We start from the raw sequence: 53,300 nt of genomic DNA, 5'->3' as shown, positions 1-53,300 counted from the left end.
GGGCGGCCCCCCGGGAGGCCGCGGGGTTCTAACGTCCCCTCCCTAAGGTATGCACGGCGGGCGGCGGGAGTGAACCCCCGGGCGGGTTTCTCTACGAGAATTGTGTGTTTCCGCCATCGGCGGCAAACTTCTAGGCTGTGGTCCGGCATCCGCGCCAGACGGCAAGCCGCTGGAGGACATCATGACCGACACGACCTCAAATCCGCAGGCCGATACGGCACGAGCGTCTGAACTCGGCGCGGTCGCCCGGTTCCTGAAAGCGACCGAGCTCGACACGCGCATGCTCGGCATGGTCGGCGCGCTGCTGGTCATCTGGGTCGGCATACATATCCTGTCGGGTGGGCTTTTCCTGACGCCGCGCAATCTTTGGAACCTGTCGGTGCAGACGTCCTCGGTCGCGATCATGGCGACCGGCATGGTACTGGTCATCGTCATGCGCAACATCGACCTTTCGGTGGGCTCCGCCGAAGGCGTGATCGGCATGATCATGGGCGTGGCACAGGCCGAATTCCTGATTCGCATCATCGGCTTCCAGCTTGGAAACCCCTGGCTCTGGATCATCGCGCTTGCCGCCGGCGTGGTGCTTGGTCTGCTGATCGGCGCGTTCCAGGGCTTCATCATCGCCTATATGCAGGTTCCGGCCTTCATCGTGACGCTTGGTGGCCTGCTGGTCTGGCGCGGCATGGCATGGCTCATCACCAGCGGGCGCACGGTCGCGCCACTCGACGCCACCTTCCAGCTGATGGGCGGCGGACCACGCGGCTCGATTGGCGCCGCTGCCAGCTGGATCGTCGGCATCGTCGCCGGCGCAGCGGTCGCCTTCGCGCTGCTCAACGGCCGCTCGCAACGCAAGCGCTTCAGCTTTCCACTGCGCCCCGTCTGGGCCGAGACCTTGCTTGGCGTGGTCGCTTGCGCGGCCATCCTCGGCGCCGTGTGGATCGCCAATTCCTATCCATGGCCGATCGGCATCGTGCGCCAGTATGCACAGCAGAACGGCATCACCGTTCCCGAAGGCGGGCTGTTCATCGCGCATGGCATCGCCATACCGGTGCTGATGGCGGTGATTGTCGGCATCATCATGACGTTCATCACCAAGCGCACGCGTTTCGGCCGCTATGTCTTCGCCATCGGGGGCAATCCGGAGGCAGCGGAACTCGCCGGCATCAACACGCGCTGGGTGACCATGAAGGTGTTCATGATCATGGGTGTGCTGGCTGCAATCAGCGCGGCGATCTCGTCGGCCCGTCTCAATGCGTCAACCAATGCGCTGGGCACACTGGACGAGCTTTTGGTGATCGCGGCCGCTGTCATCGGCGGCACGTCGCTCGCGGGCGGCGCCGGAACGGTGATGGGCGCCATGCTCGGCGCGCTTCTGATGCAGTCGCTGCAATCCGGCATGGTGCTGCTCGGCATCGACTCGCCGCTGCAGAGCATTGTCGTTGGCGCTGTCCTGGTCATCGCCGTCTGGCTCGACACCGTCTACCGCAAGCGCGTCTAGGGAGGAACGATTATGGAAAAAACTGCTCCCACTGGTACGCCACTGATCGACATGCGCAACATCTCGATCGCGTTCGGTGGCATTCGCGCCGTCGACGATGCGTCCATCGATCTTTTCCCGGGCGAAGTGGTGGCGCTGCTTGGCCACAACGGCGCCGGTAAGTCGACGCTGATCAAGATCCTGTCGGGCGCCTACAAGCGCGATGCCGGCCAGATCTTGGTCAACGGCCAGGAGGCCTCGATCTCCACTCCGCGCGACGCCAAGAAATACGGCATCGAAACGATCTACCAGACGCTTGCGCTGGCCGACAATGTCGACGCTGCCGCCAACCTCTTCCTCGGCCGCGAACTGATGACCGCGTGGGGGACACTCGACGATGTCGCCATGGAGGCCGAGGCGCGCAAGGTGATGAGCCGGCTCAATCCGCGCTTCCAGCGGTTCAAGGAGCCGGTAATCAAGCTGTCGGGCGGCCAGCGCCAGTCGGTGGCGATCGCACGCGCCATCCTGTTCAACGCCCGCATCCTGATCATGGACGAACCGACGGCCGCGCTTGGGCCGCAGGAGACGGCGCAGGTCGGCGAACTGGTCAAGCAGATCAAGGCCGACGGCATCGGCATTTTCCTGATCAGCCACGACATTCACGACGTGTTCGAGCTTGCCGACCGAGTCTGCGTAATGAAGAACGGCCAGGTCGTCGGCACCGCGCGCACCACCGATGTGACCCAGGACGAAGTGCTCGGCATGATCATCCTGGGAAAGTGCCCGCCCGGCGCCATTCCCGGTCCGGGTGCGCTGAAGATCGCGGCCTGAGACCACGCTATCGTCAGCTGTCGTATTCACTGATGCTCGAGATCGATAAGCCGGCTAAATATGCATGATATGCCAGCTGTCATTATGGCTTGGCCGCGCCATTGTCTTGCCGCGGCGACTTGCCCATAAAGGTCCCGAACCGTCCATGGGCCTGCGTTGAAGAAGTTTTTCCCGATCCTTGCCTTCATTGCCGTTGCACTGATCAGCCTGACGATGGCGGGCTTCGCCTATTTCGCGACCCAGGAAGCGGCGCGCATCAAGTTCGAGGCGACGGCCGACGACGCGCTCAACCGCATCGAAAGCCGTATCGATCTGCATCTGTCACTGCTGCGCTCGACGCAGGCGCTGTTCGACGCCCGCAATGGCGAGATTTCAGGTAGCGAATTCAAGGCCTTCTTCAGCGCCCTCGGTGTCGATAACAATTTCGCCGGCCTGCGCGGCATCGGCTATCTCAGGCTGGCCAAGACCGGTGACGAAGCGGCGGTCGAGCGCGACATGTTGCGCGACCGCGGCGCCGCCCACACGGTCTATCCGGACACGACACAGCCATGGCGCACGCCCGTCGTGCTGTTCGAGCCGCTCGACCCTGCCAACGAATCCACCATCGGCTACGACATGTTCACCGAGCCGGTGCGGCGCGAGGCGATCGAAAAGGCGATGGCCGATGACGCACAGCACGCAAGCGGTCTGGTCCAGCTCGGCCAGGACACTGGCGCGGCGCAGACCTTTACCGGTTTCCTGGTCTTCGTCAGGCTCAATGTCGAAACCGCGCCGGATGGTATCAATGCGTCCAGATCATCGACATCAGGCCTTCTCTACGCGGCCTTCCGCGCCCGCGACCTGTTCCAGACCGCGCTCAGCCGCACGCCTTTGCTGCCGGTCAACACCGCGATCTATGACGGCACGGCCGACGCCGACAATCTTCTGTTCCAGTCGGAGACGCCGCCGGTTGCGAGCTTTGGCGACAGGCTGTTGGTGACGCGCAAGATCATCGTCGCCGGTCGGCCCTGGACGGTGCTGTTTCGGCCGACAAGTGCATTTTCGCAACCGTCCTCGCGCGCCATTCCGGTCATGCTCGGGCTGTTCGGCCTGCTTCTGGCCGGCGCCATAGCGTTGGTGGCCCGCTACCAGGAGCGCGCCTACGACGCCAAGTCGCTGCTGCATGAAACGACGGAAAAAAGCGTGCTCGAAAAGGATTTGATGCTGCAGGAGATGAAGCATCGAATCAAGAATTCGATCACGCGGGTGCTGGCGATTGCGCGCCAGACGGCGGCGCAAGCAACCGACGTGCAGGAGTTCTCAACTTCCTTCTCGGCCCGCCTGCAGGCAATGGCGGCTTCCCAGGACATGCTGACGCGTTCGCGCTGGCAGAAGGCCGATCTTGGCGACCTGCTGCGCATCGAGCTCGGCCAGGTATTCGGCAAGGAGCTTCCGGAAGGGATATTGTCAGGGCCTCAGGTGCTGCTCGACGAGAGGACGACGCAGGCGCTTGGCCTGACCTTTCACGAACTGGCGACGAATGCGCTGAAATATGGCGAGGCCGGCAATTCCGTGGGTGCGCTGAAGGTCGACTGGTCGTTCGAGGGGCGCGGGTCCGAGCGGATGCTGGTTCTGAACTGGCGCGAGGCCGGGCAGAAGGAACTCGAAGCGCCGGCGAAGACCGGCTTCGGCACCAAGCTGATCGACCTCAATGTCACGCGCGAGTTGCGCGGCACGATTGCCCGAGATTTTCGCGCCGATGGGTTTACGGTGGAAATCAGGATCCCGCAGCCTGATGCAGTCAAACAAACGGAGACCGGCTGACCGGTCTCCGTCGCGATTGTCTGACGCTTTTGAAGCGGATCAGCAGCGAGCGGTGTAGAGCCGGCCGCGATTGTCGCGATACTGGCAATAGCCGTTGCGCAGGTTGCGCACCAGCAGGCCGGAACCGGCGCCAACGGCTGCGCCGATCAGCGCACCCTTGCCGCCGCCGATCAGTCCGCCGGCCAAAGCACCGACACCGGCGCCGACACCGACATCCTGCTCGGTCGTGCTGCAGCCGCTGACGGCGACCACCGCAACCATGGCAATAATCAATTTCCGCATAGAATCTCTCCTCACTTTTGTCCTCACTTTAGTAAGCTCCAGCCGCTATTTAGCACGAAACAGCAGCCTTTGCCCGCTCGATCTTATTGTTGGCTAAGAGAGTCTTTTTCGCGGCGCGTGGCGTTCGACGCGACCACGACACTGGAAATCTGCAAAGACGCGTCGAGGGAACCGTCCGGGCGCACGTTCCAGACAATCTGGTCGTAATCATCCTCCAGCGCGGGGTCGACCGTAAGACATTTGGCAACGACGTGCTCGGCCTGATCCTGCACGTCGCCGGCAGCGAATGGACGTTCTGCCGTGCATGCTTCGGCGGTTTCGAAAACGCTGACCGGCACCGGCAGTTCACGGCATTCGGTCATGTTGTTCGAACAGCCAATTACCAAAAGCAAAGCGGCGATGTGTTCCACGGCGACACGTCCTCTCGCCATAAGAACGGTCCACAGCCGTCAAAGTTCCTGTGCCGCAAAGAGTGCTAATAGTTGGTTGGCTACGAACTGGACAGCTTCTGAGCCGGGCTGCTTGAGAGCGGCGTGAACCTGAGCATCTGGCTCAGGCCAATTGCGACGCCACGATCAGCACAACAGCGGCGACGAGCGCGACAGCGGCGAAGCGAAGCAAGGGATGCCAGGCGTGCTGCAAAGGCGAGGCTGAAGCATCAGGATCCTGAAAGCCGCTCATCGAGACCCGGGCGGCCTGCTCCAGCCTGTTCATATCGGCAACCGTCATGATCATTCCTCCCATACTCGCGTTGCAGGCTGCGGCCGAAACATCAGTTGAATCGGTCAAGATCCAGCAATCTCTGGGAACCACAGCATCGGATTTTATGGTGAACAGCCGGTTAAGGAATCCCGCCGCTCATTCGGTTTCGAAATTGCCGTGCGGAACGACGAGGCGATATTCGAGGCGGTCACTGGTGATCTCCAGCGTCGCCGTGCCGTTCAGCGATGCCGGCACGACACGTTCGAGGGCAACGCTGCCGAAGCGTTTCTCGGTGCGCCTGTTATCATTGGCGACAATGGCCTCGACCCAGGTCAGCGACAAAGCCGGCTTGTCTGCGGCCTCTGCGACGTTCGACAGATCGGCGGTTACCTCGACAAAGCCGTCCGGCCGCGCCAGGGCGCCGTAGCTGAATGAATTGACGGCGAGTTCGTGCATTGCCAGTCCAATATGAATGGCCGCGTTGGGATTGAGGTAGGGGTTGACGCCATTGAAGCGCAGGCTCTGCGCGGGATCGGCGCCGTAGCGAACGACCTGGCCGCGGATAAGCTCGCGAAGTGCTGCACCCCGCCAGTTCGACGACGTTACCAGATCCTGGGAGGAAGCCAGTGACTGCAGGCGGCCGCGAAAGCGCTTCAGGAAATCGTCGGGTGTCTCGGAATAGCGGCCGGTCTGGGTGGCAATACTCTGGATGATGGCCAACAGGTTCTTGGAGCGGTGGCTGACTTCGCGCAACAGCGTCTTCAGCGTCTGTTCGCGGCGTTTCTGCTCGGTGGTTTCCACCATCGTGGTGACGACGCCCTGAACGTCGCCGCGATGGCCCCGATCGGCATCGACCCATACCTGGAACCAGCGCATGCCATCACCGGTGGGAACACTCAGTTCAAGGCGTTCCGGATTGCCGGAAGCGATCACATTGCTTTTGGCGGCGGCGATTTGCTCAGCTTGCGCCGGTGGCAACGCGCCGTTGCTGTCGGCTGTGTCGGAAACCCACGGCGCACGCATGTTGCGGGCCCATACAGTCTTCAATTCACGATCCTGATAGAGGACGGAAATGCCGGCATTGTGCAGAGCGTGAAGCAAGGCCCGGCCAAGCTGCATTCCGCTTTCAGCCGGGTGCAGTGCGATCACCTCGTCGCCCTGTCCGCTCTCGCCTCCGCCAATGGAACGCATCAATCACCTGTCCACCTGATCAGGACCGAACGATTCACTTGGACTCAGTTCCTGAGTAGGTCCCCAGAAAAGGTCCGCCGGACGATGTCCCGTTGGAGGACATCGCCCGGCGGTGGCTGGAAACCGTTTGAGGGGTGCGGCTTCCAGTGTTCTTCGCCCGCTCCTACGATGCCCGTCTGAACAGGCCGGCCAGAAGCGAGATGACGAGGAAGGCGAGAAAGATGAAGAACAATATTTGCGCGATACCGGCCGAGGTACCGGCGATGCCGCCGAAACCAAGCGCGCCGGCGATGATCGCCACGACGAGAAATACGAGCGCCCAGTAGAGCATGATCTGTCTCCTTCCGATACTGGATCAAGAACGTGAGTGATTGCTGTTTGTTCCACCATTTGCCGAAAAAGAAGGTCTTTGGAAGAGGCCCGGACGCGAATTGATTCGCGCGCGTGAGCGCGATACGGCGCGACGGGCAGCCGCCGATCGCCGGGTTAGGCGATCGCCAGTGCCGCCAACGCTGCGAGGCGGCGAAAAGTTGGAGATTGAAGGCCCTACTTCACGCGGCGGCCTTGGCCTGCCGGTCGAAGAACAGCGCTTGGCTGATCAGCGCCTTGACCATGTCGGGATTGAACGGCTTGGTGACGAGGAAGGCCGGTTCAGGCCGCTCGCCGGTCAGCAGACGTTCGGGGAAGGCGGTGATGAAGATTACCGGCACCGAAGTCGACGACAGGATTTCGTTGACCGCATCGATACCCGAGCTGCCATCGGCAAGCTGAATGTCGGCCAGCACCATCTTCGGCCTTGTCTTGCCGAACATCGCCACCGCCTCGGTATGGGTGCGCGCGGTTCCGACCACGTGGTGGCCGAGGCTCTCGACCATTTCCTCGATGTCCATGGCGATCAGCGGCTCGTCCTCGATGATCAGCACATCGGTCGCCACCTGGCGAGAGATCTCATTGCTCGCCTGGGCAAGCAGTTCGGAGAATTCCTTGGCGTCGACATCGAGAATTTCAGCTGCCTCGTCTTCACCGAAGCCTTCGACCGCGACCAGCAGGAAAGCCTGGCGTGGCCGTGGCGCAATGGCGTTCAGATTGGCGGCGGCGCGCTGCTCCCATGCCGATTGCGCCTGCTCCTGCGGAACGCGGATGGCAATGGAGGTGAACAGTTTGGCGAATACCTTGTAGAGCGCGATGCGGTCGCTTGACGCTTGCGGGAAGATGTCGACGTCGGCGATGATGGCTTCGAGCATCGCGGCTACCAGCGCATCGCCACTCTCCTGCGATCCGGATACGGCGCGTGAAAAGCGGCGCAGGAACGGCAGGTGCGGAGCGATGGTTGCGGAAAGGCTCATGGTAGACGTCTCCCTCAGATGACGTGATTGCATAGATTGCAGGTCAAGCTGATTGCAAGCCCCAACACCCAAACGCGGGTTTTGCGAAAAAGTTCCGACACTTGTGGAACGAAACTGCACGGGCGACGTTTGTGGTGCGATGGGCAACCAGACGAGGGGGCCGCTTTGCGTTGTGTAATGGGGCGGCTCGGGGCGCTGGATTTAAGGGCGAAATGAAGGACATGAATAAAGAAACGCTGGCTGGCGCCGCTGACAGGCGCCGGGCCAATTCCGGCGACCCGCTCGGGGCGAATTCGGAAATTGGCCGTAAACTCAAACAATATTATGACGAGCTGGTCTCGGACAATGTGCCGGATCGCTTTGCCCAGTTGCTCAGCCAACTGGAAAAGGCCGAACCCGCACAGAAGAAGGACTGAGGCATGGCAGCTGTCTCACAAGGGTTCAAGACCGACCTGCTCGGCTCGATCCCGAGCCTGCGGGCCTTTGCCGTGTCGCTGACGCAGAATGCCGACAAGGCCGACGATCTGGTGCAGGAGACGCTGGTCAAGGCTTGGGACAAGCATGAGAGCTTTCAACCCGGCACCAATCTCAAGGCATGGCTGTTCACCATCCTGCGCAACGAGTTCTATTCCCAGATGCGCAAGCGCGGCCGCGAGGTGCAGGACAGCGACGGCATCATGACGGCCAGGCTTGCCGTTCATCCGGCTCAGCACGGCCAGCTTGACCTCAAGGATTTTCGCGGCGCGCTCGAGCAACTCCCCGAGGACCAGCGCGAAGCCATCATCCTCATCGGCGCTTCAGGCTTTTCCTATGAAGAGGCCGCCGAAATCTGCGGCTGTGCGGTCGGAACGATCAAGAGCCGGGTCAGCCGGGCCCGCACGCGGTTGCAGGAGATCCTCAAAATCTCCGGCGAAGACGAATACGGGCCGGACGCGATCTCGTCCCAGGTGACGGGTTCAAACGCTGCCTGACGGCGGAGGCCCCGTTTGCGGGCCTGGGCTCTCTACACATACGCATCGAAGATATCTCAGACTGGCGCGCGGTCGCAGGCCGCCGCCAGAGCCTCGACGAGATCGGTCCCCGAATAAGGCTTGGTGACCAGGCGGATGCCGGGAAAAGACCCTTTGATCTCATCGGGGTCCGAATAGCCGGAGGCAAAGACAAACGGCAGGCCCGATTGGCGCAGCCGCGCGGCGAAGTCGAGTGTGGACGTTCCGCCCAGCATGAGGTCCACGATAGCGGCGTCGAACTCGCCAACGACCTTCTGCTCATCGATCTCGGCCAGAGCGCGGGCAATCACTACGTCGCTCGCGCCATGGTCGCGGCAAAGCTGCTCGACATCCATGGCGATCAGGAATTCATCCTCCAAGACAAGAATTCGCAATCCCTCAAGCAATGGCGGCACTTGGCAATCTCTCCTCAATTCTTGCAGCATCGGGTACAGTGACTCCAGTCAACCGCATCGCGGACCTTGGGGGGATCGGTCAGGCCTTAATCCGAAAAGTTCGCCCACCGGCTCTACTCCACAAGCGAGCTTCGAATTCGCCTCAATGGAGTGTAGCGAGTCATGATCGCTATTTGCCATCCTGTCATTTAAAAAAGACATGCCATCGGCAGCGGAACCGCGGCCTTGCAAAGGCGTAGCACTCAGTCTCTGGCAAGAGACTTTCGAAAGAGGGATCGAAATGTCTGGCCAGAATGGTCGTTCGTTTTCCAGCCGTCAGTACCCATGCGAGATCTGCCCGCTTCGGCCATTGCCGGTGTTCCGGGAATTCGAGAAGCAGGAGCTTGCCTATGTCAGCATGTTCAAGAAGGGCGAACTGGCCGTCGACAAGGGCGCCACAGTGCTGGTCGAAGGCAGCCAAAGTGCTCATCTCTACACCGTGCTTTCGGGCTGGGCCTTCCGCTACAAACTATTGTCGGACGGCAGGCGCCAGATCCTGAACTACTCCATGCCCGGCGATCTTATCGGGCTGCAGGGCAGCCTGATGGGCGAAATGCAGCACTCGGTCGAGGCGCTGTCGCCCATGCTGTTGTGCGTCTTCGAGCGTGAAAACCTGCACGAGCTCTACCGCAACCATCCGGGCCTTGCTTACGACATTACCTGGCTGGCGTCGCGCGAGGAGCGCATGCTGGACGAGAACCTGCTCAGCGTCGGTCGGCGCACGGCGGTCGAGCGCACCGCCTATCTCATTGCCTTCATCGCCAGCCGCGCGGCGGCAGTCGGGCTCAACGGCAAGGCGCCGGTGCAAATCCCGATTACCCAGCAGCATGTCGCCGATACGCTCGGCCTGTCGCTGGTCCACACCAACAAGACGATCCGCAAGCTCATCGATCGCAAGCTGATCGCCTGGCGCGACGGCGGTTGCGAAGTGATCGACGGGGAGGGGCTGAAGGATCTCGCGCGCTGGGAGGGCCTAAGCGAAGGCCGTCGGCCGCTGATCTGACAGGCAGGCCTCCATCTGGGGCTGGACTCGCACTTGCAAACACCCTTTCATGGATACGGTCTCCGATTTCGGAACCATGACGTGTGTCGGGCGTTTGAAGCCAAGCAAACGCAAGGAGTTTAGAATGGCAACTGCCGCAGGAAAAACCGCCAACGAAAGTCAGACGAACGCCGACCTGGAAGCCGACATTCGGCAGTTGAAGGCGGATATTGAAAAGTTGACCAAGCAATTGGCCAAGACCGGCGAACATGGTTACGGCACGGCGCGGCGCGCTGCTGCCGAAGGCGTCGACCAGTTGCGCGCGCAGGGCGAAGCCGTCTTCGACAGCCTGCGTGGCAACGCCAAGGATCTTGAGGCCCAGATCACGGCCAATGTGCGCGAGAAGCCGGTCACTTCACTGGCGATCGCGGCCGGCGTCGGCTTCCTGTTTGCGCTTCTTGCCCGGCGCTAGTTTCGACAGAGATGGGCATGCTGGCACCGCTTATCTCGGCCTTGGCCTCGGGTGAAGCCATTGCCGCCATGCGCCGCGCGCGCACGGCGGCAATCGTCTACGGGCTCGCCGCCGTGGCTGCCCTGTGCGGCCTCGGGTTTCTCCTGGGGGCGGCCTACATCTGGGCGGCTGACCGTTATGGCTCGATGGCCGCCTGTCTTGGCTTCGCCGCTGGTTTCCTGGTACTGGCCGGGCTTATCGTGCTCATTCATCAACTTGCGGCTGGAACGCGTGCACGCCGACGTGTGCGAAGGCGCAATGCCGACCTGAAGGCGCTCGGTATCACCGCGGCGCTTGCCGTGCTGCCGGCCTTGCTCAAGGGGAAAGGCGGGAAGGGCGTCATTCTCGGCCCGATGATCGCGCTCGCGGCCTATGCCATCTACCGTGAGAACGTCAAGCCGGACCGGGGCGATCCGGACAGCGAAGCCGACTAAAGCGCGCGCGCTGATACGCTGTTCCCGGGAAAACCGCTTCGCACTTCTGAAATTGCTTTAAGCCGGCAGATCTTCAAGCGGCATCGATATTTCGGCGAACACGCCTTCGCTGCGGAATTCGTGGGTCACTTCGCTCGATAAAACCTTGGCGAGGCTGCGGCGGATCAGGATAGAGCCGAAGCCCTGGCGTTCCGGCGGGTCGACTTTCGGCCCGCCGCTTTCGCTCCAGGTCAGCACAAGGCGGCGCGCGCCTTTCTTGCCCGCCGCCTTCCAGTCGACATCGACCTTCCCCGAGCCAACCGACAGCGATCCGTATTGCAGCGCGTTGCTGGCCAGTTCGTGCATGATCAGGCCGAGCCCCACCGCCTGGTCAGGCGAAAGCAGCAGCTCCGGACCGGAGATCACGATGCGCGGCCGTTCTGCGGAATCGAACGGCTTGACCTCGATCTGCATCAGTTCGCGAATACCGATGCCGCGCCATTCGCGATCCGACAGCAGGTTATGGGCAGCGCCCAGCGCCTGCAGCCTGGCGCCGAAGGCTTCCAGGAATTCGCTTGGGCGGCGAGCGTGGCGAACGGTCTGCGTCGCCAGCGCCTGCACCGTCGCCAGCGTGTTCTTGACCCGATGGTTGAGCTCGCGCAGCAGCAGCCTTTGCCGGTCCTCGCCGAGCTTGCGTTCCGAGATGTCGTAGTTGACGCCAAAGATAAGCGTCGGCTTGCCTTCGCCGTCGCGCTCGATGACGCGGCCGCGGGTGACTATCCAGCGCGGCGGATCGAAGCCTTTGACCCGGTATTCGCCGAAATAGTCATCGCTGCCGGTCAGGGCATCGCGAAAGCGCGTCTCGGTCTGGTAGACATCGCGCGGGTCGATGGCGGCCAGAATGTCGCGCGCCCGCAGTCGGTTCGAACGGGGCAGGTTGAACAGCTCCGACAAACGCACGTCGCATTCGATCATGTCGGTGCGGATATCCCAGGCCCAACTGGCGAGCGAGGCGGCGTCGAGCGCTATAGCTCGGCGCTTTTCCTCCTGCGCCAAAGCAGCGGTGGCAATGGCGCCGCTGCGGGTGGCGTCCTTGAGGGTAAACAGGCTGGCGGCGAGGCTGGCCAGCGATTTCAAATGATCGAGCGCGGCAGCGGACGGAAATTCATGCGGCTCCCGGTCGAGCACGCACACCGTGCCGACGCGCGCGCCGGCGACCACCATCGGCGCGCCGACATAAAAGCGGACATGGTGTTCGCCAGTGACCAGCGGGTTGCCGGAGAAGCGAGGGTCGATGCTGGCATCCGGCACCACCATCGGCTCTCCGCCGGCGGCAATGGTATGGGCGCAGAACGATATGTCGGTCGCGGTTTCGGTCTCGTTGAAGCCGACACAGGATTTGAACCACTGTCGTTCGGTGTCGAGCAGCGTGACGAGCGCGATCGGCGCCCGCATCACGGCGGCGGCTAGGCCGGTGATGCGATCGAAGTCGGGATCGGAGTCGGTGTCGATCGCGTCAAGCCCGTGCAGTACGGCAAGCCGCTCCGGCGCCACCACGGCGCGGCGGACTTCAACCGGCAAACAAACCTGCTTCGGCACCTTGCTATCCACCAAGCCCCCTCGCTTGCAGGCCCCACCCGCGGTGGCGCGCATCTTGCGCGGCCGTCGCGCGCCGGAACTTTTGTAGCAAGCAATCGTTACCCCACCATGTTTCGCCAGCGATGGTTTTATCCACCATGCCGGTTGCACGATAGGAACGCCGCCGATGACCAAGATCGCCCCTGAAAACAAAGCCCGTCAGGGGCGCTGGGGTTGGCACGGCTTGCGCATACTGGTCGCCGCGTTGCTCCTGGCTTTCATTGCTTGGGGAGCGGCCGAGATTTATGGCCAAAAGATCGATCCAGATACCCCTGAAAGCCAGGGGCAGCCCACCGGCCAGACCGCGCCGGCCGACCAGAGCGCGCCAGCCGGCGAGGGGCAGTCGGGCGGCTAGGGTTTTCCTCGTCATTCGTAATCGCATCAGGCGGCCTTTGCCTGGGCGGCTTGCGCCGGAACCAGGACGTTCAGCGCGCCAGGGTGGATCTGGATTGTCGTTTCACGCTCCAGCTTGACCAGTTCGCCGTCGATGACGGCGCCGAATTTCTTGCTCCCTGTATGGATTTTCACGATTGCCTTGTCGGCCTGATGAGTTTCGACATGGTCGCTGTCGCGCCACCTGCCTCGAGCCATGTCGAAGAGCGCCCTGACCAGCTCGCCACGCTGCCGCGCCACGGTTACATAGATGCCGAGCACGCCGCCGGCAGGATTGTCGGCATAAGGCAGATGGCCTTCGCCAAACAGATTGTTGGAAATGCCGATGCCGCTGATGCGGGTCACGATTTCGGCTTCGCCGACCGTCAATGTCACCTTCATGGCTGGAGGATTGTTGATCGTCGTCCAAGCGGCCTTGGCCGAGGCGCGAATCTTTCCCAGGCGCGAGGCGAATTCCATATTGTCGCGCAGCTTCACCATCCTGGCGTGCAGGCCGATCGAGAACTGATGCACGAACGGCCGGCCATTCGCGCTCGCGATATCGACCGCCATGATCTCGCCGTCGGCAAAGGACTTCAGCGCGCCATCGATGGTCTGCGGAATTCCAAGGCCGCGGGCGAACAGGTTCATGGTTCCTGCAGGCAGGACGGCCAGCGCCTTCTTGCCATTCATCAGCCGCCCCGCGGCGGCCGAAATGGTGCCGTCGCCGCCACCGGCCAGCACGACGTCGATGTCGCGTCGCGCGGCGACCTTGTCGAGCGCCGCGACAATCTCCTTGCCGGCGACGATGTCGATATCGATGGAGTGACCAGCCGTCTCAAGCGTCTGGCGCATGCGGTCGGTTAGCGCGGAAAGATCGGTGGTCCGCAAGGTGCCGCCGTCCCGGTTCAGCACCGCTGCAAATCGCATGCCCCGCTCCGTGTTCTTTTTTAGTGGTCGGAATGCCAGCCGCAGGCTGAAACGGGCAAGCTTGGGAAAGGTTCCATCGGCCGGGTGGAAAGTCCGGCGATTCCACGGACTTGCCCGGGGTGTTTCGATGCTCCCGTTTTTTCGGAACAAGCGCCTTGTCACAACGTTGTGATCCCATTGGAGGCGCCGCCTTCGGTCTCCCGGCAAGTGGTTTGCCGATTGCGGCGCGCACGAGATCACGCAAGAGGAGACTTAATCATGATCCGCACACTGTTCGCGACGACCGCACTCGCAACGCTGATCGCTACCGGTGCGTTTGCGCAGTCAACGACGGCCCCGGCGACGACCCCAGCGCCGGCTGAAGCCCCTGCTACCATCGCGCCGGCGACACAACAGGCCGACGGCGCGCTGATGACCAATATCATCGGCGAGTCCGTCTACAATGGCACTGGCGACGATGCGCAGAAGATCGGTGACGTCAGCGACGTCGTCCTCGATGAAAACGGCCAGGCGAAATCCGCCATTATCGGCGTTGGCGGCTTCCTCGGCATAGGCAGCAAGAACGTCGCCTTCGACTACGGCAAGTTGCAATGGGTCGAGAGGAATGGTGACCGCTGGCTCGTCGCCGAGACGACGAAAGAAGCGTTGACGGCGCTGCCCGACTTCGACCGTAAGCCCTACGATCCGGCCTCGGCACCTGCTTCCACGGCGCAGAACGACCCGCAGAAGCCGGTTGATCTCAACGCCGCGCCGTCAGAACCGGCGGTGAAACGCGCTGACGGCAATCTCGCAACCAACATCATCGGCGAGAATGTCTACAATGGCACTGGCGACGATGCCCAGAATATCGGCGACGTCAACGACATCGTGCTGACCAAGGATGGCAAGGCGCAGTCGCTGGTGATCGGCGTCGGCGGCTTCCTCGGCATGGGTGAAAAGAACGTCACCTATGATTTCGCCAAGGCGCGGTGGGCCGAAAAGAACGGCGATCGCTGGCTGGTGGCGCAGACGACCAAGGAGGAACTGCAGGCGCAGCCTGATTTCGACCGGAAGCCCTATGATCCGGCGCCCGTGACGACAACCTCCGACGCGACGCAGCCGACTGCTCCGGCTGCCCCGACGGCCGTTGCACCGGCTGACAATGCTCAGCCAGCGGACAAGACCGCGGAAGCTCCGGCCGGGACAAAGGCTACCGATCCGACGCAAACGGCAGCGATCGACAAGTCCACACTGACCGAAATGCCGGTCGGTAACATCAGAGGCGACGACCTGAAGGGCACCACCGTCTATGGCGCCAACGACGCCAAGGTCGGCGAGATCGGCGACGTCGTGCTCACGCCCGACAGCAAGCCGGATGCCGTCATCATCGATGTCGGCGGCTTTCTAGGCATCGGCGCCAAGGAGGTCGCGGTCGGCATGGACAAGCTCAAATTCATGACCGACAAGGACGGCAACAAATATCTCTACACCAACTTCACCAAGGAGCAGCTGCAGGCGCAGGCCGCCTATGACAAGGGCAGCTATGCTGAGAAGCGCGACCAGCAGCGGATGATGGTGCAGTAAGGGAATAGGCAGTAGGGATTGGGCAGTAGGCGAAAACCGAGTGACGAGGCATTAGCCGCCAGAACATTCTACTGCCTACTGCCTACTGCCTACCCACATACCCACCACCCCTTCGTCCGTCAGCTCTGCAAGCGCCAACGACTGGTCAAGATGCTCGGCGCGCCAGGCAAGCAGCCGCTCGGCAAATTCAAGCCGCACGCTGAGATAGGCCGGGTCGGCGGCAACGTTGGCCAGTTCGCCCGGATCCTTCTCCATGTCGAAAAGCAGCGGCGGCAGGCCGCCGCCGAAATGCACGTATTTGAATTTTTCCGTACGGATGACGGCGAGGTTGCACTGGCGCGAGCCGATGCCGAAATGCCGTTCGGCCTCACCGCTGGCAATCGAGCGGAAGTCGAACTCCCAATGCGCCGCGTCGCGCCAATCCTTAGGCGGTTCATCTTGCAGGAACGGTTTTAGCGAGCGGCCGTCGAGATGCAGCTGGGCGTCGGCGTCAAGCAGATCGAGCAAAGTCGGAAAGATGTCGACTGCCTCGGTGAAGTGGTTGACGATCGAGCCGGCTGCATTGCCGCGTCGTGGGTCGCGCACGATCAATGGGATGTGATAGCTGCCGTCGAAGAAGCCGCCTTTGCCCAGCATGAAATGGTCGCCCATCATCTCGGCGTGGTCCGAAGTCAGCACGATGATGGTGTCATCCCATGCATTCGCCGTCTTGATCGCTTGCCAGATGCGGCCAAGCTGCGCGTCGACCTCCGAGATCATGCCGTAATAGATCGCGCGGATGGCCCGGATGTTGTCGCCGCCCCAGTCGCGCACGTGGCCGTCGGTGCCGGGGCGGAAGCTTCTCCGCTTCTGGCGACCAAGGTCGTAAGCCAGATAGGGATGCCTTTGCGCCTCGGCCTGCCAAGTCTCGACATGGCGGAAGGGCGGTCCGTCCGCCGGATCATACAGCGTGTTGTAGGGCTGCGGTACGACAAAGGGCGGATGCGGGCTGATGAAGGAGACATGCGCGAACCATGGCGAATCCTGTTCGTCCAGCCAGCGAATGAATTCGCCGGCAAGAAAAGCGGTCGGCGTCTCGTCCCTGGAATAGACAGGCGGCGCGTTGGTCACGGCGTCGCCCGCTTCCCCGCCCACGGGACGGTGAATGCCGGGAGAGCCCGCGCTGGTGTCGACGCCACGTGCCTTCAGCCATGACAGCCATGGTTTCTGATGCTCAGGCAGGAACTGGCGCACGCTGAAGCCGGGCAGCACGCCCTCATAGCTTTTCAGCCGGGGATCGCCCGGCGCCATCGTGCGCGGATCGGGCGAGACGTCGGTGTAGCCGAACAAAGTCGGATCATAGCCGAGGGCGCGGGCCGAAAGCGCCATGTTGCCGTAGCGGGCGTCGAGCGGCGTGCCGTTGCGGCAGACGCGATTGTTCATCTGGTAAAGGCCGGTGTAGAGGCACGCGCGGGCCGGCGAGCAGGGCGCCGCGCCGCCGTAATGCCGCTTGAAAAGGACGCCTTCGGCGGCGAGCGCATCGGCATTCGGCGTCTTCACCACGGGATGGCCGGCAGCCGACAGGCAATCGCCCCGCCATTGGTCGCAGGAGATCAATAGGATGTTTGGGCGTCTGCTTTTCGCGGCCAATGCTCTATCCTGTCACGTCGGGAAGACGTTCAATGAACCGGAATTTGCAGGCAGCGCAAGCCTGTCAGCCCTGCCTAAATGGTGAACGAAAATTTCCTGCTGTTCACTATTGGGATACAGTCCATTCTGAGTTTGCCGCCTTTGCCATTGCCGGGCGGCCCCTCATATAGGCGTGGACAGCGGCAACGGCCGCAAACCCAAGGGAAGGAGCAAGACAATGCTCGACCAGATCAAGGGCCTGCATCACGTCACGTCGATGGCCGGCGATGCGCGGCAGAACAATGATTTCTTCACGCACAAGCTCGGCCTGCGCCGGGTCAAGAAGACGGTCAACTTCGACGCGCCAGATGTCTATCACCTCTATTATGGTGACGAGCACGGTACGCCCGGCTCGGTGATGACCTATTTTCCGTTCCCGGACATTGCCAGGGGCCGCCACGGCGTCGGCGAGGTCGGTACCACGGCCTATTCGGTGCCGGCCGGCACGCTCGGCTATTGGGAAAAGCGCTTCGCCGATGAAGGCGTTGCGGGTGTCTCCCGCGAAGAGACGTTCGGCGAGAAGCGGCTGGCCTTCGCCGGTCCCGACGGCGACGGTTTCGCGCTGGTCGAAGACAAAGCGGACAGCCGCGCGCCGTGGTTGAAAGGCGGCATTCCCGCTGATGAGGCGATACGCGGCTTCCACTCGGTCTCGCTCAGATTGAAGGATGGTGGCGCCACGGAAGAGCTGTTGAAGTTCATGGGCTATGAGCAAGTGGACAAGTCCGGCAATGTCAGCCGGCTGGCGGTCAAGAACGGCAACGGCGCTGATGTCGTCGACATCGAATCGCTGCCTACCGCGGGCTTTGCCAATCTCGGCGCCGGCTCGGTCCACCATGTCGCCTTCGCGGTGGAGAACCGCGCCCAGCAGCTCGAAGTGCGCAAGGCGCTGATCGATACGGGTTATGGCGTGACGCCGGTGATCGACCGCGACTATTTCTGGGCGATCTACTTCCGCACGCCGGGCGGCGTGCTGTTCGAAGTTGCGACCAATGAGCCGGGTTTCGACCGCGACGAGGACACTGCCCATCTCGGCGAGGCGCTGAAGCTGCCGACGCAGCACCAGCATCTGCGGCCCTATCTTGAAGAGCATCTGCAGAAGCTGGAGGGCTGAGACGATGAGCAAGGAAGCTTACATCCATAAGGCGCTGCCGGGTTCGCTCGGCGGCCCCCTGCTCTTCGTCTTTCACGGCACCGGCGCGGACGAGAGCCAGCTGCTGTCGCTCGGGCGCGACCTCGCGCCACAGGCGACGATCGTATCGCCGCGCGGCGCTGTTTCCGAGCATGGTGCGGCGCGTTTCTTCCGCCGCACCGGCGAGGGCGTCTACGACATGGACGACCTCGCGCGGGCGACCGGCAAGATGGCCGGTTTCATCAAGGCGCAGGTGGCAGCGGCAAGGCCATCTTCGGTCTTGGGTCTCGGCTATTCCAACGGCGCCAACATCCTGGCGTCCGTAATGTTCGCCGCGCCCGAGCTGTTCGATGCGGCGGTGCTGATGCACCCGCTGATCCCGTTCGAACCGCAGGTGCAGGGCAGCCTTGCCGGACGCCGCATCCTGGTCACCGCCGGCAAGCGCGACCCGATCTGCCCGCCCAACCTGACGTCGCGGCTGGAAGCCTATTTGCGTGCCGATGGCGCCGATGTCACAGTGGAGTGGCACGATGGCGGCCACGAAATTCGGCCAAACGAGATCGAAGCGGCGAGGCGGCTTTTTGCCGATGCGCCGGTTGAAGGAGCAAGCGATGCCTGACGAATTGCCTGAGATCGAACTCGAGGACCGCGGCTCGAAGGGACGTTATGTCCTGCGCGGGCCCGGCGACGCCGAGGCGGAGATGACCTTCACCAAGGTCGGCGAGCACCAGATCATCATCGATCACACCGAAGTGCCGGACGTGTTTCGCGGCCAGGGCGCCGGCCTTCGGCTCGTCACACGCGCCGTCGAGGACGCGCGGGCAGTGGGCAAGAAGATCATCCCGCTCTGCCCCTTCGCCAACGCCCAGTTCCGCCGCCATCCGGAATGGGCGGATGTGCTGAAGCAATAGACCTTTTTCCCTTCTCCCCTTGTGGGGTGAGTTGCCGGTCGCCGAAGGCGAATTCATCGTGCCGGTGGCACGATGAAAGGCCGGCGAACGCCGGGACGCTGCGAAGCAGCGGGGACCCGGCAGGTGGTCGGAGCCGCTCAGCCACAAGAGCGAACGCCTCTCTGGCATTTGCGCAGTTCGGCCTTCTTGCCTAAGTACACAGTTCGCCGCGGTTCGTCCGCTCCTGCCAATTGACCGAATGGCTTCCTGATGACCGAACCCGATCTCGTCCCCGTCTTCGACGGCCACAACGACACGCTGCTGCGACTGTACCAGTCGAAAGACACAGACGTCGAAAAGCTGTTCATCGAGGGGACGCAGGGCGGTCATATAGATCTGCCGCGCGCCAAGAAGGGCGGCTTTGCCGGCGGCATGTTCGCGATCTTTCCACCGCCGGTCGAGAAGAGCAAACGCTCTGCGGTGCCGCCGGCGCCGAGCGACAATGAGCCGTTGCCGCCGGAACTGCCGCGCGCTGATGCGCTCAATTCCACCATCGGCATGGCCTCGATCCTGTTTCGGCTGGAGCGAGCGGGGGCTCTGACCGTCTGCCGCAGTGCCGGTGACATTCGCGAGGCGATGGCGAAAGGTTCCATCGCGGCGGTGTTTCACATCGAAGGCGTCGAGGCGATCGATCCCGAACTTACCTTGCTCGACGTGCTCTACGAAGCCGGCCTGCGCTCGCTCGGCATTGTCTGGAGCCGACCCAACGCCTTCGGCCACGGCGTCCCGTTCCGCTTTCCGTCGTCGCCCGATACCGGACCGGGGCTGACCGATGCCGGCAAGGCGCTGATCAAGGCCTGCAATCAGCTCAAGATCATGGTCGACCTGTCGCATCTCAACGAAAAGGGCTTTCGCGATGTCGCCGCACTCAGCGATGCGCCGCTGGTCGCCACCCATTCGAACGTGCATGCGCTGTGCACCCATTCGCGCAACCTGACGGACTGGCAGCTCGGCGCTATCCGCGAGACCGGCGGCATGGTCGGGCTCAACTTCGCAACCGGCTTCCTGCGTGAAGACGGACGGATGAACTCGGACACCAGCCTCGACATCATGGTGCGCCATGTCGACTCGCTGCTGCAGGCGCTGGGCGAGGACGGCGTCGGTCTCGGCTCCGATTTCGACGGCGCCATGATCCCGGCGGTCATCGGCGACGTTGCCGGTCTGCCAAAGCTGGCAGATGCGCTGGCCGCGCGCGGCTTCGGACGCGCGCTGATCGAGAAGATCGCCTATCGCAACTGGCTGAACGTTCTCGAAAGAACCATAGGCTGAGGCTTAAGCGCCCATGCGCTTCAGCCAATCCTGGCCGCCGCGATCCCTGATCATCGGCAGCGGGTTCTCCCAGTCCAGCCGCGCGCAGATGCGGTAGACTTCGAGCGTCTCGGCGCTCATTTCACCGCGCTTGTAGAAGTACATGGCGGCGGCATAGCGGGTACGACCCGACCATTTTTCGCCGAGCGGCGTGTTGACCAGCTGCCACTGTTCGGCGGCTTCCGTCTCATCATCCGGTTCGTCGGCCATGATCAGAAATCCGCTGGCGGATTGGCGGTGCGGCGGTCGAGCTTGATGAAAGGACGGGCCACCACCTTGGCCCGCTTCATCAGCTTCTGGTACTGCAACTCGCGCATTGCGTAGATCTCGACCCAGAGGTCTTCGACCATCCTATCACCATAGGGACGCGTCAGCGAGGCGATGGCGATATTGCGCTTGGCCATCGGCGACCACATGGCGGCGCTGACCAGCCCGACCTCCTGATGCTTCTTGTGGTAGACGATGGCGTGTTGGGCCGGGATGTTGCCTTCGATCTCCAGCCCGACCAGCACATGGCGCAGCTTGCGTTTGGCGCGCGCTTCGAGCATGGCGCGGCGGCCATTGAAATGGCCTTTTCCCAACTCGACCATAAAGCCGAGACCGATCGCGTCCGGCATGCGCAGACGGTCGGCGCGAATGGCATGCTCGGCGGTGGTGAAGTCGGCATTGGCGACGATGAGGCCGGCTTCCAGCCGGGCGCGGTTGAGGGCGGCGTAGCCGATGGCGCGGATGCCGCGCAGCTCGCCTGCCGTCATCAGGCGGTCCCAGAGGCTGAGCGCTTTTTCGGCCGGCACGAACAGTTCGTAGCCGAGATCGCCGGTGAAGCCGGTGCGCGAGATGGTGATAGTGCCGCCATCGTGCGGGAACTCGGCGAGATCGAACACTTTGAGTTTTTCAACGCCGGCAAAGCCGGCCTCGCGCAGCACGGCGAAGGAGGTTGGGCCTTGCAGAGCGAGACCAGCGACGCTTTCAGTCTCTTCTTCGACGGTCACTTCGAAACCGATGGCGCTGTCGAGCAGCCAGGGCAGGTGCCGCTCCTGCGAACACAGGCGGAAGCGGGTCGGCGACAGCCGGAACAGCGTGCCGTCATCGAGGACAAAACCTTCGTCGTCGCACCATGCGGTGTAGTGGACGCGGCCCGGTTTCAGCTTGGTGACATCGCGCAGCGTGACGCGATCGAGGAAGGCTTCGGCATCCGGCCCCTCGATGCGGTATTTGGTCATCGGCGAGATGTCGAACAAAGCCGCCTGGCTGCGGATGGCGAAATATTCGAGTTCCTCGTCCCACAGCGAACGCGGCGCGCGATAGCCGGCCCAATTGTACCAGTCCTGAGTTTTGGCCAGCGCATCGATGCGCGGCTGGAACGGCGTGCCGAGACGCAGTGTGCGGAAATGCGACTGCGCTGTGGTGCGGGCGGCGTTGTTGATCGGACTCGTCATGACGGCATTCCTTCGCCGTAAAGTGCGGCGTTGACTGGCTGAAACATCCGATCATCCCTTCATCGCGATGATGCGCCGCGCCGCGTTCAAACCGGGAGCACCCGAAACGCCGCCGCCCGGATGCGAACCGGCGCCGGCCAGGAACAGCCCCTCGATCGGCGTGTCGTAGCCCGACCAGCCGGAGACGGGCCGCGACATCAACATCTGGTCGGCCTGCAATTCGCCGTGGTGCCAATGGCCCCCCGGCATGCGGTAGTTGGCTTCGATATCGGCTGGCGTCAAAAGCTCGGCATGCAGCACGGACTTGCCGATACCGGGGGCGTAGGCTTCGAGCTGCGCCATAACAGCCTTGAGGAATTTCGGCTTGCCGGCATCCCAACCCTCTTTCAGCGCATAAGGCGCGTATTGCACGATCGCCGACAGCACGCAGGCGCCGCTTGGCGCGAGCGACGGGTCGGAGAGCGAGGGTAGTGTGATCTCCATCACCGGTTCGGCTGAGAACTCGCCATATTTTGACGGGTTGAAGGCGCGCTCGACATGGTCGGCCGAGGGCGCGATGACCAGACGGCCCTTGTGATTATCGGCGCCGACGCCGGAAAATTGCGGTTGCCGTTCGAGCGCCAGATGGAGCTTCGCCGCGTCGCCCCTCATGCGGATGTTCTTTACCTTGCGCACGAAACCCGTGTCGATCTCGCGCGGGCCGACGAGATCGAGCATGGTCGTCGCCGGGTTGATGGCGGAGACGATCGTTCTGGCGTGCAGCACCTCGCCGCCGTCGAGGGTCACGCCGAGGGCGCGCCCTTTCTCGACGACTATTCTGGCCACGGGCGCTGCCGTGCGGATGGTGACGCCGGCTTTCTCCGCCGCCGCGCGGATCGCGGCGACGACTGCACCCATCCCACCTTTCGGCAGCATCTGCGCGCCGGTTTTGCCGCCGGTCTCGCCGGCCAGCCGATAGTAGAGGCCGAGCAGGGAGGTCGGCGAACGCGGGCCGAGGTGGCTACCAAGCGTGGCGTCGAAGGCAAGCAGGCCCTTCAGCCTGATATCGGCAAGCTGCTCGTCGAGCAGGTCGGCGACGTTCATCAGGAGAACGCGCAGGAAGTCGCGCATGTCTTCCTTGCCGAGCTTTTTCAGCGCCACGGCCGTCTGGCCGAGCGCTGCGGTTTCAAGCAGGGACATGCCACCGAGATCGGGCGGGCGCCGCGACAGGAACGGTTTCAGGATGCCGGCGTAGCGCATGAGTTGCGCGCGCAATTCCTTCCAGTCGGACTGCTCGGACGGAGTGGAGCCGGTCAGCACTTCGCCATAGGCGCCATGCAGGACAAGCGGCGGGCCGTCCTTCGCCAAGGCGACCGACGGCATGAAGTCTGCGCGGGTGACCTGAAGCCCGTGTTTCTCCAGCTCCAATGTCTTTACCACGTCGGGATGCAGACGGTTCAGCACATGGGCGATCGAGGAGACGCGAAAGCCAGGGGCGAACTCTTCGGTGCGCGCGGCCCCGCCGACTTCGGTCCCGGCTTCCAACACCAGCACCTTGCGGCCGGCCTTGGCCAGAGTGGCGGCAGCGACAAGGCCGTTATGGCCGCCGCCTATGATGATGGCATCAAATGACGTCATGGGCCGCGCTCATATGGGAGGTCGATTTGGCGAGGTCGCGCAGGATCTCGGCTGCTGCATTGCGGCCGGGTGCGCCCATGACGCCGCCGCCGGGATGGGTCGAGGAGCCGCACATATAGAGCCCGCCGACCGGCGAGCGGTATTGTGCGTAGCCCGGCACCGGCCGGTTGAACAGCAACTGGTCGAAGGTCAGCTCGCCCTGAAAGATGTTGCCTTCGGTGAGGCCGACCTCGGCTTCGATCTCGCGCGGCGTGCGAACCTCCATGTGGACGATGCGGTCGCGGAAGCCCGGCGAGTATTCCGCGATCTGCGCGACCACGCTTTCGGCGAAGCCGTCACGGTCGGTATCGGTCCAGTCGCGGCCGTTCACCTTGGGCGGCGCGTACTGCACGAAGCAGCTCATGAAATGCTTGCCCGGCGGCGCCATGGTCGGGTCGAGCGTCGTTGGGATGACCATGTCGAGGAATGGGTCGGCCGACCAGCGACCGGCCTTCCAGTCGTCATAGGCGCGCTCCATGCGCTCCATGGAATCGGTGAAATGCATGTCGCCGCGATAAACAGGCGAATCCTTCGGCAGTGCCGGGAAATCGGGCAGCGAATCCAGCGCGATGTTGACCTTGCCGGAGGAGCCGCGGATCTTGAAGTTCCTGACCCGCCGCAGGAAAATGTCGGGCAGTTCCTTCTCCTCGACCAGTTTCAGGAATGTGCGTTTGACGTCGGCGTTGGAGACGACGAGCTTGCCGTAAATCTCCTCGCCGCCAGCCAGCACCACGCCCTTGGCCTTGCCTCGGCTCACCAGCACATGGTCGACCTCGGCGCCGGTACGGATGGTGCCGCCGGACGCCTTGAAGGAACCGGCGAGCGCCTTGGCGACGGCGCCCATGCCGCCGCGCGCATAGCCCCAGGCGCCGACCGAGCCGTCGACCTCACCCATATAATGGTGCAGCAGCACGTAGGCTGTGCCGGGCGACATCGGCCCGAGCGCGGTACCGATGATGCCGGACAAAGCGAAGTTCGCCTTGATGACATCGGTCTCAAAATATTCGTCGAGGAATTCCGAGATCGACATGGTCCAGAAGCGCAGCGTCAGCGCCATTTCTTCTGATGACAGGCCGGCGAATTTCTTGCCGAGATAGAGAAGCTCTCCGAGGTCACGCGGCTTGAGACTGGTCGGGTCCGGTGCGGTGCGCATCAGCAGCGGCTGGATGAAGCGGCACTGCCGCGTCACGTCGCGCGAATAACGGTCATAGGCCTCGGCGTCGCGCCTGGAGAAGCGGGCAAATTCGCGCCGGTGCGCATCGTGGTCACGGTAGTTGGCGAGGTAGTCGCCATCGCGCGTGAACACGGCGCCGCCCTCATAGGAAATCACCTGCAAGCCGAAGCGCGGCAGTTCGAGGTCGCGCATGATTTCGGGGCGAAACAGCGAGCAGACATAGGAGCAGTTGGAGTAGAGGAAGCCCGGCGTTAGCTCGCGGCTGGTAGCGGCGCCGCCGACCCAGTCGTTCTTTTCCACCACCAGCACGTCGAGCCCGGCGCGTTGCAAATAGCTGGCGTTGACCAGGCCGTTGTGTCCGCCGCCGATGACGATCGCATCCCAAGCTTTCATTCGCGCCCAGCCTTCATGGTGCTCGACCCTTCATTTTCGCGTGATTTGTCGCCGAATGCGCGGAATTTGGCACGGCAGCGGCTATTCTGTCCAGCCATTCTGAATGAATGTTCAACAAATGATATTGCGTTTTCCTGTTAATACGCTACGCTTTGCCGGCATTCGAACCTGCGCAATTCGGCTGATGGGACTTAAGGTCTGATGATCGAAACGGCAGATGGCGAGCCGGAATATGACGCTGCCGCGATCCGCTTCCTCGAGGCGCTGTGGGGCGAGGGTTATCTGTCGCCGGGCGGACCCGACGAGGTCGACCGGGTGGTCGAAGGGCTGTCGCTCAGGGGCAAGACGATCCTCGACATCGGCTGCGGCTCCGGCGGCATCGCGCTGCATCTGGTGGAGCGCCACGGTGCTGCTCATGCCACCGGCTTCGACATCGAGCGGCCGGTGATCGAGGCGGCCAGAAAGCATGCCGCTGCACGAGGGCTTTCAGACCGCGCCAGCTTCGTCCAGGCGCCGCCGGGGCCGCTGCCTTTTGCCGACGCTTCGTTCGATGTCGTCTTCTCCAAGGATGCGCTGGTGCACGTGTCCGACAAGGACGCGCTGTTTGCGGAAATCTTCCGCGTGCTGAAGCCGGGCGGCGTCCTTGCCGCCTCCGACTGGCTGATCGGCCATGACGGCGAGCCGTCATCTGAGATGAAGGCCTATGTCGCGGCCGAAGGCCTGTCCTTCGCCATGGCCTCGCCGGCACGCTATGCGCAAGCGATGCGCAGCGCCGGCTTTGCCGATGTCACTGTGAAGGACCGCAATTCTTGGTACCGCGAGGTCGCGCGCGGCGAGCTGGAAAGGCTGAAAGGCCCGCTCTACGAGACGGCGGCAGCCGCGGTCGGAGCGGCCTATATCGACAAGAACATCAAGACCTGGGAGGCCATGAAGAAGGTGCTTGACAGTGGCGAGCACCGTCCCACTCATCTTCGCGGGTGGAAGCCGGCTGTCGTGGGATAGCCGGCAATGTGGAGCATGACGGCACCGATGAAAGCTGCGCGCGAAGAGCGATCCTCCGACACGTCTGGAGAAACCGAACCGGAAAAACGCGGCCGCAAGGCGTCGAAGGAGGTCAGGCAACAGCAGCTGATCGAAGCGACCATCGATTCGCTGGCCAAGCGCGGCTACGCGGAGACGACGATGGCCGATGTCGCCGATGGCGCCGGCCTGTCGCGCGGCATCGTCAACTTTCATTTCGAGAGCAAAGAGAAGCTGCTGATCGCCACCCTGCAGTATATGTATGACGAGTATTCGGCACATTGGCGTGCTGCCCTGCGGAAAGCCGGTGATGACCCAGCCCGCCAATTGCAGATTCTGGTTTGGGCCGACTTCGACCGCTCGATCTGCAACAAGCGCAAGCTCGCCGCTTGGCTCGCTTTCTGGGGCGAGGCCAAGTCGCGGCCGGTCTATCAGGCGCTGAGCAGTTCCCGCGACGCATATTACCAGCAGGTCTTCATCGACCTCTGCGCGACGCTCAAGCAGAGCGGCGGCTATGCCTATGAGCCGCAGGTGATGGCGCTGGCGCTGTCAGCCATGTTGGAAGGCCTGTGGCTGCGGTTGATGATGGGAACCGAAGACACCACGCGCGAAACCGCGCTGCAAGCGGCCAACGCGTTCCTCGCAGCCGCCTTTCCCAAGCACTACGGATAACCAGAAGCCGGCCAGTCGAGTCGGCAATGCAATGACAAAGAGGATGGAACAGCATGAAAAGAATAACCCGACGCCTGACACTGACATTGGCGCTGACGGCGACGCTGGCTGGTTCGGCCGCGGCGATTGCGGTCGCCGCCGACAAGGACCTGATCGTGTTCGACTGGTCCGGCTATGAGGACCCGAGCTTCCACCCCAAATATGTCGAGAAGAACGGCGACTCGCCGACCTTCGCCTTCTTCGGCGACGAGGACGAAGCCTTCGAGAAAGTGCGCTCCGGTTTCAAGGCCGATCTTGGCCATCCCTGCTCGCAGAGCGTGACAAAGTGGCGTGAGGCGGGGCTGCTGCAGCCGCTCGACACCTCGAAGATCACCGGCTGGAAGGATCTCAATCCCGGCATCATGGCGATGAAGGATCTGGCCACCACTTCGGACGGCAAGGCCTGGTTCATGCCGTGGGACTGGGGCAACACCCAGCTCACCTACAACTCCGACAAGATCGACGCGAAGGATGTGCAGTCGCTGAAGGCCTTCGCCGATCCCAAGTTCAAAGGGCGGGTCTCAATCGGCGACAATGTGGACGACGCCTATGCGCTGGCCAACCTTGCCATCGGGCTCAAGGACTGGACCAAGATGACGGACAACCAGTTCAAGCAGGCTTCCGATTTCCTGCGCCAAGTGCACAAGAATGTCCGCTCCTACTGGACCGATACCACCGACGTCGTGCAGTTGCTGAGCGGCGGCGAGGTCGATCTCGCCTGGGCATGGAACGATGCCACGGTACAATCCGTCGCTGCCGGTGTGCCGATCAAGTCCAAGAAGGATACGGACGAAGGCATCTCGACCTGGGTCTGCGGCTACGTGCTGTTCAAGGACGCACCCGGCAATGTCGACAAGGCCTATGACTACCTCAACGCGATCAACGATCCCGAGACCGCCAAGGTGCTGGTCAAGGACTGGGGTTATGGCCAGGCCAACGCCAAGGGCATGGCCGGCGTCGACCCGGCGATCCTGAAACAAAAGGGCTATGACGACGTGCAGAAATTCGTCGACAAGACCCTGTTCCAATCGCCCGTGCCGTCGTCGCTCAAGCTCAAGATGATCGCCGAATTCGAGAAGATCAAGGCAGGCTACTAAAGCTCTGTCCGGCCTCCTCCGTCTGCCTGTCAGTGCGCCGGGCAGACGGTCTCGCCAAGGCCGCTGAAATTCCGTAACGTCGCCCGGCCGCTTTTCGCGATGAGGAGTTTCGCGCCATGAATTCCATGCTTCGCCGCCTCGCCCTTGCCGCTGCTCTTACAGTCGGCGCCGGCGCCGTGCTTGCTTATGCCGAAGGCGGCGGCGACCTCGTCGTGTTCGACTGGTCAGGCTATGAAGATCCGTTGCTGCACCCCGACTACACCGCCAAATACGGCGCCGAGCCGACCTTTGCTTTCTTCGGCGACGAGGAGGAAGCGTTCCAGAAGGTGCGCGCCGGCTTCAAGGCCGACATCGCCCACCCCTGCTCGCAAAGCGTGACCAAGTGGCGCGCGGCCGGCATTCTGCAACCGCTCGACACCTCCCGGATCGCCGGCTGGAAGGATCTCAATCCCGGCATCATGGCGATGAAGGATCTCGCCGTCACCGCCGACGGCAAGGCCTGGTTCATGCCGTTCGACTGGGGCAACACTTCGCTGCTCTACCGCACCGACAAGGTCACGGCGGAGGAAGCGCAGTCGCTGAAGATTTTCGCCGATCCCAAATTCAAGGGCCGCGTCACCATCGGCGACAATGTCGATGACGCCTATGCGCTGGCCAGCCTGGTCATCGGCCTCAAGGACTGGACCAAGATGACCGACGCGCAGTTCCAGGAGGCGTCCGCCTTCCTGCGTGACGTCCACAAGAACATCCGCTTTTACTGGACCGACGACACCGACCTCAACCAGGCCTTTACCGGCAATGAGGTCGACCTCGTCTGGGGCTGGAATGAGACCTTCGTGACGCTCAAGGGCCAAGGCATGCCGATCGCCATGAACCGCGACACCAGGGAAGGCATATCCACCTGGGTGTGCGGCTATGTGCTGATGAAGGATGCGCCGGGCAAGCTCGACCAGGCCTATGATTTCCTCAGTGCGGTCAACGCGCATGCCGTGTCCGATTACTTGGTCAAGACCTTCGGCTACGGCCACGGCAACAGCGCCGGGATGGCCGCGATCGACCATCAGGTGCTGAGCGACCGTGGCTTCGACAATCTCGACAAGTTCTTGGACAAGACGCTGTTCCAGCAGCCGGTGCCGCCTGAGCTCAAGCAGCGCATGGTCACGGAATTCGAGAAGATCAAGGCCGGCTATTGAGCGACAGGACTGAAAGAACCGATGTCGTCATCGTCGGCGCCGGTTTCACCGGCCTGTCGGCTGCGCTTGAGCTCAGAAAGGCCGGCATCGATGTCGTGCTGCTCGAGGCACGCGACCGCGTCGGCGGCAGGGTCGAGGCTATTCGCAACGGGCTTGGCGAGCGCATCGACAGCGGCGGCCAGTTTTTCTGCGAAGACATGCCGGAGGTGACGGCGCTGGCCGCGTCCCGTGGCAAGGCCTTCGTCGAAACCTATGTGAATGGCGATTTCATCACCCATCCATCGCTGTCGGTCGAAGAGGCCGAACGGACCTATCATGGCGCGATGGCAATCCGCGAGCGGATGAATGCGATCGAGCCGGACGATCCCTCGATCGCCGGCATGAGCGCTGCCGCCTGGCTCGAACGCCAGCATGATCCCACTGACGCCAAGACGGCTTTCCGCTCGATGATCGAAGGCCTGTGGTGCCTGGCGATGGACAAGGTGCCGCTGTGGTACCTCATCGACAATGACCGCCGCATCACCAACGAGGTGCCCGAGCTGCAATATTCGCTGCTCGAAACCATGCAGTCGCTGGCCGAGGACATGGCGGGAGATCTCGGCGACAGGGTTTGGCTGAACGAGCCGGTTACGCGCATCGAGCACGGGCCGCAAGGGGTTCGTGCCGTCTCGGCAAGCAGCGCCATCGAAGCGCGAAAAGTGCTGGTCGCGCTGCCGCCGGCGACGGCCGCGAAGCTGGATTTCGCGCCCGCTCTGCCGCCGGCTCTCGCAAAGGCGCTCGGCGTCTGGGAAAGCGGTGCGGTGATCAAGATCCTGGTGCGCTATCCCACGCCGTTCTGGCGCGAGCGCGACCTGTGCGGCATGGTGATGTGGCGCGACCTGCCGGGCCTGTTCGCCTGTGACGCCAGCAAGGATGCGCAACATGCCGCGCTGGTCGTCTTCGTCGGCGGACCACTGGCGTTGCGTTGGCGTCCGCTCGCGGACGCGGCGCTGCGTGCGGAGGTCACGGCAAGGCTCGTTGATGCCCTTGGCCCGGAGGCGGCCGGCATTATCGATTTCAGCCAGCGCGACTGGATCGATGACCGCTGGAGCGGCGGCGCCTACAGCGACCTAATTGTCGATGTGACGGCACGGGATGCCGAGCGCACGATCCGTGCCGGCGCTGCCCCGGTTCATTTAGCATCGTCGGAACTGTCGCCGTCATTCCCGGGCTATGTCGAAGGCGCCATCGTGATGGGGCGGATCGCAGCCAAACAGATCGCGACGGAACTTAAAATTCTTAGTGGAGCATGATCTTATTCCGAAAATCGGTTCCCACTTTTCGGGATCATGCTCAGTCCGCCATCGCCACCAGGGCCTCGGGATCGTAGCCGAGGCGGACCGACGTGCCGACGGGGATATCGTCGGCGCCGAAGTCGTTGGTCTCGGTGACCGACAGTGGCTTTTCCAATCCGGGTATCTCGACGATCAGGTGGGTGATCTCGCCAAAATAGTGGCGTTCGACCACCTTGCCGGCCACTTCGAATTTCGCCGTCGCATTGTCCCACAGCACGCGCAATCGCTCCGGCCTGATGCCCAGAGTGGCGCCGCCGCCATTGCGCATGAAGGCCTTCGGCTTGTCGGTCCTGACGCGGCCGAAGCCCAGCGTGTCGACGACCAGCGAGGCGGCATTCTCCTCTATGATCTGCGCTTTTACGAAATTCATGCCGCCGAGGAAATCGGCGACCTGGCGGTTGACCGGCCGCTGGTAGATTTCCTTGGGCGAGGCGACCTGGGCGATCTTGCCGCCGAACATTACGGCGATGCGGTCGGACATAGCGAGCGCCTCATACTGGTCATGGGTGACCAGCACGAAGGTGATGCCGACCGCCTGCTGCAGGCGGCGCAGTTCGACCTGCATCTGCTCGCGCAATTTCTTGTCGAGAGCCGACAGCGGCTCGTCGAGCAGCAGCACCTTGGGCCGCATCACCAAGGCGCGGGCGAGCGCCACGCGCTGGCGCTGGCCGCCGGAAAGCTCGGTGGCGAGGCGTTTGCCGAGGCCGGTGAGCGACACCTGCGCCAGCGCTTCCTCGACGCGGCGCTTTTCTTCCGTTCCTCCCAGCCTGAGCCGTTTCAGCCCATAGGCGACATTCTGCTCGACATTGAGATGCGGGAAGATGGCATAACTCTGGAATACCATGTTGGTCGGCCGGCGGTTGGCGGGGATGCCTTCCATCGACTGGCCGCCGACCGAGATCGAGCCGCTGGTCGGGTTGTCGAAACCGGCAATCATGCGCAGCAGCGTGGTCTTGCCGCAGCCGGAAGGGCCGAGCAGCGAAAAGAATTCGCCCTCCTTGATGGTCAGCGAGGCGTCGTCGAGCGCCTTGAACGCCCCATAGCTGCGGGTAACGCTGCGGATTTCGATCATTGCTCGGTCGGTTTGGGGTCGATCAGATTGGGCCCGCTCGGACTTATCTTGCTTGGATGGCTCATCCTGAGGCCGTTCGGCCCGGGACTGCTCAGGCATAGAGGCCTCCCTCGCTCTGGGTGCGTCTGGCCGCATGACGGCGCAGGATCTCGGCAACGGTCATCAAAACCAAAGAGGCAACCAGCAGCAGCGTGCCCAGCGCCAACACACCCGGCAGCTTGGCGGCAAAGCGCAACTGGCCCCAGATATAGATCGGCAGCGTCGTCTCGGTGCCGGTCAGGAAGAAAGCGATGACGAACTCGTCGAGCGAGATGGTGAAGCAGACCAGGAGGCTGGAAATGATCGCCGGCGCCACCATCGGCAGCGTCACCCGCCGGAAGGTGCCGAAGGCACTCTCGCCGAGATCGGCGGAGGCTTCTTCGAGGCTGCGGTCGAAGCCCTCGAAACCGGCGGTCAGCACCGTCATCGAATAGGGAATGCAGATCAGGACATGGCCGAGCACGACGGTGAACAGCGACAGGCTTAGGCCTAACTGCAGCATGACCAGCAGCATGGAGATGGCGAGGATGATTTCCGGCAGCACCAGCGGCGCCATGATCAGGCCATTGATTGTGCGGCGGCCGGGATAGCGGTAGCGGGTGATCGAGCGGGCGGCGAGGATGCCGAGCAGCGTCGACAGCACCGATGCCGAGATACCGACGATCAGGCTGTTCCAGGCGGCGTCAAGCAGCGCCGGCGTCTTCGGCAGGTCTTGGTACCATTTCAGCGTATAGCCGGTGAGAGGAAATTTTGGCGTCGGCGCGGTGTTGATCGAGAAGATCGGCAGGAAGATCACCGGCAGATAGAGAAAGACGACGTAGAGGAGGGCGTAGGCGGACAGCCAGCCGCCGGGGAAAAGGCGCCGCCTCGCCGTCATCGCGCCAGCCTCTGCAGCGCGCGGATGATGAGCACGGTGGCGCCCGCCATCAGCGTCACGACCAGCATGGTGGTCACGGACAGTGCCGCGCCGAGTGGCCAGTTGGAGGCCTTGTGAAACTGCGACTCGATGGCATTGGCGATCATCACGCCATCCTTGCCGCCGACCAGCCTTGCGGTGACGTAGTCGCCGACGGTGGGGATCATGACGATGAGAGCGGCCGAGATGACGCCCGGCGCCGACAGCGGCAGCGTCACGCGCAGGAAGGAGCGCAGCGGGCCGTCGCCAAGATCGGTGGCAGCCTCGACCAAGGTGCGGTCGACCTTCTCGAGCGAAACGAAGATCGGCAGGATGGCAAAGGCCGCCCAGGCGTGTGTGAGCGTGATGATGACGGCGCTGGAATTGTAGAGTAGCGCGGTCGATGGTTCGTCGATGATGCCGAGGCCCATCAGGCCGGAATTCAGCACGCCATTATAGCCGAGGATGACTTTCCATGACATCACGCGCAGGAGATAGCTGGTCCAGAACGGGATGGTGATCAGGAACAGCCACAGGCTCTTGTGGCGACCGCCATGGAACGAGATGAAATAGGCGATCGGATAGGCGAGGATGACGGTGAAAAAGCTCACCGTCAGCGAAATGTAGAGCGAGCGCCAGAGCAGATCGCGGTAGATCGGCTCGGTCAGCGCGATGCGATAATTCTCCAGCGTGAATGTATGGTCGATGGTGAGGTAGTTCTGCGTCCAGAAGGAGTGGGCGAAGACCACCAGGATCGGCACCAGCAGCAGGATCAAAGCGTAGACCAAGGTCGGGCTGATCAGGGCAAGGCCCTGGACGGACTCGGACTGCAGAAGGGCGTTTCGCCTTGCTCGCGTCATGCGCCGCGTGGGCACCCCTTCGGCAGCTACCGTCATTGCAGCGACCCGGGCGTGATCTCGGTTGCTGGCTCGAACTGTTCCGCCATGATGCTCCCATCGACCGGGCCGGCTGCCTGTTCCCAATTTTTGCGGAGCGCGCTTTGCTGGTTGCGCTCAAGCTTGCCGGCTTTCTTTCATCATGAGCGCATCCGTGCATTGAAATCAAGCGCTATTTCTGTAATATTGATTGAACGGACATTCAAAATGAAGTGAAGAAAGCCGGCTTTCCTGCCCTTGGCGCTTCGCTTTCTGTCCGGTGAAATTACGCTCAGACGATGCGAGGCAATGATGGCGGCTGCAAGAGACCTAAGAGCGATGGAAATGGCTGACGGTGGCGATGCGGTCGAGCTGGCCAAGCGCCATCTCATCCAGCCCTGGCCTTATGCCGGCTCGGTCGGCAATGAAGCGCGTGCGCTGATCGGCGAGGGCGATGGCATCTACCTCACCGATGTAACAGGCAAGCGACTGATCGACGGGCCGGCCGGCATGTGGTGCATCAATGTCGGCCACCGCCGCGAGGAGCTGGCCAGGGTGATGTACGACCAGGCGATGATGCTGTCCTACAACACGCCCTGGTATACGATGAATGCGCCGTCGGCCGAGCTCGCCAAGCGCCTCGCCGATCATGCGCCGGGCGATCTCAGCCATACCTTCTTCACCACCGGCGGATCGTCGGCTGTCGAGACGGCACTGCGCTTCATGCAGTTCTACAACAATGTGCGCGGGCGGCCGGAAAAGAAGCTGATCCTCAGCCGCGGCGGCGCCTATCACGGCTCGACCTATCTGTCGGCCTCGCTCAACGGCCGGCCGCGCGACCGCGACTGGATGGACGGCGCCGACGATCTGGTCGTCAAACTGTCCTCGCCAGACCCGTTCCGGCGGCCGAAAGGCATTGACATCGCCGCCTTCTGCGATTTCCTGGTCGATCAGTTTCGCGATGCGGTCGCCCGCGTCGGCGCAGAGAAGATCGGTGCTTTCGTCGGCGAACCGGTGCAGGCATCCGGCGGCGTCGTCGTGCCGCCGGATGGCTATCTCAAGCGCATTCGCGAAATCTGCAGGGACAACGATATCCTCTATATCTCCGATGAGGTGGTGACCGGCTTCGGGCGGCTCGGCCATGTCTTTGCCTCCGGCGATGGCTTCGGCATCGACCCCGACATGATCACCTTCGCCAAGGGCGTTACATCAGGCTATTTCCCGCTTGGCGGCGTCATCATCTCGGAGCGGCTGCTTCAGGAAATGCGCCGTTCCAACCATCCCGATGCGATGTTCGGCCATGGCCTGACCTATACCAGTCATCCCATCGGCTGCGCGGTGGCGCTGAAGAACCTCGATATCCTGGAAGACAGCGTGCTGGCCCACACGCGCGATGTCGCGCCCTATTTCCAGGCGCAGTTGAAGACGCTGGAGGAACTGCCGCTGGTTGGCGAAGTCCGCGGCATGGGCCTGATGGGCTGCGTCGAGTGCGTAGCCGACCGCGAAAGCAAGGATCCGCTGCAGCTCGACAAGGATGTCGGCAAGCGCATCGACGCGCATTGCCACGAACTCGGCCTCCTGGTCCGGCCGCTGATCAACATGTGCGTGATGTCGCCGCCGCTGATCATCACGCGAGAGCAGATCGACGACATGGTGGCGATCCTGCGCGAAGGCATTTCGCGGACCATGGACGATCTGCGCAAAGAGGGCGTGTGGCAGGGGTGACTGGCAGTTCCGCCCCTACACCTGCGAGCGCATAGCCTCATTGAGGTTCCACATGTCCTTCTCCTCCGGCGCCGTCTCCAGGCCCAGCACCGGGATCTGCTTGCGCAGATGGTCGTGGTGGGTGCGCACACCGTATTCGAGGTCGGAGAGATAAAAACCCTCGAAGGCCTCCGAGATCATGGACTCGTTTGACCAGACGGAAAGCTGCACGTCCTCGTTCATGGTATCGCGGTCGATGCGGTAGGCGAGATAGCGGGCGGCCGCCTGTTCCCGGGTCTCGTCGGGGTAGCGGTAGATGGCGCCGCGCAGCAGCGTCTCGCCGGTCGACAGCGGGAACTCCTGATAGAACTGCACCGATTCCGGCATGATCGACAGCGCGTTGTTGGGGAAGATGCCGTAATAGATCCAGGCCCTGCGCAGATGCTCCGGCAGGTGTGAGGCATCGGGCGTGAGCTTGATGTATTCGCGCACGCTCCAGCGCCGGCCGGCATGCGGATTGTAGGTGGCAAACGAGCGCGACACGCCGTTGATGAACGGCTCGTCGAAATAGGTCGAGCCGTAGAGATCCTGCAGCGCCGGATGCGCCATGGCGACGTGGTAGCCTTCATTGTCGACGTCGCGCACCGACTTCCAGTTGACCGGCGTTTTCTGTGTCCAGATGCCCCAGGACGGCACCATCTCGGCCACGTTGTAGTGTGCCATCTCGGCCTCGATCGGCTTCAACAGTTCGGCCACCGAAGGCTGCGGGCCGCCCTTGCGAAAGCGGACAAAGATGAAGCCCATCCATATCTCAAGGTCGAGCGGCATCAGGCCGAATTCGGTCTTGTCGAGCTCGGGGAAGGAGCGCGGCCGGGCGGCGCCGCGCAGCGTGCCGTCGAGATTGTAGACCCAGCCATGGAACGGGCAGACCAGCGCGTTCTTGCAAGTGCCCTGGCTGTCGGCGACGACGCGGCTGCCGCGATGCCGGCACATGTTGTTGAAGGCGCGCACGACGCCGTCCTTGCCGCGCACGATGAGCGCCCGCTCGCCGACCACGTCCATAGTCAGATAGTCGCCGGCATTCGGCACGTCGCAGACATGGCCGGCGATCTGCCAATGGTTGCGGAAGACGTATTCCTTCTCAAGTTCGAGAAGCGCGTCGGAGTGATAACTCCAGCCCGGCAGACCCCGCCGGTCCCAATCATTGGGGATCGCCACGTCACGGAGATGCGGGTTCATAAAAAAGCTCTTCTTTTATTGAATACTCATTCAATAAAACCATATTTTACATTGAAATGCAATGGCTTGTAGAAATCACAACTTTTCAAGTCGGCACAACAGGACCAGCTGAAAGCCAGAAAATCCCGGAATATCCGGGCGTTAACCGGGGGCGTGAAATAGCTGTCCGGCATGCGGATTTGGCCGTGCCGAGCTTGCAAACACGGCCCGCTCCGAGACGAAAATACCTGGCGTCCGCAAATTCGATCCGCAGTGTGAGCTTGTTCATAGTGCGGCCGACAGGAAGCGGGCTTGGTGCGTTCGCGGCCCGCCTGTCGTCAACATTTGATTGCCCGGATGAAACAGCTTCGCAAACGCATCTTGCCGTCGGCACATGACCGGATCTGTCCGGATATGCCCGAATTTCTTGTTTCAAACCTGTTACGCGGGCAAGCCAAGCGCATCATTCGCCCGTTACCAGGCGCGCTTAGGTTCGTTTCATAAGAAAACGAAGGGGAGCAGCAATGCATACGAAAGTCGAGATCACTAGCAACGAACGACGCGCCAAACTGGCACTGCGTCAGCGCGCCAGCGACCATCCGGTTGCGATGTTCTCCATGCTGGGCGCCTGCGCTCTGGCCGTCATGTTCCTGACACCGGCTTCCGGTCCGGCTTTTGCTTCGCTCAACCCGCCGGCCAATGTTGTCCAGGGCGCGCCGACCACCATCAAGACCGCCCGGCTGCCGGAGCCGGAAATCGATTTTGCCTGCCAGGGTCAGGCCTGGGGCGCCGAGAGCGCGGAGTGCCTGCGCGTCATCGCCGCCCAGTCCGGCGTGCACAAGGCGCGTTCCGTCCGCATGATCGCCAACGCAGCGCCGCTGACCACGACACCCAACGTTTTCTGAACCTCCCGAGCGCTTCCTCCCGCGCTCGTTCTTGGCTCCCGCCGCTTCCCTCGGTCGGGAGCCTCTTTTTTAGGGCCTATCGATATTCGGGTGAGGCCGGCCTGCGCATGGAGGTTCCCTGCGCTTCCGGTGCTCGCGTACTTCAAGTACGCTCCGCTCCGGTTCTCGGGAACCACCATTCTCGACTCGGCCTGACCCGAATCTCGATAGACCCTACATGGGTGCTTCCGAAAACTTAGCCGGCGGCGGCGACCTGGTCGGCTATTGCCGAGAGTACGCCGCGGACGTCCAGCGTCGAGAACGGCTTTTCCAGGATTTGCGGGCGCTGCGGCGCCGGCAAGGCTTCGATCTCGGCCTTGGCGCCGATCAGGTCGCCGGTGACCAGCACGAAGCGTTTGGCCAGCGCCAGGTTGTCGGCGAGCAATTCGCGGTAGATGGCAATGCCGCTGGTGCCGGGCATGCGCAAGTCGGAAAAGACGATGTCTGGCGGCATGTGGCCGGTCAAGGTCGCCGCCGCCGACGTCCAGGCCGGCACGACCCGCGACTTGATACCCATCAGTTCCAGGATGTCGGAGAGGGAGCCGGCGACGTCGGGTTCGTCGTCGATGATCAGCGCATGGCGCAAGCCGCTGGAACGAGCCGGGCTGTCGCCGGCTGCTGCCGCGCCGCCGGTGATTACCGGCAGCTGGACGACGAAGCGCGCGCCACGCGGCAGCACCTCCTCGAACCAGATATTGCCGTTGTGGCGCTCGACGATCGATTTCGAGATCGACAGGCCGATGCCGGTGCCGACGCCGACCGGCTTGGTGGTGAAATAGGATTCGAAGATGCGGCTGCGGATCGCCTCGGGAATGCCCGGTCCGTTGTCCTCGACCGAAAACCCGGGGTTGCCGCGATCGCTGCGGAATGTCCGCACCTTGATCAGGCGGTCGCCGCCGATACCGGCCAGAGCGTGTTGGCTGTTGATCAGGAAATTGGCGGCCACCTGCGTGACGTGGTCGGCATCGGCCATCGCCAGCAGCGGGCCGGGCGCGAAATCGGTGTCGATGATGATGCCGCTCGAGCGTGCGCCATAGGCGGTTACTTCGAGTGCGGCGCGGATCACCTGGTTGAGATCGGTCTCGGCCTGCGCCGCCGGATGCAGGCGCACCATCGACAGGAAGCTTTTGACGATGCGGCCGCAGCGCTCGGCAGCGGCGCGCACTTTCTCGGCGCGAACCTTGGTCTGCGGGTCGGTGGCGAATTCATGCAGCAGCGTCGACTGCGCAACGACCACGGCGAGCGGGTTGTTGAGCTCGTGCGAAACACCGGCCAGCAGTGAACCCATCGCCGCCATCTTCTCGTTCTGGTGCAGTTTTTCGCGCTGGCGGTTGATCTCTTCTTCGGCGCGCAGCTTATCGCGCAGATCGCGGATCGAACCGAAGATGAGCTGACGGTCAGCCACCCGCATCTCGGTCGCCGTCAATTCGATGGGAAACACCTCGCCGGCCGCATTCTGTGTCACGGTCTCAAGCCGTTGGCCAACCATCGGCGCGCCGCGGCCAGACATGTATTCGGCGCCCGAGACATAGCCCTTGCGGTAATATTCCGGCACCACGGTATCGAGCAGGTCCTTGCCGAGGATGTCGCTGCGCTGATAGCCGAACATCTTTTCGGCGGCCGGATTGAATTCGATGATCGAGCCGGTCTCGTCGATGACGATGATGGCGTCGAGCGACGCCTGCAGCATGGTGCGGCGGATGACTTCGCTGGCATGGGCGTCGGACGGCGAGTGCTCGATGGCGTCGCCGATGGCGAGCGCGATGATGTGCATCGTCGCCTCTTCCTCTTCGGTCCATTCGCGCTCGTTTAGGCAGTCATTGACCGCGAACGTGCCCCACAGATGACCGTGCGCGAACACCGATACCGACAGGAACGACTTGATGTGCTGCTTTTCGAAATCGGCCCTGAGGAACCCGTCGAGATCGCGCGTATGGCCGGCGAAGATCTTGCCTTGCCGCTCGTCCTCTCCAATCCGCTCCAGCAGCGGATCGGTATCGACGATCGACTGCATGATCACCGTCGGCGAAGCCAGTTCGCCGCCGAAGCGAGGATCGATCCAGTAGGCGGCGACCGATTGGGCGAAGCCCTGGCCGGGCAATTCGCGCAGCCTGAACAGGATGCCGCGCTGGCAATTCATGGCGCTGCAGAGCGTTTCGAGGATGGTTTCCATCTCGCGCTGCCAGTCGCCGGCATCGCGCAACCGGCGGACGACGCGCACAGCCGCCATCGCGGCGCTCTGGCGAGCGCCTTGCGGGTCCATACGTGGTGCTGGTTCAGCGGTCATGTCAGCCATCAGTAAAGGGCCGTCGAATTAGGCAGCTATGGAGCATTTCACGAAAAAGGTGAAACGCTCCATGTTTCAATGCAATCCCGAACGGAAATCGCTACGCACTGTTCCTGGAATTGCTAGAGCGTTTCACCGTTTCACGGAAACGGAGAAGCCTCTATCTCTTTGTTTTTACGCAATTCCGGGCGGAAAACCGCGTACACTTTTCCTGTAATTGCTCTAGTGCCCGTCACCGGTCGGCAGCGAGAAGATATAGCCTTCGCCGCGCACTGTGCGCAAAAATTTCGGATTGGCCGGATCGGTTTCGATCTTCTTGCGCAGCCGCATGATGCGAATGTCGACGGCGCGCGACGATTCAGGATCCTCAACAAAACCAATCGCCTCGGAGATCGCCGATCGCGTCAACAGCCGGTTGGCGCGGGTCAGGAAAACCTCCAGCACATCGAACTCGCTCTTGGCCATGTCGATGACGGCGCCGTTGGCGCCGGTGACAAGCCTGCCGTCGAGGTCGGCCTGGAACGGGCCGAAGGTCAGGCGGCGGCCGCCATCGGCTTGTGTCTTCGCCGCCTGGGGCGGGCTCGGCTGCGGAACGCGGCGCAGCACGCTGCGCACACGAGCCAGCACCTCACGCAACTCGTAGGGCTTGACGATGTAGTCGTCGGCGCCAAGCTCCAGCCCGACAATGCGGTCGAGTGCGGTGCCGGCAGCCGTGGCATAGATGATGCCGACCGGTATTTTCGAGCGCAGCCAGCGGCCGAGCGACAGTCCGTCCTCGCCCGGCATGGCGATGTCGAGAATGGCCAAATGAAACGATTCCGTCTCCAGCAAGGCGCGCGCCTCGGCCGCGCTTCCGGCCTGGGTCACATCGTAGCCGTTGGCGCCGAGATACTCGGCGACCGCGTCCCGGAGATCGGGCTCGTCCTCGACGATGACAATCCGTGCCCGCACTATGGCCTCGCTCCCGCTTTCAGCGGAAAGTAGATTGGGTATAAACATGATGTCCAGCACTCATATCCGGTTGCGGGGGAACGGGAAGAAAAACATGGCTGCACGATCCGTCATCGCGCTGGTTTCCGTCGCCGATGTGGTGGCCGGCGATCTTGCCGATCATCTCGACCGGCGCGGCCATGACGTGCGCGAGGCGCGGCAGCCCTGGGAAGCTGAATCCCTGCTTTCGGCCGGAGGCATCGATATCGTCATCGTCGGCGACAGCCTCAGCCAGGCGGAAGGGCGGGACCTGCTCAGGCGTTATGGCGGCGGCCAGAGCGCGGACGGGAAGGCGGGGCCGGATTTCATCCTGATCTGCCGGCCGGCCGATCTGGTCGACAAGGTGCTGGCGCTCGAGCTTGGCGCCGCAGATGTCGTCGAAAGTCCGCTCAATGTCAGGGAGCTTGCCGCGCGCATCGGCGGCCTGCTGACGCGGCGCGGCAGGTCCGCCCAGGAACTGATCGTGCTGGAAAATGCCACCGTCGATTTGCGGTCGGCCATCGTCATGCACCGTTCGGGTACGGAAGAACAGCTGTCGCCGGGCCAGGTGGCGCTGCTCAGGCTGTTTCTGGCCAGCCCGCGCAAGGTGCTGACGCGCGACGACATCATTGCGGCGGCGCCCGCCGAAAATGCCGATGCCTTCGACCGCTCGATCGATTCGCGCATCGTGCGGCTGCGCCGCAAGCTCGACACCGAAACCATCACAACTATACGCGGCGCAGGCTACCGGTTCGACCCGCCGACGCAGCGCGCCGACTGAGGGTCGGGAGGCTGGATTGTTCCTCGGCTCGCCCAAAAAAGCTGCGCAATCTCGGGCGCCATGCATAGGCGTCAGCGCACCACCAGAAGCGATGGTCCCGACGGCAATTCGCTGGCGACTACGATTTCGCTGGCGGCATGCGCGCGGTCCTTCAGGAGAACCGTGGCGAGACCGGCAAAGCCGAGCAGGCCTTGTGCATAGAGCAGTACCGAAAGCACGGAGGCTGCAGATTTCGTCTTCATCGGTTGTCCCCAAAAATCAGAACCGCGGGTGCTTCAGGATAAACCCGAAGTGCCCGCGTCGCCCACGGAGCCCCCCGTTGCGACGCGGGCCTTCGGTCCTCTCGGCAGCAAGTTGCCGGAGGGGCCGCGCATCCACTTCAACCCGAGGCCGACCCGCCAGAGGGCCCTGAGACGGTTGATGCGCAGACTGGAGACAATCCAGACCAAGGCTATGAACAGCGGGGCATGCAGCGTCGAAATCTCACCCGAATTCATCACCGCCAGTTTCGTCATCGGGGTGCCGGCTACTGTGCCGATGCCGCCGACGACAAATGCGGCGATGCTTATCCTGAAGAGCCAGGACAGGGTGGTCGATTTGATGCTCATTTTCGTTGGCGCCGGCTGTTCTCGTTGGGATGACTGTGCCGCGAGCCTGTAACCAGATCATGCCGCCCAGGCCGCGCTTTGTTGCAAGTCGGTTTCGAGCGAAGCCAATCTTCTTTCATATAAGGACATCAGCACTTTCGTTTGGGGGCGCGGTGCGTGATCGGGAGTGCGCAGCGAAGGCGGAGCACGCTTCCCTTGTCCACCTTGCTTGTTAACCAGAGGAAACAGATTCGAAACACAAACGAGCCTCAGCGAAGTCAGTCTGAAACATGGCGCGGGGATAAGGCGGCCACCGAATTGACGCCGGCAGGACCGGCAAAGAGGAGCCATCATGTACAAAGCCATTTCCGCCAAACTCATCAACGTCACCGCCGCAGCCGGCGGCGCCGCGCTTCTGCTTGGCACCGCCAACAGCACCGCCCATGCCGCGGCAAACCAGATCGTGGCGCGTGTTTCGCTGTCGCAGCAGACCATGGAAGTGCTGGTCGATGGCAGGCCGACTTTCGCCTGGAAGGTCTCGACCGGCGACAGTGCGCATGTCACGCCGACCGGCTCGTTCAAGCCGACCCGCATGCACGAGATGTGGCATTCGAAGAAATACGACAACGCGCCGATGCCGCATTCGGTCTTCTTCAGCGGCGGCTACGCCGTGCATGCGACCAACGCCATCAAGCGGCTGGGACGGCCGGCGTCGCATGGCTGCGTGCGGCTGCATCCCGACAATGCCGCCGACTTCTACCAGTTGGTCGAAACCTTCGGCCCGACCAACACCAGCATCGTCATCGTCAAGTAGCAGACTGCGTTTGGAGCGATGGTGCAGCGCAGCCGGACAGGTCATGCCGCACCGCAAGTTCCCGCCTTGGAGCTCCATCGGGGCTTCGCGGTAAATCAATCCAGTCAAAAAAAGAGGCCGGGAATTTCCGGCCTCTTTTCGTTTGTTCGCTGACGCCGTTCGCGCTCAGTCCGCGTGCACCGGCATCAGCTTCGGGTCTGGCTTTTCGGCGTGGTGCGGCAGGTCCTTGCTGGCGATGAAGGTGTAGAACATCGGCACCACGAACAGGGTGAACATGGTTCCGACCAGGATGCCGGTGAAGATCACGAGGCCCATCGAATAGCGCGCCGCCGCACCTGCACCACTGGACACGATCAGCGGCACGACGCCGAGCGCCATCGCCGCTGTCGTCATCAGGATCGGCCGCAAGCGCACCTTGGCCGAGGCGACGATCGCATCGCGCCGCCTCATGCCATGCAACTCGCGCTGCTGGTTGGCGAACTCGACCAGAAGAATGCCGTGCTTGGTGATCAGACCTATCAGTGTGATCAGGCCGACCTGCGTGTAGATATTGAGCGTTCCAAGCCCCAGATTGAGCGGCACGATGGCGCCAAAGATCGACAGTGGCACCGCCATCATGATGATCAGCGGGTCGCGGAAGCTTTCGAACTGCGCCGCCAGCACCAGATAGATGACGATTACGGCGGCTGCGAACGCGATAAGGATCGTGTTGCCCTGCTCCTTCTCCTGCCGGGACTGGCCGGAATAATCGATGAAGAAGGTATCGGGCAGGCTCTCCTTGGCAAGGTTCTCCAGGGTCTGCAGCCCGTCGCCCGTGGTGACGCCGGGAAGCGGCAGCGCTGATATCGTCGCCGAGTTCAGCTGGTTGAACTGCTCGATCGCGGCCGGCGCGGCGTTGGTCGAAATCTTCACCACCGCTGAAAGCGGCACCATTTCGCCGGTCACGCTACGCACGAAATATTCGCCGAGCTTCTCGGGATTGTCGCGGAATTCCTTCGGCACCTGCGGGATGATGTCGTAGCTGTTGGAGTCGCGGTCGAACTGAGCCACTTCGGCGCCGCCGACCAGCAGCGTCAGCGTCTGGCCGATGTCGGCGATCGGCAGGTTGAGAGCCGCCGCGCGGTCGCGGTCGATGGTCACCGTCACCTGCGGAGCGTCAAAGGACATCGAGTTTTGCACGACGATGAAGCGGCCGGAGGCCTGCGCCTTGTTCTTAATCTGCTCGGCCGCCTCGTAGACCTCGGCGGAACCACCGGTCGAGCGCACCACCATGGAGATCGGCAGGCCGCCGCCGGAGCCCGGCAGCGTCGGCGGCGCGAAGACGAAGGCCTCGACGCCGGCCACCTTGCCGAGGCGTCCCTGGATATCGGCTTGAAGCTCCTTTGAGTTGCGCTGGCGCTCGGCCCAATCCTTGAAGGCGAAGCCGACAAAGGCGCCGTTGGTGGCGCCGCCAAAGGCAACGGCGGAGAATTGCGCCCTGGTTTCGGGAATGTCCTTCACCAGGCCGAGGATCTGGTTGACGTAGGTCTCGGTGTAGTCCGAGGTCGCGTAGCGCGGTGCCGTCACGATAGACAAGAGGAAGCCCTGGTCCTCTTCCGGCGCCAGTTCGCTCGAGGTCTTGGTGAACATGAAGCCGGTGAGCGCAACCAGCGCCACGACCATCAGCAGCGTCACCGGTCGATTTCTCAAGGAGGCGGTGACCGCCCGCTCATAGACATGCTCGACACGGCTGAAGGTTCCGTCGACGACGCGCTGGAAGCGACTGTGCGATCCCGCCTTGAGCAGACGCGCCGCCATCATCGGCGTGATGGTGACGGCTATGAGGCCGGACAGCACCACCGAACCGGCGAGCGTCACCGCGAACTCGCGGAACAGCGCACCGGTCAGGCCGCCGGTGAAGGCCAGCGGCGCGAACACGGCGGCGAGCGTGATGGTCATGGCCACGATGGCGGAGAAAATCTCGCGCATGCCGTTGAAGGCCGCCTGCATCGGCGACATGTGGTCCTCCTCCATGTGGCGATGGATGTTCTCCACCACCACGATAGCGTCGTCGACGACAAGGCCGATGGCCAGCACCATGGCCAGCAGCGACAGAAGGTTGATCGAATAGCCGACCGCAAACAAAAGGAAGCAGACGCCGACCAGCGACAGCGGGATGGTCACGATCGGCATCATCACCGAGCGGAATGAGCCGAGGAACAACAGGATGACCACGACGACGATGGCGACGGCTTCGGCGATGGTCTTGAACACTTCATCGATCGAGGCGCTGATCTGTTCGGTGGAATCATAGACGATTTCGATGGTCATGCCTTTCGGCAGCGTCTCTTGAATCAAAGGCACGATCTTGTGGATCGCCTCCGCCGTTGTCAGCGGGTTGGCGGCCGGCGTCGGGAAGATGGCGAGGAAGGTGCCGGGCTTGCCATTGAAGCTCACCCTCGTGTCGGTGCTCTCGGCGGCAAGCTCGACTCGCGCCACGTCGCGCAAGCGCACCACCTGGCCGTCCGTCGAGCGCAGCGGAAGCTCGGCAAAGGCCTCAGGCGTCTGCAGCGTCGAGCGAACCGTGATCGAGGAGACGACATATTCGTTCTCGGTGTTGCCGGGCGCCGACAGGAAGTTGGAGTTGTTGATCGCCGCCAGCACTTCGGCGGCGGTGACGCCACGCGCAGCAAGCTTGACCGGGTCGATCCAGACCCGCATCGAATATTCCTCGGCGCCGAAGATCTGCACGTCGGCGACACCTTCGACCGTCGACATGCGGGGCCGCACGACGCGCTCGATATATTCGGTGAGTTGCTCCTTGCTCATGTTCGGATTCTGCATCGAGATGTACATCATCGCGAACTCTTGGCCGGTGCCCTTGACGATGACCGGGTCCTTGGATGCATCCGGCAAGGTGCCGCGTACGCCCTGCACCTTCGACAGGACCTCGGTGAGCGCGACATCCGGATTGGAGCCGAGCTTCATCTGGACGACCACGGTGCTCGAAGACGGCCGGCTGGACGAGGTGACGTAGTCGATGTTCTCGGTCGAGGCGACGGCCCGCGCGATCGGGGCGGAGATGAAGCCCTGGATCAGGTCGGCGCTGGCGCCGGGATAGGCGGTGGTGATGGTGATCGCCGTCTCGTCAACCTTGGGATACTGCCGGATCGACAGGTTGAAGATGCCCTGGAAACCCAGGAGCAGGATCATGCAGGCGAGGACGGTGGAGAGGACCGGCCGGCGAATGAAGATGTCGGAAAAGTTCATTGCTGAGCCTGCTGGTTAGCCGACTTGCTGGGGTCAATGGTGTTGTCGACAGCGACGGACATGCCGTTGAAGAGACGGTTCTGGCCGGCGGTGACGACCTCGTCTCCAGCCTTGATGCCCTCGATGATCTCGACCATGCCGTCGTTGCGGCGGCCGGGCTTCACGAATACCTGCGACAGCACAAGCGCCGGCTTTTCCGGTTCTGCCGCGGGCTTCGCGGGGTCGACAGCCGGCTTGGCCGCGGGCTTCGCCGCGGCGTCTTCGGCAGCCGGTTTCGCGCCGGCCTGCTTTGCATCTGCCGCCGGCTTTGCCGCGTCGGCCCCTGCAGCAGGCTTTTCCTCGGGTTTCGCGGCCGGAGCGCCTTCCGCCGGCTTCGCCGGAACGACGACGAAGACGAAGTCGCCATAGAGGCTCGACGTCAATGCCGTCTGCGGCAAGGACAGAATGTTTTTCTCCTGCGGCAGCTCGACGCGAACCTGGACGAACTGGCCGGGCGTCAGCTTGCCGTCAGGGTTGGCGACCTCGCCGCGGACGGACACCAGGCGGCTTGAAGCGTCGATCTTGGGATCGATGCCGCGAATGGAGCCGGCAAACGGCATGTCGGCGCCGCCGCCGGTGCCGCCGAGGCCGAGCCGCACCGCCTGGCCTATCTTGAGCAGCGGCAACTGCTGTTCGGGTACCGAGAAATCGACCCGCATGGTGTCCAGATCCTGCAAGGTCACCACTGCGTTGCCGGGCGAGAGATATTGGCCGAGGTCGATCTTGGGGATGCCCACGGTGCCGGCGAACGGCGCCGTCAGCTGCTTCTGATCAAGCACGGCCTGCAGCTTGTTGACCTGCGCCGCGGAAGCCGATGCAGCGGCTTGAGCGGTGTCGAGCGTGGCGTCCGTGCCGACGCCGCGCCGTTGCAGTTCCAGCGCGCGTTCGAGTGCCGTCTTGTCGGACACGGACTGCGCCTTGGCCGCGACGAGATCCGCGCGTTCGACGGCATCGTCGAGCTGCAGCAGGACCGAATCGACAGGCACCTTCTGGTTGGCATGGAAAAGGATGTCCTTGACGATGCCGCTGGTCTCGACGGTAAGGTCGACACCGCGCACGGCGCGTACCGTGCCGATCGCCTCGACGCCCGGCGTCCAGTCGGAAGGCTTGACGACAACCGTCGATACGGTCGTCGCCGGCGGCTTCATGGTGGCGAAATACTGTTTGATAGCGTTATCGCGGAACAAGTTGAAGCCGACAACGCCGACGCACACCAAAGCGAGCAGAAGCAGAATTGCGGTGATAGAGATGAAGCGCTTCACGAACTGTCCCCTCGGCCGATGTCCGGCAAAATAGCCGAATAGCGGGACACTTATCGACGCCAGGTCCCGATTACAAATGACGGCGAACTTACTGTACCGTCTGGACGGTCTTGTCAATTCCGCCTAGGCTGGTGCGGGGGAAGGGATCGATGAAGACCCGAAGGGCAAATTCGCGCGACAAGATACTCGCCGCCGCCGCCGATGTCGCACGCGAGGCCGGTCCCGGCAGCCTGTCGCTTGACGCCGTCGCCAGCCGCGCCGGCGTGTCGAAAGGCGGCCTGTTATATAACTTTCCGACCAAGGCCAAACTGATGCAGGGCCTGGTGGAGAATTACCTGCGCGCCTTCGAGCTGGCGCTGGAATCGGGCCGTGTCGCCGGCGCCAGCGGCGAGAGCCTCCTCGCCACCTATATCCGGCTCTCGGCGGATGATTGTGAGGAGCCGAAGCCGACGGCTTCGTGGATATTCTCGGCGATCGCCGAGGATCCGGATTTCCTGACGCCGATAAAAGCCTTCAAGTCACAGCTGCTGCAGCGGCTGAAGAGCGAGACGCCGGACCTCAAGACGCTGCTGGTCTGCTTTCTGGCCATCGAAGGGCTGCGCAGCATGAACCTCTTCGATTCCGACGTGCTTTCCGCCGACGAACGCCGCTTGCTGGTATCGGCCCTGCTGGAGATTGCGGGATAGCTCAAGGCGTCGGGTCGAAGAAGCGATACGGGCCGGGCGGAAAGGACGGTTGGTGAGCGGCATGGCATAGGCACGCATCACGACATCGGCGATTTCAAGCTACAGCCCCCCTGATTCGTTGGATCGATGGTTCAGGAATGACTGCGCGAATGCGCGGCCGACTATGTTGCGCCGCACCATAACACTGCCGTGTCAGCCTCGAGACGGCGCTCGGCGAGGCCGGCAAAGCGCGTTTTAGGGCTGTGATGGCGCCGACATATGGTTATGGCGTTGTCATGTTGTGGCGCACAAACTATGTGCCTTTGTAGTCCTCCTAACAGTCGCGAGATCTCCATGGGTTCCCTTTCTTCGAAGAATGCGCTCGTCACCGGATCGACCAGCGGCATTGGCCTGGCCATTGCCCGCGCCCTTGCCGCCGAGGGCGCCAACGTCACGATCAACGGCCTTGGCGAAGCCGCGGCGATCGAACAGGAGCGCGCCGGCATCGAGAAGGATTTCGGCGTCCAGTGCCGCTACTCCGGCGCCAACATGATGGACGGCGCAGCGGTGACCGCCATGCTGCGCGAAGCCGAGCAGGCCTTAGGCAGCCTCGACATTCTGGTCAACAATGCCGGGATACAGCATGTCGCGCCAATCGAGGAGTTTCCCGACGACAAGTGGGAAGCCATCATCCGCATCAATCTGCTTGCCGCCTTTTACGCGATCAAGGCCGTGGTGCCCGGCATGAAGGCGCGCAAATGGGGCCGCATCATCAACACCGCGTCGGCGCATGCACTGGTCGCCTCGCCGTTCAAGTCGGCTTACGTCTCGGCCAAGCACGGCATAGCGGGTCTGACCAAGACGGTAGCGCTGGAAGTCGCGCAGGACGGCATCACCGTCAACGCCATCGCGCCCGGCTATGTCTGGACGTCACTGGTCGAAAAGCAGATCCCCGACACGATGAAGGCGCGCGGCATGACCGAGGAACAGGTCAAGCGCGACGTGCTCCTGGCGGCACAGCCGACGAAGCAATTCGTCACCGTCGAGGAGCTCGCCGCGCTGACGCTGTTTCTGTGCTCGGACTCGGCCAGGCAGATTACCGGCACGACTTTGCCGATGGATGGCGGCTGGACGGCGCAGTAGGCGCGCTCCCCGGCGCCGCTCTTTCCTTGACAAAGACGAAAGATCAATCCAGCATTGTGGCAAGGGGTTCCTTCGCGACGACCCCGTGAGGCGTCAGCCCAATGATCGCGTCCAAACTCTCACTCTGGAGGTGGACGCCATGCCGTCAACAACCGCAATCACCGTAGCGCAGCTTTCCCGCCTTGTCGGTCTGTCCGACGCGCCTGTTCTTGTCGATGTCCGCATCGACGAAGACTACGACGTCGATCCGCGGCTGCTTCCGGCCTCGTGCCGGCGCGACTTCAAGTCTGTTTCGAGCTGGGCGGCCGAGTTCACGGGGGCTCATGCTGTCGTCATCTGCCAGAAGGGGCTGAAGCTCTCGCAAGGCGTTGCCGCATGGCTGCGCCATGAGGGCATTGCTGCCGAATCCCTTGAAGGCGGCTTCGAGGCGTGGCAGGCGGCCAAGGGACTTCTGGTCAAGGCCGACAAGATACTGCCCCGCGACGACAAGGGCCGCACGGTCTGGGTGACGCGTGCCCGCCCCAAGGTCGACCGCATCGCCTGTCCTTGGCTGATCCGCCGCTTCGTCGATCCCCTCGGCGGTGTTCCTGTTTGTCGAGCCGTCTGAAGTGCTGGCGGCCGCCGATCGGTTTGGGGCGGTTGCCTTCGACATCGACGACGTGTTCTGGAGCCATCGCGGCGAGCGCTGCACCTTCGACACGATGATCGAAGAGTTCGGGTTGCGGTCCGAAGCGCTCGATCGCCTTGCGCTGATCGTGCGTGCAGCCGATACGGCGCGCCTCGATCTCGTACCGCAGGCGGCCGGGTTCCTCGCTGCATCGCTCGGGCTGTCGCGCATGTTCCGCGACGATCTCGAACAGCTTGATGCCGGCATGCTGCTCTACGATGCGTTCTTCAGATGGTGCCGCGATGCCACTGACGAAACCCACAATTGGCCCAGCGCGGGCAAAGCGCCATGAGCGCCCTCGCCGCGGACGACGATGCACAGGCTACCGAGGCTCCGATCGTCCCGACCTTCCGCCAAGCCGCGAAACTGTGGGCAAGGATCGGCCTGCTCTCCTTCGGCGGGCCGGCCGGACAGATCGCGCTGATGCACAAGGAATTGGTCGAGGATCGCCGCTGGATCGGCGAGCAGCGGTTCCTGCATGCGCTCAACTACTGCATGCTTCTGCCAGGCCCCGAGGCACAGCAGCTCGCCATCTATATCGGCTGGCTGCTGCACCGGACCGCCGGCGGCCTCGTTGCCGGCATCCTGTTCGTGCTGCCCGGTGCGTTTGTCATGCTGGGCCTCAGCATCTTCTACGTGCTTTACAATGATGCGCCCGTCATCGAGGCGCTGTTTTTCGGCATCAAGGCGGCGGTGCTGGCCGTCGTCGTCGAGGCGGTCCTCCGCATCGGCAAACGGGCGCTCAAGAACCGGGTGATGATGGCGATCGCGGTGGCCGCGTTCCTTGCCATCTATGTCATCAGGCTGCCGTTTCCGCTGATCATCCTGGTTGCAGGGCTGACCGGCTGGATCGGCAACCGCCTGGCACCGGCGCGTTTTTCCGGAGCCGCACGCGGCAAGGACAATTTGCCCGATGTCAGGGGCGCCGTCGACGTCATGTTCGAACGCGGCGACCTCGCTCACACCAAGCCGACGAAATGGCACGCGCCGCGCACCATCGCGATCTGGCTGCCGATCTGGCTCGGGCCGGTCGTACTGATCCTGGCGCTGACCGGCCCTGCCAGTGTTTGGGCACAGCTTGGCGGCTTCTTCAGCCTGATGGCGGTGGTCACATTCGGCGGCGCCTACGCTGCGCTCTCCTATGTCGCGCAGGCAGCGGTGACCTCGTTCGGCTGGCTGGCGCCGGGTGAAATGGTCGATGGGCTTGGTCTGGCCGAGACGACGCCGGGACCATTGATCCTGGTGCTGCAGTTCGTCGGCTTCGTCGCCGCCTATCGTCACGCCGGTGCGATGGGACCGCTTGTGGCCGGATCGCTCGGCGCATTGCTGACGGTCTGGGTGACGTTCGTGCCGTGCTTCTTCTGGATCTTTCTGGGTGCCCCCTACATCGAGGCGCTGCGCGGCAACAAGGCGCTGTCGGCGGCGCTGAGTGCGATCACGGCGGCTGTGGTCGGCGTGGTGATGAACCTTGCGCTGTGGTTCGCACTGCATGTCGTCTTCGGCGCGGTGCACCGTTTTGGTCTTGGGATGGAGCTACCGGTGCTGTCGTCGCTGGATTGGCGCGCCGCGCTGCTGGCGGCGGCCGCCATGGTCGCCATGCTGAAACTGAGGATCGGCATGCTGCCGACATTGGCCGGCTCGGCGCTGGCCGGACTGGCGCTGCTGGCCTTGCCTGCGTAGCGTCCGAAGGCGCGACCAGCCATTATCACAGCCGGATTTTTGAGGTATGCCGGGCCGGCGCACAACGGTCGCGGGCGCTGGTAGGATCAGCGCTGGCCCCGGAGATACGCTTTACGTCGAACCCGATACCGCCAAGCTGAACCTGCTCGACGCGGAGAGCGGCGCGCTGGCGAACTGATTTGACGAGGTTGGCCGAGCTGTTCAAAGTCGATCCTGGATCGCACAACGGGATATGACATGGTGGATTCCGATCGGATCGACAAGCTGATCGCAGGGGTGCCCCCCGCCTTGGCGCTTCGTGCCGGGCTGGACCTTGGCATCTTCACCTGGCTCGGCGGCGATGCTGCGACTGCCGACAGCCTTGGGGCAGCGCTCAAAGTCGAGCCCGCTCGTCTGTCGCGGCTCCTCTACGCGCTCGCCAGCATCGGTCTCCTCGACGTCGAGGATGGTCAGTTTCGCAACGGAGCCGAAGCGTCGGAGTTTCTTGACGCGTCCAAGCCGACCTATCGCGGCGGCGATCATGTGCTGCTGCGCGAACTCTGGGGAGCCGACCTTTTGACCGCAGAGTCGCTGCGGCAGAATCGGCCGGCCGCGCTGCACGACTTTTCCGAAGCGGGGCCAGAATCCGCAGCGGCCTTCAGCCGCATGCTCGCACCGGGAGGGGTGATTTTCGGCCGAAATCTCGCCCGTGAACTGGACTTCTCGGCGGTCAGTTCGGTGATCGACATCGGCGGCGGCGCCGGGACCATTCTGGTCGGTCTTCGCGAGCGATGGCCGCATATTGCGGCGACTTTGATGGAACTCCCGACGGTCGCGGCGGTCGCACCAGCGATCCTGTCGGAATACGGTGCCGGCGATGTGGTTGTCGAAGAAGGCGACATAACGGTCGCGCCATCGACCGGCCGGCATGACTTGGCAATCCTGAAGGCTGTCGTCCAGGTCCTGCCGCCGGACCAGGCGCGCAGTTCGATCCTGAACGCGGCGCGTTGCCTCACCCAAGGAGGCGAGATCGCAATTGCGGGGTGGGGTGTCGTCGATGACGACCGTCTCGGCCCGCCTGAGGGTGTCTTTCTCAATCTCACCTTCCTGAACCTTTACCGCGCGGGCGAATCGTACACGGAAGGTCAGTATCGCGGGTGGATGGCCGGGGCTGGGTTCCGGGATATCTCCAGGTCGCAGCTGACCGACGGCACCACGTTGTTTCGTGGGCGCCTCACGGACTGATCGTGGCTGGAGTGGTTGGTTTCGGGCGTGTGTGGCCCTCAGAGCCAGCCCCGGACGGATTGCACAAAGTTCCTGAGGCGGCGTGAGCCGATCTTTCCCCTTACCGGCAGCGCGGTGTCCCCTGTCTTCTCGATAGCTTCTTCGCAGAGGGGGCATTTAAATGTCACTTGGTCGACAACAAAGTTCGGGATAGCGGCATATTTCGCATTCGTCGATTGGGGCGGAACCTCCGACAGGATGTTGCGCGGTCGCTGCAACTTGCGCCTAGCTAGCCCGTTCGACTACGTCGAATCGGAATGGAGTTTTTAGACATTCGTTTATCTATTCGTGGTTTCTAATACATATGGCATCCAACGCGTTCACCCGGATTTGGTTTGCTTTGAGCCGCCTAAGGCGCGCCACGAACGGTAACGTTGCCGTCATCGTTGCCTTCACCTTGCCGGTCGTGGTTGGCGGCGCCGGCCTCGGTGTGGAGACATCCTTCTGGTATTACAGCAGCCTCAAGCTGCAGGCCGTTGCCGATGCCGCGGCCTGTGCCGGTGCGCTCGAGAAAGTCGCGGGTTCCGATAACCCGACCATCATCGCCGCCGCCACGCAGTCCGCGACCTCGAACAATTTTGCCACGCCGG

The 53,300-nt window shown here is 62.9% G+C and carries 52 protein-coding genes and 1 pseudogene; 29 read left to right on the top strand and 24 right to left on the bottom strand.

Annotated features, from left to right (window positions below; translation table 11 throughout):
- Positions 1-181 precede the first annotated feature (181 nt).
- The 3 genes from NKH35_RS23365 to NKH35_RS23355 all read left to right on the top strand — a co-directional run bounded on the left by NKH35_RS23365 (position 182) and on the right by NKH35_RS23355 (position 4,111).
- Positions 182-1,498: a sugar ABC transporter permease gene (locus tag NKH35_RS23365; protein WP_023734645.1), complete on the top strand. Its 1,317-nt coding sequence runs from the start codon at positions 182-184 to the stop codon at positions 1,496-1,498.
- A gap of 12 nt (positions 1,499-1,510) precedes the next feature.
- A complete protein-coding gene (locus NKH35_RS23360; RefSeq protein WP_023734644.1) occupies positions 1,511-2,308 on the top strand; it encodes an ATP-binding cassette domain-containing protein in 798 nt (265 codons plus the stop codon).
- 156 nt (positions 2,309-2,464) lie between these two features.
- Positions 2,465-4,111, top strand: a complete 1,647-nt coding sequence (locus NKH35_RS23355) for a CHASE domain-containing protein (protein ID WP_352916584.1) — start codon at positions 2,465-2,467, stop codon at positions 4,109-4,111.
- Between the two features lie 39 nt (positions 4,112-4,150).
- Here NKH35_RS23355 and NKH35_RS23350 read toward each other — a convergent pair whose 3' ends face one another.
- From NKH35_RS23350 to NKH35_RS23325, 6 genes are all read right to left on the bottom strand, one after another.
- Complete coding sequence (locus NKH35_RS23350) at positions 4,151-4,393, bottom strand: YMGG-like glycine zipper-containing protein (RefSeq protein WP_023670102.1); 243 nt, start codon at positions 4,391-4,393, stop codon at positions 4,151-4,153.
- Between the two features lie 83 nt (positions 4,394-4,476).
- Positions 4,477-4,803 (bottom strand): hypothetical protein, encoded by a 327-nt coding sequence (locus NKH35_RS23345; protein WP_352521767.1) that lies wholly within the window; start codon positions 4,801-4,803, stop codon positions 4,477-4,479.
- A gap of 142 nt (positions 4,804-4,945) precedes the next feature.
- A complete protein-coding gene (locus tag NKH35_RS23340) occupies positions 4,946-5,122 on the bottom strand; it encodes a hypothetical protein (RefSeq protein ID WP_023690108.1) in 177 nt (58 codons plus the stop codon).
- A gap of 129 nt (positions 5,123-5,251) precedes the next feature.
- Positions 5,252-6,286, bottom strand: coding sequence for a sensor histidine kinase (locus NKH35_RS23335; protein WP_023670099.1), 1,035 nt, complete (start codon positions 6,284-6,286; stop codon positions 5,252-5,254).
- Between the two features lie 163 nt (positions 6,287-6,449).
- The gene (locus NKH35_RS23330; protein ID WP_023670098.1) at positions 6,450-6,617 is read right to left on the bottom strand and encodes a DUF1328 domain-containing protein; all 168 of its coding nucleotides are present in this window, start codon (positions 6,615-6,617) and stop codon (positions 6,450-6,452) included.
- Between the two features lie 220 nt (positions 6,618-6,837).
- The gene (locus tag NKH35_RS23325) at positions 6,838-7,632 is read right to left on the bottom strand and encodes a response regulator (RefSeq protein WP_023670097.1); all 795 of its coding nucleotides are present in this window, start codon (positions 7,630-7,632) and stop codon (positions 6,838-6,840) included.
- Between the two features lie 212 nt (positions 7,633-7,844).
- On the opposite strand from NKH35_RS23325, the gene NKH35_RS23320 reads away from it, so the two are divergent.
- Both NKH35_RS23320 and NKH35_RS23315 read left to right on the top strand, forming a co-directional pair.
- Positions 7,845-8,048, top strand: coding sequence for a NepR family anti-sigma factor (locus NKH35_RS23320; protein WP_023670096.1), 204 nt, complete (start codon positions 7,845-7,847; stop codon positions 8,046-8,048).
- A 3-nt stretch (positions 8,049-8,051) separates the two neighbouring features.
- Positions 8,052-8,603, top strand: a complete 552-nt coding sequence (locus NKH35_RS23315) for a sigma-70 family RNA polymerase sigma factor (RefSeq protein ID WP_023670095.1) — start codon at positions 8,052-8,054, stop codon at positions 8,601-8,603.
- A 56-nt stretch (positions 8,604-8,659) separates the two neighbouring features.
- Here the strand turns inward: NKH35_RS23315 and NKH35_RS23310 are convergent, their stop codons facing one another.
- The gene (locus NKH35_RS23310) at positions 8,660-9,037 is read right to left on the bottom strand and encodes a response regulator (protein ID WP_352916582.1); all 378 of its coding nucleotides are present in this window, start codon (positions 9,035-9,037) and stop codon (positions 8,660-8,662) included.
- Between the two features lie 280 nt (positions 9,038-9,317).
- On the opposite strand from NKH35_RS23310, the gene NKH35_RS23305 reads away from it, so the two are divergent.
- The 3 genes from NKH35_RS23305 (at position 9,318) to NKH35_RS23295 (ending at position 11,003) form a co-directional block, all read left to right on the top strand.
- On the top strand, positions 9,318-10,079 hold the full coding sequence (locus NKH35_RS23305; RefSeq protein WP_023670093.1) for a Crp/Fnr family transcriptional regulator: 762 nt from the start codon (positions 9,318-9,320) through the stop codon (positions 10,077-10,079).
- Positions 10,080-10,203: 124 nt separating this feature from the next.
- Positions 10,204-10,530 (top strand): ElaB/YgaM/YqjD family protein, encoded by a 327-nt coding sequence (locus NKH35_RS23300; RefSeq protein ID WP_023670092.1) that lies wholly within the window; start codon positions 10,204-10,206, stop codon positions 10,528-10,530.
- 11 nt (positions 10,531-10,541) lie between these two features.
- Positions 10,542-11,003, top strand: coding sequence for a hypothetical protein (locus NKH35_RS23295; RefSeq protein WP_352916580.1), 462 nt, complete (start codon positions 10,542-10,544; stop codon positions 11,001-11,003).
- 57 nt (positions 11,004-11,060) lie between these two features.
- Here NKH35_RS23295 and NKH35_RS23290 read toward each other — a convergent pair whose 3' ends face one another.
- Entirely contained in the window at positions 11,061-12,635 is a 1,575-nt protein-coding gene (locus NKH35_RS23290; protein WP_081740630.1) for an HWE histidine kinase domain-containing protein, read from the bottom strand.
- 112 nt (positions 12,636-12,747) lie between these two features.
- Here NKH35_RS23290 and NKH35_RS23285 point away from each other — a divergent pair, with 112 nt between their 5' ends.
- Positions 12,748-12,975, top strand: a complete 228-nt coding sequence (locus tag NKH35_RS23285; RefSeq protein ID WP_023693688.1) for a hypothetical protein — start codon at positions 12,748-12,750, stop codon at positions 12,973-12,975.
- A 26-nt stretch (positions 12,976-13,001) separates the two neighbouring features.
- Here NKH35_RS23285 and NKH35_RS23280 read toward each other — a convergent pair whose 3' ends face one another.
- Positions 13,002-13,922: a diacylglycerol/lipid kinase family protein gene (locus NKH35_RS23280; RefSeq protein ID WP_023683959.1), complete on the bottom strand. Its 921-nt coding sequence runs from the start codon at positions 13,920-13,922 to the stop codon at positions 13,002-13,004.
- A 258-nt stretch (positions 13,923-14,180) separates the two neighbouring features.
- Between NKH35_RS23280 and NKH35_RS23275 the strand changes: the two genes are divergently transcribed.
- A complete protein-coding gene (locus NKH35_RS23275; RefSeq protein ID WP_023693689.1) occupies positions 14,181-15,485 on the top strand; it encodes a PRC-barrel domain-containing protein in 1,305 nt (434 codons plus the stop codon).
- A 75-nt stretch (positions 15,486-15,560) separates the two neighbouring features.
- On the opposite strand, the gene NKH35_RS23270 is transcribed toward NKH35_RS23275, so the two are convergent.
- On the bottom strand, positions 15,561-17,114 hold the full coding sequence (locus tag NKH35_RS23270; RefSeq protein WP_023816423.1) for an alkaline phosphatase family protein: 1,554 nt from the start codon (positions 17,112-17,114) through the stop codon (positions 15,561-15,563).
- Between the two features lie 217 nt (positions 17,115-17,331).
- Here NKH35_RS23270 and NKH35_RS23265 point away from each other — a divergent pair, with 217 nt between their 5' ends.
- The 4 genes from NKH35_RS23265 (at position 17,332) to NKH35_RS23250 (ending at position 20,501) form a co-directional block, all read left to right on the top strand.
- On the top strand, positions 17,332-18,264 hold the full coding sequence (locus tag NKH35_RS23265) for a VOC family protein (protein ID WP_023816424.1): 933 nt from the start codon (positions 17,332-17,334) through the stop codon (positions 18,262-18,264).
- 4 nt (positions 18,265-18,268) lie between these two features.
- Positions 18,269-18,901, top strand: coding sequence for an alpha/beta hydrolase (locus NKH35_RS23260; RefSeq protein WP_352916577.1), 633 nt, complete (start codon positions 18,269-18,271; stop codon positions 18,899-18,901).
- A complete protein-coding gene (locus NKH35_RS23255) occupies positions 18,894-19,193 on the top strand; it encodes a GNAT family N-acetyltransferase (RefSeq protein ID WP_023751669.1) in 300 nt (99 codons plus the stop codon). Before NKH35_RS23260 ends, NKH35_RS23255 begins: the two co-directional genes overlap by 8 nt.
- 249 nt (positions 19,194-19,442) lie before the next feature.
- Positions 19,443-20,501: a dipeptidase gene (locus NKH35_RS23250; protein ID WP_352916575.1), complete on the top strand. Its 1,059-nt coding sequence runs from the start codon at positions 19,443-19,445 to the stop codon at positions 20,499-20,501.
- Between the two features lie 3 nt (positions 20,502-20,504).
- Here NKH35_RS23250 and NKH35_RS23245 read toward each other — a convergent pair whose 3' ends face one another.
- The 4 genes from NKH35_RS23245 to NKH35_RS23230 are packed head-to-tail and all read right to left on the bottom strand — an operon-like array spanning position 20,505 to position 25,202.
- Positions 20,505-20,750, bottom strand: a complete 246-nt coding sequence (locus tag NKH35_RS23245; RefSeq protein WP_023690115.1) for a hypothetical protein — start codon at positions 20,748-20,750, stop codon at positions 20,505-20,507.
- Between the two features lie 2 nt (positions 20,751-20,752).
- Complete coding sequence (locus NKH35_RS23240; RefSeq protein WP_352916573.1) at positions 20,753-21,979, bottom strand: aminomethyl transferase family protein; 1,227 nt, start codon at positions 21,977-21,979, stop codon at positions 20,753-20,755.
- Positions 21,980-22,030: 51 nt separating this feature from the next.
- Positions 22,031-23,596, bottom strand: a complete 1,566-nt coding sequence (locus NKH35_RS23235) for a phytoene desaturase family protein (RefSeq protein WP_352916571.1) — start codon at positions 23,594-23,596, stop codon at positions 22,031-22,033.
- Entirely contained in the window at positions 23,583-25,202 is a 1,620-nt protein-coding gene (locus tag NKH35_RS23230; RefSeq protein WP_352916570.1) for a phytoene desaturase family protein, read from the bottom strand. The genes NKH35_RS23235 and NKH35_RS23230 overlap by 14 nt, the downstream gene beginning before the upstream one ends.
- A gap of 201 nt (positions 25,203-25,403) precedes the next feature.
- Between NKH35_RS23230 and NKH35_RS23225 the strand changes: the two genes are divergently transcribed.
- The 5 genes from NKH35_RS23225 to NKH35_RS23205 all read left to right on the top strand — a co-directional run bounded on the left by NKH35_RS23225 (position 25,404) and on the right by NKH35_RS23205 (position 30,515).
- Positions 25,404-26,204 carry a class I SAM-dependent methyltransferase gene (locus NKH35_RS23225; protein ID WP_352916569.1) on the top strand — a complete coding sequence of 267 codons (801 nt, stop codon included), beginning with the start codon at positions 25,404-25,406 and terminating at the stop codon, positions 26,202-26,204.
- A 27-nt stretch (positions 26,205-26,231) separates the two neighbouring features.
- A complete protein-coding gene (betI, locus tag NKH35_RS23220; RefSeq protein WP_023711681.1) occupies positions 26,232-26,894 on the top strand; it encodes a transcriptional regulator BetI in 663 nt (220 codons plus the stop codon).
- A gap of 53 nt (positions 26,895-26,947) precedes the next feature.
- A complete protein-coding gene (locus tag NKH35_RS23215) occupies positions 26,948-28,030 on the top strand; it encodes an ABC transporter substrate-binding protein (protein WP_352916568.1) in 1,083 nt (360 codons plus the stop codon).
- Between the two features lie 116 nt (positions 28,031-28,146).
- On the top strand, positions 28,147-29,223 hold the full coding sequence (locus tag NKH35_RS23210) for an extracellular solute-binding protein (protein ID WP_352916566.1): 1,077 nt from the start codon (positions 28,147-28,149) through the stop codon (positions 29,221-29,223).
- On the top strand, positions 29,220-30,515 hold the full coding sequence (locus tag NKH35_RS23205; RefSeq protein WP_352916565.1) for a flavin monoamine oxidase family protein: 1,296 nt from the start codon (positions 29,220-29,222) through the stop codon (positions 30,513-30,515). The genes NKH35_RS23210 and NKH35_RS23205 overlap by 4 nt, the downstream gene beginning before the upstream one ends.
- A gap of 40 nt (positions 30,516-30,555) precedes the next feature.
- Here the strand turns inward: NKH35_RS23205 and NKH35_RS23200 are convergent, their stop codons facing one another.
- From NKH35_RS23200 to NKH35_RS23190, 3 genes are all read right to left on the bottom strand, one after another.
- Entirely contained in the window at positions 30,556-31,629 is a 1,074-nt protein-coding gene (locus NKH35_RS23200) for an ABC transporter ATP-binding protein (protein WP_023690124.1), read from the bottom strand.
- Between the two features lie 91 nt (positions 31,630-31,720).
- Complete coding sequence (locus NKH35_RS23195; RefSeq protein WP_352916564.1) at positions 31,721-32,545, bottom strand: ABC transporter permease; 825 nt, start codon at positions 32,543-32,545, stop codon at positions 31,721-31,723.
- A complete protein-coding gene (locus NKH35_RS23190) occupies positions 32,542-33,459 on the bottom strand; it encodes an ABC transporter permease (RefSeq protein ID WP_023806551.1) in 918 nt (305 codons plus the stop codon). The genes NKH35_RS23195 and NKH35_RS23190 overlap by 4 nt, the downstream gene beginning before the upstream one ends.
- A 291-nt stretch (positions 33,460-33,750) precedes the next feature.
- Here NKH35_RS23190 and NKH35_RS23185 point away from each other — a divergent pair, with 291 nt between their 5' ends.
- Positions 33,751-35,163 (top strand): aminotransferase, encoded by a 1,413-nt coding sequence (locus NKH35_RS23185; RefSeq protein WP_352498128.1) that lies wholly within the window; start codon positions 33,751-33,753, stop codon positions 35,161-35,163.
- 15 nt (positions 35,164-35,178) lie between these two features.
- Here the strand turns inward: NKH35_RS23185 and NKH35_RS23180 are convergent, their stop codons facing one another.
- Positions 35,179-36,381, bottom strand: coding sequence for an aromatic ring-hydroxylating oxygenase subunit alpha (locus NKH35_RS23180; protein WP_023696407.1), 1,203 nt, complete (start codon positions 36,379-36,381; stop codon positions 35,179-35,181).
- A 503-nt stretch (positions 36,382-36,884) separates the two neighbouring features.
- Between NKH35_RS23180 and NKH35_RS23175 the strand changes: the two genes are divergently transcribed.
- The gene (locus NKH35_RS23175) at positions 36,885-37,265 is read left to right on the top strand and encodes a hypothetical protein (RefSeq protein WP_023670066.1); all 381 of its coding nucleotides are present in this window, start codon (positions 36,885-36,887) and stop codon (positions 37,263-37,265) included.
- 235 nt (positions 37,266-37,500) lie between these two features.
- On the opposite strand, the gene NKH35_RS23170 is transcribed toward NKH35_RS23175, so the two are convergent.
- Together NKH35_RS23170 and NKH35_RS23165 are read right to left on the bottom strand one after the other, a co-directional pair.
- Positions 37,501-39,591, bottom strand: coding sequence for a hybrid sensor histidine kinase/response regulator (locus NKH35_RS23170; RefSeq protein WP_023670065.1), 2,091 nt, complete (start codon positions 39,589-39,591; stop codon positions 37,501-37,503).
- A 222-nt stretch (positions 39,592-39,813) separates the two neighbouring features.
- Positions 39,814-40,542 carry a response regulator gene (locus NKH35_RS23165; protein ID WP_023670064.1) on the bottom strand — a complete coding sequence of 243 codons (729 nt, stop codon included), beginning with the start codon at positions 40,540-40,542 and terminating at the stop codon, positions 39,814-39,816.
- Between the two features lie 94 nt (positions 40,543-40,636).
- Between NKH35_RS23165 and NKH35_RS23160 the strand changes: the two genes are divergently transcribed.
- Positions 40,637-41,341 (top strand): response regulator transcription factor, encoded by a 705-nt coding sequence (locus NKH35_RS23160; RefSeq protein WP_023670063.1) that lies wholly within the window; start codon positions 40,637-40,639, stop codon positions 41,339-41,341.
- Between the two features lie 71 nt (positions 41,342-41,412).
- On the opposite strand, the gene NKH35_RS23155 is transcribed toward NKH35_RS23160, so the two are convergent.
- A complete protein-coding gene (locus NKH35_RS23155; RefSeq protein ID WP_023670062.1) occupies positions 41,413-41,583 on the bottom strand; it encodes a hypothetical protein in 171 nt (56 codons plus the stop codon).
- Positions 41,584-41,616: 33 nt separating this feature from the next.
- Complete coding sequence (locus NKH35_RS23150) at positions 41,617-41,949, bottom strand: hypothetical protein (RefSeq protein ID WP_352916562.1); 333 nt, start codon at positions 41,947-41,949, stop codon at positions 41,617-41,619.
- Between the two features lie 331 nt (positions 41,950-42,280).
- Here NKH35_RS23150 and NKH35_RS23145 point away from each other — a divergent pair, with 331 nt between their 5' ends.
- Positions 42,281-42,742 (top strand): L,D-transpeptidase, encoded by a 462-nt coding sequence (locus NKH35_RS23145; RefSeq protein ID WP_023683946.1) that lies wholly within the window; start codon positions 42,281-42,283, stop codon positions 42,740-42,742.
- Positions 42,743-42,907: 165 nt separating this feature from the next.
- Here NKH35_RS23145 and NKH35_RS23140 read toward each other — a convergent pair whose 3' ends face one another.
- Both NKH35_RS23140 and NKH35_RS23135 read right to left on the bottom strand, forming a co-directional pair.
- Complete coding sequence (locus tag NKH35_RS23140) at positions 42,908-45,991, bottom strand: efflux RND transporter permease subunit (protein WP_023696405.1); 3,084 nt, start codon at positions 45,989-45,991, stop codon at positions 42,908-42,910.
- On the bottom strand, positions 45,988-47,292 hold the full coding sequence (locus NKH35_RS23135) for an efflux RND transporter periplasmic adaptor subunit (protein ID WP_352916560.1): 1,305 nt from the start codon (positions 47,290-47,292) through the stop codon (positions 45,988-45,990). Before NKH35_RS23135 ends, NKH35_RS23140 begins: the two co-directional genes overlap by 4 nt.
- A gap of 149 nt (positions 47,293-47,441) precedes the next feature.
- Here NKH35_RS23135 and NKH35_RS23130 point away from each other — a divergent pair, with 149 nt between their 5' ends.
- From NKH35_RS23130 to NKH35_RS23105, 6 genes and pseudogenes are all read left to right on the top strand, one after another.
- Positions 47,442-47,978 carry a TetR/AcrR family transcriptional regulator gene (locus tag NKH35_RS23130; protein ID WP_023831992.1) on the top strand — a complete coding sequence of 179 codons (537 nt, stop codon included), beginning with the start codon at positions 47,442-47,444 and terminating at the stop codon, positions 47,976-47,978.
- Between the two features lie 333 nt (positions 47,979-48,311).
- On the top strand, positions 48,312-49,100 hold the full coding sequence (locus tag NKH35_RS23125; RefSeq protein WP_023734628.1) for a 3-hydroxybutyrate dehydrogenase: 789 nt from the start codon (positions 48,312-48,314) through the stop codon (positions 49,098-49,100).
- Positions 49,101-49,239: 139 nt separating this feature from the next.
- Positions 49,240-50,059, top strand: a pseudogene (locus NKH35_RS23120) (chromate resistance protein ChrB domain-containing protein).
- Positions 50,056-51,447 (top strand): chromate efflux transporter, encoded by a 1,392-nt coding sequence (chrA, locus tag NKH35_RS23115; protein ID WP_023734627.1) that lies wholly within the window; start codon positions 50,056-50,058, stop codon positions 51,445-51,447. The pseudogene NKH35_RS23120 and the gene chrA overlap by 4 nt, the downstream one beginning before the upstream one ends.
- 237 nt (positions 51,448-51,684) lie before the next feature.
- Positions 51,685-52,671: a methyltransferase gene (locus NKH35_RS23110; RefSeq protein ID WP_023727273.1), complete on the top strand. Its 987-nt coding sequence runs from the start codon at positions 51,685-51,687 to the stop codon at positions 52,669-52,671.
- Positions 52,672-53,014: 343 nt separating this feature from the next.
- A partial coding sequence (locus NKH35_RS23105) for a pilus assembly protein TadG-related protein (RefSeq protein ID WP_352916559.1) occupies positions 53,015-53,300 on the top strand: 286 nt, incomplete at its 3' end.

It is taken from the genome of Mesorhizobium sp. M1143 (genome assembly GCF_040318435.1).
GTDB lineage: Bacteria > Pseudomonadota > Alphaproteobacteria > Rhizobiales > Rhizobiaceae > Mesorhizobium.
Note: the sequence above shows the minus strand (reverse complement) of the source record. Positions and strands in the feature narration are given on the sequence as shown.

What these genes read in the sequence shown, in the direction of transcription:
- NKH35_RS23225 (WP_352916569.1), top strand. Translation starts at nt 25,404, where the DNA reads ATGATCGAAACGGCAGATGGCGAGCCGGAATATGACGCTGCCGCGATC.
- NKH35_RS23195 (WP_352916564.1), bottom strand. Translation starts at nt 32,545, where the DNA reads ATGACGGCGAGGCGGCGCCTTTTCCCCGGCGGCTGGCTGTCCGCCTAC.
- NKH35_RS23255 (WP_023751669.1), top strand. Translation starts at nt 18,894, where the DNA reads ATGCCTGACGAATTGCCTGAGATCGAACTCGAGGACCGCGGCTCGAAG.
- NKH35_RS23140 (WP_023696405.1), bottom strand. Translation starts at nt 45,991, where the DNA reads ATGAACTTTTCCGACATCTTCATTCGCCGGCCGGTCCTCTCCACCGTC.
- NKH35_RS23360 (WP_023734644.1), top strand. Translation starts at nt 1,511, where the DNA reads ATGGAAAAAACTGCTCCCACTGGTACGCCACTGATCGACATGCGCAAC.
- betI (WP_023711681.1), top strand. Translation starts at nt 26,232, where the DNA reads ATGAAAGCTGCGCGCGAAGAGCGATCCTCCGACACGTCTGGAGAAACC.
- NKH35_RS23110 (WP_023727273.1), top strand. Translation starts at nt 51,685, where the DNA reads ATGGTGGATTCCGATCGGATCGACAAGCTGATCGCAGGGGTGCCCCCC.
- NKH35_RS23290 (WP_081740630.1), bottom strand. Translation starts at nt 12,635, where the DNA reads ATGCGCGCCACCGCGGGTGGGGCCTGCAAGCGAGGGGGCTTGGTGGAT.
- NKH35_RS23265 (WP_023816424.1), top strand. Translation starts at nt 17,332, where the DNA reads ATGCTCGACCAGATCAAGGGCCTGCATCACGTCACGTCGATGGCCGGC.
- NKH35_RS23275 (WP_023693689.1), top strand. Translation starts at nt 14,181, where the DNA reads ATGATCCGCACACTGTTCGCGACGACCGCACTCGCAACGCTGATCGCT.
- NKH35_RS23175 (WP_023670066.1), top strand. Translation starts at nt 36,885, where the DNA reads ATGCATACGAAAGTCGAGATCACTAGCAACGAACGACGCGCCAAACTG.
- NKH35_RS23125 (WP_023734628.1), top strand. Translation starts at nt 48,312, where the DNA reads ATGGGTTCCCTTTCTTCGAAGAATGCGCTCGTCACCGGATCGACCAGC.
- NKH35_RS23170 (WP_023670065.1), bottom strand. Translation starts at nt 39,591, where the DNA reads ATGACCGCTGAACCAGCACCACGTATGGACCCGCAAGGCGCTCGCCAG.
- NKH35_RS23180 (WP_023696407.1), bottom strand. Translation starts at nt 36,381, where the DNA reads ATGAACCCGCATCTCCGTGACGTGGCGATCCCCAATGATTGGGACCGG.
- NKH35_RS23340 (WP_023690108.1), bottom strand. Translation starts at nt 5,122, where the DNA reads ATGACGGTTGCCGATATGAACAGGCTGGAGCAGGCCGCCCGGGTCTCG.
- NKH35_RS23300 (WP_023670092.1), top strand. Translation starts at nt 10,204, where the DNA reads ATGGCAACTGCCGCAGGAAAAACCGCCAACGAAAGTCAGACGAACGCC.
- NKH35_RS23230 (WP_352916570.1), bottom strand. Translation starts at nt 25,202, where the DNA reads ATGAAAGCTTGGGATGCGATCGTCATCGGCGGCGGACACAACGGCCTG.
- NKH35_RS23150 (WP_352916562.1), bottom strand. Translation starts at nt 41,949, where the DNA reads ATGAGCATCAAATCGACCACCCTGTCCTGGCTCTTCAGGATAAGCATC.
- NKH35_RS23185 (WP_352498128.1), top strand. Translation starts at nt 33,751, where the DNA reads ATGGCGGCTGCAAGAGACCTAAGAGCGATGGAAATGGCTGACGGTGGC.
- NKH35_RS23160 (WP_023670063.1), top strand. Translation starts at nt 40,637, where the DNA reads ATGGCTGCACGATCCGTCATCGCGCTGGTTTCCGTCGCCGATGTGGTG.
- NKH35_RS23285 (WP_023693688.1), top strand. Translation starts at nt 12,748, where the DNA reads ATGACCAAGATCGCCCCTGAAAACAAAGCCCGTCAGGGGCGCTGGGGT.
- NKH35_RS23350 (WP_023670102.1), bottom strand. Translation starts at nt 4,393, where the DNA reads ATGCGGAAATTGATTATTGCCATGGTTGCGGTGGTCGCCGTCAGCGGC.
- NKH35_RS23190 (WP_023806551.1), bottom strand. Translation starts at nt 33,459, where the DNA reads ATGACGGTAGCTGCCGAAGGGGTGCCCACGCGGCGCATGACGCGAGCA.
- NKH35_RS23200 (WP_023690124.1), bottom strand. Translation starts at nt 31,629, where the DNA reads ATGATCGAAATCCGCAGCGTTACCCGCAGCTATGGGGCGTTCAAGGCG.
- NKH35_RS23325 (WP_023670097.1), bottom strand. Translation starts at nt 7,632, where the DNA reads ATGAGCCTTTCCGCAACCATCGCTCCGCACCTGCCGTTCCTGCGCCGC.
- NKH35_RS23295 (WP_352916580.1), top strand. Translation starts at nt 10,542, where the DNA reads ATGGGCATGCTGGCACCGCTTATCTCGGCCTTGGCCTCGGGTGAAGCC.
- NKH35_RS23330 (WP_023670098.1), bottom strand. Translation starts at nt 6,617, where the DNA reads ATGCTCTACTGGGCGCTCGTATTTCTCGTCGTGGCGATCATCGCCGGC.
- NKH35_RS23365 (WP_023734645.1), top strand. Translation starts at nt 182, where the DNA reads ATGACCGACACGACCTCAAATCCGCAGGCCGATACGGCACGAGCGTCT.
- NKH35_RS23155 (WP_023670062.1), bottom strand. Translation starts at nt 41,583, where the DNA reads ATGAAGACGAAATCTGCAGCCTCCGTGCTTTCGGTACTGCTCTATGCA.
- NKH35_RS23215 (WP_352916568.1), top strand. Translation starts at nt 26,948, where the DNA reads ATGAAAAGAATAACCCGACGCCTGACACTGACATTGGCGCTGACGGCG.
- NKH35_RS23250 (WP_352916575.1), top strand. Translation starts at nt 19,443, where the DNA reads ATGACCGAACCCGATCTCGTCCCCGTCTTCGACGGCCACAACGACACG.
- NKH35_RS23130 (WP_023831992.1), top strand. Translation starts at nt 47,442, where the DNA reads ATGAAGACCCGAAGGGCAAATTCGCGCGACAAGATACTCGCCGCCGCC.
- NKH35_RS23305 (WP_023670093.1), top strand. Translation starts at nt 9,318, where the DNA reads ATGTCTGGCCAGAATGGTCGTTCGTTTTCCAGCCGTCAGTACCCATGC.
- NKH35_RS23145 (WP_023683946.1), top strand. Translation starts at nt 42,281, where the DNA reads ATGTACAAAGCCATTTCCGCCAAACTCATCAACGTCACCGCCGCAGCC.
- NKH35_RS23260 (WP_352916577.1), top strand. Translation starts at nt 18,269, where the DNA reads ATGAGCAAGGAAGCTTACATCCATAAGGCGCTGCCGGGTTCGCTCGGC.
- NKH35_RS23240 (WP_352916573.1), bottom strand. Translation starts at nt 21,979, where the DNA reads ATGACGAGTCCGATCAACAACGCCGCCCGCACCACAGCGCAGTCGCAT.
- NKH35_RS23245 (WP_023690115.1), bottom strand. Translation starts at nt 20,750, where the DNA reads ATGGCCGACGAACCGGATGATGAGACGGAAGCCGCCGAACAGTGGCAG.
- NKH35_RS23335 (WP_023670099.1), bottom strand. Translation starts at nt 6,286, where the DNA reads ATGCGTTCCATTGGCGGAGGCGAGAGCGGACAGGGCGACGAGGTGATC.
- NKH35_RS23210 (WP_352916566.1), top strand. Translation starts at nt 28,147, where the DNA reads ATGAATTCCATGCTTCGCCGCCTCGCCCTTGCCGCTGCTCTTACAGTC.
- chrA (WP_023734627.1), top strand. Translation starts at nt 50,056, where the DNA reads ATGAGCGCCCTCGCCGCGGACGACGATGCACAGGCTACCGAGGCTCCG.
- NKH35_RS23315 (WP_023670095.1), top strand. Translation starts at nt 8,052, where the DNA reads ATGGCAGCTGTCTCACAAGGGTTCAAGACCGACCTGCTCGGCTCGATC.
- NKH35_RS23320 (WP_023670096.1), top strand. Translation starts at nt 7,845, where the DNA reads ATGAAGGACATGAATAAAGAAACGCTGGCTGGCGCCGCTGACAGGCGC.
- NKH35_RS23235 (WP_352916571.1), bottom strand. Translation starts at nt 23,596, where the DNA reads ATGACGTCATTTGATGCCATCATCATAGGCGGCGGCCATAACGGCCTT.
- NKH35_RS23280 (WP_023683959.1), bottom strand. Translation starts at nt 13,922, where the DNA reads ATGCGATTTGCAGCGGTGCTGAACCGGGACGGCGGCACCTTGCGGACC.